General features: G+C 63.4%; 52 protein-coding genes (1 of these 52 only partly in view). 24 read left to right on the top strand and 28 right to left on the bottom strand.

Features of this window, described 5'->3' with window-relative positions; genetic code table 11:
- The 6 genes from CYJ07_RS11620 to CYJ07_RS11595 form a co-directional block, all read right to left on the bottom strand.
- Positions 1–657, bottom strand: the 5' portion of a protein-coding gene (locus CYJ07_RS11620; protein ID WP_104203864.1) for a hypothetical protein. Its footprint begins 15 nt before the window's first position; the window shows 657 of its 672 coding nt (coding positions 1–657); its start codon is at positions 655–657; its stop codon lies off the left edge, out of view.
- A 189-nt stretch (positions 658–846) separates the two neighbouring features.
- Positions 847–1659, bottom strand: a complete 813-nt coding sequence (locus tag CYJ07_RS11615) for a PRC-barrel domain-containing protein (RefSeq protein WP_104203863.1) — start codon at positions 1657–1659, stop codon at positions 847–849.
- Positions 1660–1875: 216 nt separating this feature from the next.
- Positions 1876–2355 (bottom strand): DUF3618 domain-containing protein, encoded by a 480-nt coding sequence (locus tag CYJ07_RS11610; RefSeq protein ID WP_104203862.1) that lies wholly within the window; start codon positions 2353–2355, stop codon positions 1876–1878.
- 100 nt (positions 2356–2455) lie between these two features.
- Complete coding sequence (locus tag CYJ07_RS11605) at positions 2456–4939, bottom strand: EAL domain-containing protein (RefSeq protein ID WP_104203861.1); 2484 nt, start codon at positions 4937–4939, stop codon at positions 2456–2458.
- A complete protein-coding gene (locus CYJ07_RS11600) occupies positions 4936–6003 on the bottom strand; it encodes an ABC transporter substrate-binding protein (protein WP_197038338.1) in 1068 nt (355 codons plus the stop codon). Before CYJ07_RS11600 ends, CYJ07_RS11605 begins: the two co-directional genes overlap by 4 nt.
- A gap of 183 nt (positions 6004–6186) precedes the next feature.
- Positions 6187–6513: a thioredoxin family protein gene (locus CYJ07_RS11595; protein WP_104203860.1), complete on the bottom strand. Its 327-nt coding sequence runs from the start codon at positions 6511–6513 to the stop codon at positions 6187–6189.
- 190 nt (positions 6514–6703) lie between these two features.
- Between CYJ07_RS11595 and CYJ07_RS11590 the strand changes: the two genes are divergently transcribed.
- From CYJ07_RS11590 to CYJ07_RS11580, 3 genes are read left to right on the top strand one after another with little or no spacing between them, the layout of a single operon-like run.
- Positions 6704–7480, top strand: a complete 777-nt coding sequence (locus tag CYJ07_RS11590) for a DUF1499 domain-containing protein (protein ID WP_104203859.1) — start codon at positions 6704–6706, stop codon at positions 7478–7480.
- A 51-nt stretch (positions 7481–7531) separates the two neighbouring features.
- On the top strand, positions 7532–8263 hold the full coding sequence (locus CYJ07_RS11585; protein ID WP_104203858.1) for a hypothetical protein: 732 nt from the start codon (positions 7532–7534) through the stop codon (positions 8261–8263).
- A gap of 17 nt (positions 8264–8280) precedes the next feature.
- Positions 8281–8895: an exopolysaccharide biosynthesis protein gene (locus CYJ07_RS11580; protein WP_197038337.1), complete on the top strand. Its 615-nt coding sequence runs from the start codon at positions 8281–8283 to the stop codon at positions 8893–8895.
- A 28-nt stretch (positions 8896–8923) separates the two neighbouring features.
- Here CYJ07_RS11580 and CYJ07_RS11575 read toward each other — a convergent pair whose 3' ends face one another.
- Positions 8924–9493, bottom strand: a complete 570-nt coding sequence (locus CYJ07_RS11575; RefSeq protein ID WP_231489619.1) for an SCO family protein — start codon at positions 9491–9493, stop codon at positions 8924–8926.
- An 80-nt stretch (positions 9494–9573) separates the two neighbouring features.
- The gene (locus CYJ07_RS11570) at positions 9574–10458 is read right to left on the bottom strand and encodes a cytochrome c oxidase assembly protein (protein ID WP_104203856.1); all 885 of its coding nucleotides are present in this window, start codon (positions 10456–10458) and stop codon (positions 9574–9576) included.
- A 391-nt stretch (positions 10459–10849) separates the two neighbouring features.
- Between CYJ07_RS11570 and coxB the strand changes: the two genes are divergently transcribed.
- The 6 genes from coxB to CYJ07_RS11540 are packed head-to-tail and all read left to right on the top strand — an operon-like array spanning position 10850 to position 15988.
- The gene (gene coxB, locus CYJ07_RS11565; RefSeq protein WP_104203855.1) at positions 10850–11863 is read left to right on the top strand and encodes a cytochrome c oxidase subunit II; all 1014 of its coding nucleotides are present in this window, start codon (positions 10850–10852) and stop codon (positions 11861–11863) included.
- Positions 11860–13770: a cytochrome c oxidase subunit I gene (gene ctaD / locus CYJ07_RS11560; protein WP_104203854.1), complete on the top strand. Its 1911-nt coding sequence runs from the start codon at positions 11860–11862 to the stop codon at positions 13768–13770. The genes coxB and ctaD overlap by 4 nt, the downstream gene beginning before the upstream one ends.
- Positions 13770–14378 (top strand): cytochrome c oxidase subunit 3, encoded by a 609-nt coding sequence (locus CYJ07_RS11555; protein ID WP_197038336.1) that lies wholly within the window; start codon positions 13770–13772, stop codon positions 14376–14378. Before ctaD ends, CYJ07_RS11555 begins: the two co-directional genes overlap by 1 nt.
- Entirely contained in the window at positions 14368–14736 is a 369-nt protein-coding gene (locus CYJ07_RS11550; protein WP_104203852.1) for a hypothetical protein, read from the top strand. Before CYJ07_RS11555 ends, CYJ07_RS11550 begins: the two co-directional genes overlap by 11 nt.
- Positions 14733–15095: a c-type cytochrome gene (locus CYJ07_RS11545; RefSeq protein ID WP_104203851.1), complete on the top strand. Its 363-nt coding sequence runs from the start codon at positions 14733–14735 to the stop codon at positions 15093–15095. The genes CYJ07_RS11550 and CYJ07_RS11545 overlap by 4 nt, the downstream gene beginning before the upstream one ends.
- Positions 15092–15988 (top strand): c-type cytochrome, encoded by an 897-nt coding sequence (locus CYJ07_RS11540; RefSeq protein WP_104203850.1) that lies wholly within the window; start codon positions 15092–15094, stop codon positions 15986–15988. The genes CYJ07_RS11545 and CYJ07_RS11540 overlap by 4 nt, the downstream gene beginning before the upstream one ends.
- Before the next feature lie 56 nt (positions 15989–16044).
- Here the strand turns inward: CYJ07_RS11540 and blaOXA are convergent, their stop codons facing one another.
- Positions 16045–16878 carry a class D beta-lactamase gene (gene blaOXA / locus CYJ07_RS11535; RefSeq protein WP_104203849.1) on the bottom strand — a complete coding sequence of 278 codons (834 nt, stop codon included), beginning with the start codon at positions 16876–16878 and terminating at the stop codon, positions 16045–16047.
- 128 nt (positions 16879–17006) lie between these two features.
- Between blaOXA and CYJ07_RS11530 the strand changes: the two genes are divergently transcribed.
- Positions 17007–17906 (top strand): LysR family transcriptional regulator, encoded by a 900-nt coding sequence (locus CYJ07_RS11530; protein ID WP_104203848.1) that lies wholly within the window; start codon positions 17007–17009, stop codon positions 17904–17906.
- 36 nt (positions 17907–17942) lie between these two features.
- On the opposite strand, the gene CYJ07_RS11525 is transcribed toward CYJ07_RS11530, so the two are convergent.
- On the bottom strand, positions 17943–18575 hold the full coding sequence (locus CYJ07_RS11525) for an SDR family oxidoreductase (RefSeq protein ID WP_104203847.1): 633 nt from the start codon (positions 18573–18575) through the stop codon (positions 17943–17945).
- 159 nt (positions 18576–18734) lie between these two features.
- On the opposite strand from CYJ07_RS11525, the gene arfB reads away from it, so the two are divergent.
- Positions 18735–19148 (top strand): alternative ribosome rescue aminoacyl-tRNA hydrolase ArfB, encoded by a 414-nt coding sequence (gene arfB / locus CYJ07_RS11520; protein WP_104203846.1) that lies wholly within the window; start codon positions 18735–18737, stop codon positions 19146–19148.
- 52 nt (positions 19149–19200) lie between these two features.
- Entirely contained in the window at positions 19201–20205 is a 1005-nt protein-coding gene (locus tag CYJ07_RS11515) for an ion transporter (RefSeq protein WP_104203845.1), read from the top strand.
- Positions 20206–20221: 16 nt separating this feature from the next.
- Here CYJ07_RS11515 and CYJ07_RS11510 read toward each other — a convergent pair whose 3' ends face one another.
- Complete coding sequence (locus tag CYJ07_RS11510; RefSeq protein ID WP_104203844.1) at positions 20222–21265, bottom strand: proline racemase family protein; 1044 nt, start codon at positions 21263–21265, stop codon at positions 20222–20224.
- Positions 21262–22398, bottom strand: coding sequence for a zinc-binding dehydrogenase (locus CYJ07_RS11505; RefSeq protein WP_104203986.1), 1137 nt, complete (start codon positions 22396–22398; stop codon positions 21262–21264). The genes CYJ07_RS11510 and CYJ07_RS11505 overlap by 4 nt, the downstream gene beginning before the upstream one ends.
- A 563-nt stretch (positions 22399–22961) precedes the next feature.
- Here CYJ07_RS11505 and CYJ07_RS11500 point away from each other — a divergent pair.
- Positions 22962–23918, top strand: coding sequence for a diacylglycerol/lipid kinase family protein (locus tag CYJ07_RS11500; protein WP_104203843.1), 957 nt, complete (start codon positions 22962–22964; stop codon positions 23916–23918).
- A 9-nt stretch (positions 23919–23927) separates the two neighbouring features.
- Here the strand turns inward: CYJ07_RS11500 and CYJ07_RS11495 are convergent, their stop codons facing one another.
- Together CYJ07_RS11495 and CYJ07_RS11490 are read right to left on the bottom strand one after the other, a co-directional pair.
- Positions 23928–24413: a metallophosphoesterase family protein gene (locus CYJ07_RS11495; RefSeq protein WP_422666962.1), complete on the bottom strand. Its 486-nt coding sequence runs from the start codon at positions 24411–24413 to the stop codon at positions 23928–23930.
- A gap of 238 nt (positions 24414–24651) precedes the next feature.
- Entirely contained in the window at positions 24652–25074 is a 423-nt protein-coding gene (locus CYJ07_RS11490; RefSeq protein ID WP_104203841.1) for a CBS domain-containing protein, read from the bottom strand.
- Between the two features lie 240 nt (positions 25075–25314).
- Here CYJ07_RS11490 and CYJ07_RS11485 point away from each other — a divergent pair, with 240 nt between their 5' ends.
- Positions 25315–26886 carry an alpha/beta fold hydrolase gene (locus CYJ07_RS11485; protein ID WP_231489618.1) on the top strand — a complete coding sequence of 524 codons (1572 nt, stop codon included), beginning with the start codon at positions 25315–25317 and terminating at the stop codon, positions 26884–26886.
- 36 nt (positions 26887–26922) lie between these two features.
- Here CYJ07_RS11485 and CYJ07_RS20305 read toward each other — a convergent pair whose 3' ends face one another.
- Entirely contained in the window at positions 26923–27069 is a 147-nt protein-coding gene (locus CYJ07_RS20305) for a hypothetical protein (protein WP_156085494.1), read from the bottom strand.
- Positions 27070–27577: 508 nt separating this feature from the next.
- Here CYJ07_RS20305 and CYJ07_RS11480 point away from each other — a divergent pair.
- On the top strand, positions 27578–31144 hold the full coding sequence (locus CYJ07_RS11480) for a S41 family peptidase (protein WP_104203840.1): 3567 nt from the start codon (positions 27578–27580) through the stop codon (positions 31142–31144).
- Positions 31145–31186: 42 nt separating this feature from the next.
- Here CYJ07_RS11480 and CYJ07_RS11475 read toward each other — a convergent pair whose 3' ends face one another.
- The 3 genes from CYJ07_RS11475 to CYJ07_RS11465 form a co-directional block, all read right to left on the bottom strand.
- Positions 31187–31510 (bottom strand): antibiotic biosynthesis monooxygenase family protein, encoded by a 324-nt coding sequence (locus CYJ07_RS11475; RefSeq protein ID WP_104203839.1) that lies wholly within the window; start codon positions 31508–31510, stop codon positions 31187–31189.
- 105 nt (positions 31511–31615) lie between these two features.
- Positions 31616–32851 carry a DUF3422 domain-containing protein gene (locus CYJ07_RS11470; RefSeq protein ID WP_104203984.1) on the bottom strand — a complete coding sequence of 412 codons (1236 nt, stop codon included), beginning with the start codon at positions 32849–32851 and terminating at the stop codon, positions 31616–31618.
- Positions 32852–32970: 119 nt separating this feature from the next.
- Entirely contained in the window at positions 32971–33906 is a 936-nt protein-coding gene (locus CYJ07_RS11465; RefSeq protein ID WP_104203838.1) for an alpha/beta hydrolase, read from the bottom strand.
- 117 nt (positions 33907–34023) lie between these two features.
- On the opposite strand from CYJ07_RS11465, the gene CYJ07_RS11460 reads away from it, so the two are divergent.
- Together CYJ07_RS11460 and CYJ07_RS11455 are read left to right on the top strand one after the other, a co-directional pair.
- A complete protein-coding gene (locus tag CYJ07_RS11460) occupies positions 34024–35085 on the top strand; it encodes an acyltransferase family protein (protein ID WP_104203837.1) in 1062 nt (353 codons plus the stop codon).
- A gap of 82 nt (positions 35086–35167) precedes the next feature.
- A complete protein-coding gene (locus tag CYJ07_RS11455; protein WP_104203836.1) occupies positions 35168–36061 on the top strand; it encodes a universal stress protein in 894 nt (297 codons plus the stop codon).
- Positions 36062–36094: 33 nt separating this feature from the next.
- Here CYJ07_RS11455 and CYJ07_RS11450 read toward each other — a convergent pair whose 3' ends face one another.
- Complete coding sequence (locus CYJ07_RS11450) at positions 36095–36808, bottom strand: DUF3581 family protein (RefSeq protein WP_104203835.1); 714 nt, start codon at positions 36806–36808, stop codon at positions 36095–36097.
- A 468-nt stretch (positions 36809–37276) separates the two neighbouring features.
- Between CYJ07_RS11450 and CYJ07_RS11445 the strand changes: the two genes are divergently transcribed.
- The 4 genes from CYJ07_RS11445 (at position 37277) to CYJ07_RS11430 (ending at position 42629) form a co-directional block, all read left to right on the top strand.
- Positions 37277–37711 carry a hypothetical protein gene (locus CYJ07_RS11445; protein WP_231489617.1) on the top strand — a complete coding sequence of 145 codons (435 nt, stop codon included), beginning with the start codon at positions 37277–37279 and terminating at the stop codon, positions 37709–37711.
- Positions 37680–38882: a hypothetical protein gene (locus CYJ07_RS11440; protein ID WP_197038335.1), complete on the top strand. Its 1203-nt coding sequence runs from the start codon at positions 37680–37682 to the stop codon at positions 38880–38882. Before CYJ07_RS11445 ends, CYJ07_RS11440 begins: the two co-directional genes overlap by 32 nt.
- Before the next feature lie 37 nt (positions 38883–38919).
- Positions 38920–41727 (top strand): bifunctional diguanylate cyclase/phosphodiesterase, encoded by a 2808-nt coding sequence (locus CYJ07_RS11435; RefSeq protein ID WP_104203834.1) that lies wholly within the window; start codon positions 38920–38922, stop codon positions 41725–41727.
- 89 nt (positions 41728–41816) lie between these two features.
- The gene (locus tag CYJ07_RS11430; RefSeq protein ID WP_104203833.1) at positions 41817–42629 is read left to right on the top strand and encodes a PEP-CTERM/exosortase system-associated acyltransferase; all 813 of its coding nucleotides are present in this window, start codon (positions 41817–41819) and stop codon (positions 42627–42629) included.
- Here the strand turns inward: CYJ07_RS11430 and CYJ07_RS11425 are convergent.
- The 3 genes from CYJ07_RS11425 to CYJ07_RS11415 are packed head-to-tail and all read right to left on the bottom strand — an operon-like array spanning position 42579 to position 45085.
- Complete coding sequence (locus tag CYJ07_RS11425; protein WP_104203832.1) at positions 42579–43679, bottom strand: DUF3541 domain-containing protein; 1101 nt, start codon at positions 43677–43679, stop codon at positions 42579–42581. The genes CYJ07_RS11430 and CYJ07_RS11425 overlap by 51 nt on opposite strands.
- Complete coding sequence (locus CYJ07_RS11420; RefSeq protein WP_104203831.1) at positions 43672–44439, bottom strand: trimeric intracellular cation channel family protein; 768 nt, start codon at positions 44437–44439, stop codon at positions 43672–43674. Before CYJ07_RS11420 ends, CYJ07_RS11425 begins: the two co-directional genes overlap by 8 nt.
- A 58-nt stretch (positions 44440–44497) precedes the next feature.
- Positions 44498–45085 (bottom strand): helix-turn-helix domain-containing protein, encoded by a 588-nt coding sequence (locus tag CYJ07_RS11415; protein ID WP_231489616.1) that lies wholly within the window; start codon positions 45083–45085, stop codon positions 44498–44500.
- Positions 45086–45377: 292 nt separating this feature from the next.
- Between CYJ07_RS11415 and tdh the strand changes: the two genes are divergently transcribed.
- The 3 genes from tdh (at position 45378) to CYJ07_RS11400 (ending at position 49611) form a co-directional block, all read left to right on the top strand.
- Complete coding sequence (gene tdh / locus CYJ07_RS11410) at positions 45378–46406, top strand: L-threonine 3-dehydrogenase (RefSeq protein ID WP_104203830.1); 1029 nt, start codon at positions 45378–45380, stop codon at positions 46404–46406.
- 1 nt (position 46407) lies between these two features.
- Complete coding sequence (gene kbl, locus CYJ07_RS11405) at positions 46408–47598, top strand: glycine C-acetyltransferase (protein ID WP_104203829.1); 1191 nt, start codon at positions 46408–46410, stop codon at positions 47596–47598.
- 336 nt (positions 47599–47934) lie between these two features.
- Positions 47935–49611, top strand: a complete 1677-nt coding sequence (locus CYJ07_RS11400) for an alpha-amylase family glycosyl hydrolase (RefSeq protein WP_104203828.1) — start codon at positions 47935–47937, stop codon at positions 49609–49611.
- Between the two features lie 357 nt (positions 49612–49968).
- Here the strand turns inward: CYJ07_RS11400 and CYJ07_RS11395 are convergent, their stop codons facing one another.
- The 6 genes from CYJ07_RS11395 to CYJ07_RS11370 all read right to left on the bottom strand — a co-directional run.
- A complete protein-coding gene (locus CYJ07_RS11395) occupies positions 49969–51120 on the bottom strand; it encodes a WD40 repeat domain-containing protein (RefSeq protein WP_231489615.1) in 1152 nt (383 codons plus the stop codon).
- Positions 51121–51197: 77 nt separating this feature from the next.
- Complete coding sequence (locus tag CYJ07_RS11390; RefSeq protein WP_197038334.1) at positions 51198–52349, bottom strand: WD40 repeat domain-containing protein; 1152 nt, start codon at positions 52347–52349, stop codon at positions 51198–51200.
- Positions 52350–52426: 77 nt separating this feature from the next.
- Entirely contained in the window at positions 52427–53674 is a 1248-nt protein-coding gene (locus tag CYJ07_RS11385; protein WP_197038333.1) for a WD40 repeat domain-containing protein, read from the bottom strand.
- On the bottom strand, positions 53646–55544 hold the full coding sequence (locus CYJ07_RS11380; protein WP_104203826.1) for an alpha/beta hydrolase: 1899 nt from the start codon (positions 55542–55544) through the stop codon (positions 53646–53648). Before CYJ07_RS11380 ends, CYJ07_RS11385 begins: the two co-directional genes overlap by 29 nt.
- Positions 55541–56347 carry a DUF4123 domain-containing protein gene (locus CYJ07_RS11375; RefSeq protein ID WP_197038332.1) on the bottom strand — a complete coding sequence of 269 codons (807 nt, stop codon included), beginning with the start codon at positions 56345–56347 and terminating at the stop codon, positions 55541–55543. The genes CYJ07_RS11380 and CYJ07_RS11375 overlap by 4 nt, the downstream gene beginning before the upstream one ends.
- A partial coding sequence (locus CYJ07_RS11370) for a type VI secretion system Vgr family protein (RefSeq protein ID WP_156085493.1) occupies positions 56338–57225 on the bottom strand: 888 nt, incomplete at its 5' end. The genes CYJ07_RS11370 and CYJ07_RS11375, both read right to left, overlap by 10 nt.

Raw genomic sequence — 57225 nt, 5'->3', positions numbered from 1 at the left:
GTCATTCCTGCGCACCCCACCGGTGGCGGGCTTATAGCGATAGCGTTGTCCCTCGACCTCGAAGTGCAGCGTGTCGTCATGCCATTCGAGAACACGATACTCGGTTCCGGCCGGTAGTCGCTCGGTGTGGGCAGGGATGCGCACCGGCCGGGCGTTGTCGTTGACCGTCTTGCCCAACGCACGGCTGTCGATCACCACCAGCGTGCGGGTCGGGGCCGGCCCCTCCAGCACGAAGGTGGCGTAACGCCCGTTTTCGCTCCACGGGCCCGGCGCAACCTCACCGCCATATTGAAAGGCGGCGGGCCAGGGTTCGCGTTCGCCGGCCGGTACCAACCAACCGGCACCATGTGCAGCTCCTGTCGTGGCCAGCACCAGCCAGCGTCCGTCGGGGGAGAGCGAAGCGGCGGAAAAAGCCTCCGCGGCGCCGAACTCGGTCGAGCTGTCGACGCGCAGAGTCTCCGGTATGTCCTCAATGTCGAGCAGTTGGGTGCCGTTGACACCGTGGATCTCGGTTTCGCTCACGTTAAGCGGCGCCAGCTCGGCGAAACGCGCCTCGCTGGGCGACGTGGCGACACAGCCGACCAACAGCAGCGCCAGCCATGGCGCGAGAAGCAGGCTCGGTAAAAAGGGGTATCCAACCGCTGAAACGCTGCGCATATTCGCTCCTCGGTCGCTTTGCGAAGCCTACCGCGCGGGTGAGACCCGCGGCGCCCCGCGCACGGGATCGTCGCGATACCGCACCTCGGACCACGACGATGCGATCCCGTGACAACAAAAAGGCAAGGCCATCTGGCCTTGCCTTCGCTCGACGGCAGGCGTCGGGGCGGGGTCAGTGACCGCCTGGCTTTAAAGCCCTTCGGCGTCCGACAGGTTCATTTCGTCGTCCACCGTCTCGTGACGCTCTTCGTCGTACTCTTGGCCCAGCCCCTCAAGCTCTTCTTCACCGAGGGGTTGCTGGAAGACCAGTCGTTCGCCTTCCAACTGCATCTCCCCCAACGGCAGGGCGGCCTCTGTACCGCCGAAAATCCAGAACCCTCCCACGGTGGTGGTCACTCGGATGTCACCGCTGTCCTTGTGCTTGATCACCTTCTCGACATCACCGATCGTTTCGCCTTCGAGGTTTACGACGGTCATGCCCTTGAGTTCGCCGGCCGACATATCCGCGATGCTTGGATCCAGGTTGCTCTGGGGATTGTCGAGGTCATCGAAACCTGTATCGGAGCCGGCCTGACCGGTTTCGAGATCGCTGTCACCAGCGGTTGCCTGCTCGTAGTCGCTGGCATCATCGCCCTCTTCAGGCAGGGCGGCTTCCGTATCCTCGACGGGCTCGGAACTTTCGTCTCCACCACTCGCCTGGGGCTCTTCGTCTTCGGTTGGCTGTGCATCGCCGGCGTCATCCGCGGCCTGGGTCCCCTGGGATTCGCCGGTTTCCTCGCTCTGGCTACCCTGAGTCTCGCTGCTGGAGCCCTCGTCCTGATTATCCTGGGCCTGGTTGTCCTGTTCGCTTTCGCTGGATTGTGTTTCGGCCGTCTCGGTGGTCTGTGCCTCCATGGCGGCGTCGTTGCGCTCGCTCTCGTTCTCGGCATCTTGTGCCATGGCGCCGCCCGCCAGACCGGCTGAAATCGCACCGACCATGATCGCCAATATTGTCCTTTTCATTGCTCTCCCTCCTGGAATCGAGCTGCATCCGATAGGCCTCTTCAGGCCCTGGCTTCCTCAAGATAGCGGAGGTCAATCTTTCCACGCCAGCAACACGGCGAAACAGAGCGTCATCCAACGCAACGCGATGTTGCCGTGAGAGCGGTCAAGGCGATTCGTTCGGTGCGATACTGCCCCTTTATGTACATTTTTGCCACGATGCGCAGGACGCCAGGGTCAGACGCTGGGGTGCACGTACCCGCTCCAGCCCTGCCCGGTGCCGAGATGCGTCGCCACGCCGACCACATCGGGCCGGTGGCTGGACATGACCGATCGTCCCTGCTGCGAGCCAAGATGGGTGGCGGTCATCCGCTGGGGAGCTTCGCTGCGAGCCGGTATCATTCCGCTGCCTGTGCCGCCGTAAGACGAGTCGGCTTGGGTGCGTTGCGAGTCGGAGCGTGGCTTGAACTGCGAATAGACCAGCCAGCCGAGCCCCACGCCGGTCAGCAGCACGGGAACGGGGTTCTCCCGCACGGAGTTGCCGAGGTTGTCGAAGAAAGAGCGAGCCGTGTCGCGGGGTAGAAAACCGGCCGCCTGGCGCTTGAGCTGCTGCGGCGAGAGCCGGCTCTCGATTTCATGCAGGGTGTCGTTCAGATGTGCGCGCGAGCGCTGGATATCCGCTTCGATCTCGTCCGGATTGCGATCGTATGAGCGCATAGGGTCTGCCTCCTTGGCGTCGCCACTTCAATGGCTTTCCTTCATGCTTCAAATTGGCTCGCGTCCTGGCCCTCGTCAAGTCGTCGACACCAGGCGGCGCTCAACCCTGCTCGATGGGCGGCGCTTCGAACAGCGGGGTGGGACGGCTGATGCCGTAACCCTGGGCATAGTTCACGCCCATGCCACGCAGCCGTTGGATGATATCGTCATTCTCGGCGTATTCGGCCACGGTCTGGATGCCCATGATGTGACCGATGCGATTGATGGTTTCCGTCATGGCACGATCGATACCGTTCTTGTCGATATTGCGTACGAAGCCGCCGTCGATCTTGAGATAGTCCACCGGCAGGTTCTTCAAGTAGCCGAATGAGCTCGTGCCGGTACCGAAGTCGTCGAGGGCGAACAGGAAACCCAGGCTCTTGCAGCCCTGGATGAACGTCGCGGCGCTGCGCAGGTTATTGATTGCCGAAGTCTCGGTGATCTCGAAGCAGATCGACTGCAGGGGCAGGCGATGCCGCTCGGCTTGTTGGCGAATGAAGTCGAACAGGCCGTCGTCGTTGAGCGAGGTGCCGGAAAGGTTGATGGCGCAGGTCAGCGGCCACCCGCCGCGTTCGGCCAGCAGCTCGCGATAGCCCGAAAAGACCTTGGCGATCACCCAGCGATCGAGCCTGGGCATCAAACCATAGCGCTCGGCAGCCGGCAGGAAACTGCCCGGCATCACCAGGCGTCCCTGCTCATCGATCATTCGCAGCAGCACCTCCATGTGCTCGCGCGCGTTAGCCTGCGGGTCAAGAGACAGGTAAGTCTGATGGTAGAGCGTGAAGCGATCTTCATCGAGGGCGGCATTGATCCGCGCTACCCAGTCCGCCTCGCGGCGATGCTGGGTCATGTCGGTGTTGTCGGTGCGATAGGTGCAGACCCGATTGCGCCCCTGCTCCTTGGCCAGGTAGCAGGCGACATCCGCCATGCTCAACACATCGGCGCCGCTGGTCTCTCGTCCGGTCACGGCGAGCCCGATGCTCATGCCGACGCTGAAGAACCTACCTTTGTAGTCGAGGCGAAACTCGCCCACGGTGGACAGCAGTTCCGTGGCGATGCGCTGGGCATCCTCCAGCGAGCAGTCTTCCATCAGCAACGCAAACTCATCGCCTCCCAGCCGGGCTAGGGTATCGGTATGTCGCAATCGACCCAGCAGCACTTCGGCCAGCCCAGTCAGCAGTTCGTCTCCGGCCGAATGCCCGGCGCTGTCGTTGACCACCTTGAACCGATCCAGGTCCATGAAGCACACCACATGCTGGCGATCGGTTCCCCGCGACGCCTCCAGCAGCGCCCCCATGCGGGCATTGAATTCGCGCCGGTTCACCAGGCCGGTCAGGGCGTCGTGGGATGCCTCCCAGGAGAGCCGCTGGGCCATGTGCCGCTCGGCGCTCACGTCACGCAGGACGAGAACGCCACCGGCCAGGGCGCCGTTGGGATCGTGCATGGGCGAGGCGATATAGGTGACACCGATACAGGAGCCGTCGTGAGTCTGAAGCTCCGCCTCGATCTCGCTGGAGAGCGCTTTTCCGCTGCGAAAGACCGTATCGAACGGCCTGGGAAGCGTGGCCTTGGTGGTGGCATTGACCAGGCGAAACACCTCTTGGAAAAGTCGCCCTGAGACATCCTCCAGCGTGACGTTAGCCATTCGCTCGGCAACAGGGTTGAGATAGCGGATCCGACTCTCGGTGTCGACGCTGATCACCGCATCGCCAATGGAGCGCAGCGTGACTTCGATACGCTCCTTCTGCTCGAAGAGTTCATCGGAGAGCCGCCACAGCTCCTGCATGGCCTGCTCCAGTTTCACCTTCGACACGGTGGTGACCTGCAGTTCGTCCATCAAAGCGTTGAAGGCCGTGCCGAGCCGCCCCAGTTCGTCCTGGCTGCTCACCGCGGTGCGTCGCGCCAAGTCTTGAGGATGTTCGCGCAGCGCCGTGACAGTGTGCGTCAGGCTCTCCAGCGGCCGGGTGATGAAACGTGATAGGGCATGGTACAGCGCGAGGTAGCCGAGTAGCAGCACCAGCCCACCGATGGCGACATTGGACCATACCAGTTCCTTGAGCTTGCCGACGACCAGCGCCTCGGGAAAGCCGACCGCGACACTCGCGACATGCTCGCCCTGCAGGTTATGCGCGGGCACGATTGAAAGATGCTCTTCCTTATCGGTCCAGGCATGTGCGCTGCCTGCCGTTCCGCTACGCACCACCTCAAGGAATTCGCCGGTCGCCCGGTCCAGGGACGCACCGCTCTGGAACAGCACGCGGCCGTCCGGCGCGACAACCATGGCCAGGTCGATACCCGCATAGGCTTCGACGATCTCCCGGGTCTGGGCCTCGAAGCCAATGATCGAGTCGATATCAAGCCCCAGCTGTAGCAGGCGTTCGAACTGCAGGGTCAGGCTCTGCGCGATGGCCTCGGTGCGCGACTCGAGGGCTGCGTTGTAGGCACGCACGGAAATCAGCGCGTTGATGACGGTTATCACGCTGATGACCGTGAGCATGATCGCCGCGGCGATCAGCAGCATCTTGCTGCGCAGGCTAACCTTCATCGCTCCCACTCGAACGCCTGGATGACCTGGGCGGAGAGCAGCAGACTGCTCGGCACACCGAGCCCGAGCCGGTTGGCGCGCGCCAGGCTGATCACCGGCAGTCCTTTCGTCGTCGCCGCCATGGGAATCTCCGAGGGTGAGCGCCCCTCGACGAGAATGGCCCGGGCCATGCGGCCCGCGGCCAACCCCTGCTCACGCTCCGACACGGTCATGGAGGCGAGCGTGCCGTAGTGCACTCGGTCGATCCAGAAACCGAGATCGGGAAGCGCACTGTTTTCGGCGGTCCACCGCAGGACCTCCTGGTAGGGTACGTTGTCGCCCCGCTCGTCCTTGAAGTTGAAGATCCCGATCAGGGCAATGGCATCGGCCGTTTCCTGGTAAGCCGCTACCTTCCGCTGATAATCGGCGAAGGTCAGGATGGTATCCCAAGCCACGACGTCGACGCCGGGCAGTTGCGCCATGCCGTCGCGCATACGCTGGTGCACGGGGAACCACATTTCGGCGTCGTCGAACACCACCGCCAGCCGCTCTATACCGGGATCGATCGCCTGTAGGAGCCTGACCGACTCGATGAAATGCTCGTGTTCCATCACCCCGGTGTGGTTGCGGCTGCCGGTCAGGCCATAGGTCCGCGGGTCCTTGTTGACGCCGCTGAAGACGAAGGGAATCTCGTGGTTGATGTAGTGGCGCGCCACGTATCGCTGCGCTTCGTCATCCGTCGTGTAGACCAGATCCGGCTGCCAGGTCTCGATCAGCGCCCGCGCCTCGCGGCCTTTCTCTTCTAACTGGTCGGGGCCGCTCGCGCGTTTGGCGTCCATCTGGAACACAAGGTATTCCGCGTCGACCTCGCCCAGCCCCTCCTTGAACCCACGCAGCTGACCGTCGGTCCATCGCCAAGGCGAGTGATGGCTCATGATATGCAGGATCCGGTAGCTCGGATCAGGCTCGGCTTCGCTGGCCGCCAGCACCGCCCCCGTCGACAGTAGCAGCGTCGGTGTCAGCAACAGCAGGACCAGGCAAACGCCCAGCGACCGGTATAAAGCCGCGCCCGTTGCGATGCCCATGGCATGTCCTCGCGGTACGGCGTCCTGTCCGATTTGAGAACGGGCCTCTCGCCCGCTCGATGGTTGGCTATATCGGTTATATCGACAGGCGCCGAAATATCTTTAGCCAAGGTGACAGAGTGGACAGAGCGCCATGCCGGGCGCTCCGAGAGGAACAGAGGTGGGTCACGCAGCGACGGATGATCAGGCGGCGATTCGCTCCAGAATCTCCTCGATGGCCTCGCGGCGGGTGGGGCGTACCAGGCGCGCCACCTCCTCGCCTCCGTCGAGAAAGATCAGGGTCGGCCAAAGCTTGACGCGAAAGGCTCGACCGAGACGGTGCCCGCGCCCATCCTCGACCTTGAGATGGCGCACTTCGTCACGCCCGGCGAGTGCCGCCTCGAGCTGGGGCTGAACGGCGATACAATAACCGCACCAAGGAGTGCCGAATTCAATCACGGTCAGCCCTTCGAGGCTCTTTACCTCCTCGATGCTCGGTGCGACCGGCAGGTAACGATGCTGCATGGGCATGGACGGCCTCCTCTTCGGCTAACCATTACCTTTGTCTTCACTCTAGAGGGCATACCTCGCTGCGCTCAACGAAAAGTGGTCCCGGCGCATCTGCCGAAAGAGTCGGCGCGCGGAACGTGCCTGCGTCATGCGCATTTCGTTTCCAACGCATATGCTATGGACAGTTCCGGACGCCATTCGAGGAATATTCATGCCGCCCTTGAGATCCCCTGCCCGGCATCGCGGCGGCCGTTGGCCGTCGGGCATTGCCTGGCTGAGCGCGCTGCTGCTGGTCCTGGCCGCCCTACTGCTGGTAGCGGCGGGCCCCGCCTATCGCTACGACCTGTTGCCGCTCGGCACCGCCTTCGACATGCTGCGCTATGGCGCTCTGCTGGGCCTGGGCGCCATCGCCGTCGCACTGCTGGCTTTGCTGGTGGCGCTACTGTGTCGTCGCAAGCGCGTCGTCTGGACGTCGATACTCACGATCGCGGCCACCGTCGCCCTGCTGTCGGTCCCCTGGACTTACTGGCAGCGTGCTCAGTCGACACCGCCTATTCACGACATCACCACCGACCTGGAGAACCCTCCTGAGTTCGTGGCCCTGGCCGCTGCCCGCGAGGCCGCCCCCAACGCCGTCGATTACCCCGGCGAATCGTTTGCGCGTCGTCAGCGCAAGGCTTATCCCGATATTCAACCACGCCATTTTCCCCTGCCCCTGGCAACGGTACGCGCCGCCGCCGAAGCCGCCGTGCTGGACATGGGGTGGGAAATCGCCGACATCAACATCGACGCCGTCGATACCATCGAGGCCACCGCAACGACCACCTGGTTCGGTTTCACGGACGACGTGGTGATCCGCTTGACCCAGGAGTCCGACGGCATACGGGTCGACGTACGCTCGGCCTCGCGCCTGGGGCGCGGCGACGCGGGCGCCAATGCCCAAAGAATTCGCGACTATTTCGAGGCGCTGGAGCGGCGCACCGGCTGATACCTCATTCAACCGCTAACGGACTAGGGTTGACCGTTAGCAAGGAAGCTTATGCTTTTGCAGATTTTAAGCATCAGTATTCTCATGCTTAGCCATATCTATGCGGGGAAACTCCGGTACCTGAGCCATATTCCCAGAAGTGCCTGGCTGTCGCTGGGTGGCGGCATCTCCGTCTCCTACGTCTTCCTGCATATTTTTCCGGAACTCGAGCAGGCGCAGCAGCACCTGGCGGAGCAGGCCGCACTGGCATTCATAGAAAGTCACGCCTACCTGGTCGCCCTTCTGGGACTAGTGCTCTTCTATGGGCTCGAGCACAAGATCAAGACAAGAGAGCCCCAGCCCTCCGAGGGCAAGAGCAAGGGGGTCTCCGGCACCCAGACTGGCATTTCTCTGTTCTGGCTGCATATCGGCAGTTTCTCGCTTTATAACGCGCTGATCGGCTACTTACTGGTCTACCGGGACAGCACGGTTCTGGAAACCCTGTTTTTCGTTGTCGCCATGGCGTTTCATTTCCTGATGAACGACCACAGTCTGTACTACCATCATCGAGATGCTTACTTGAGATACGGTAGATGGATACTCTCGTTATTCATCGGTCTGGGCTGGGTCGTTGGCTTGAGCTTTCAAATCAGTGAAGCGGCGACAAGCGTGCTGTTCGCCTTTCTGGCGGGGGGTATCATCCTCAACGTGCTGAAGGAAGAATTGCCGGAAGAACGTCAGAGTCGCGTCTGGCCGTTTGCCTTGGGGGCCACGCTGTATTCCGTTTTACTTTTGACCAGCTGATGAGCAAGGAGGCGAAAATGGGCCAGCCAAATGCGGGCCAGTTACATGAGCCTCATAACCTCGAGCAGATGTTGGATCGGTTCAAGCAAGCCGAGCGTGACGAAAAAACCGACCAGGTAAGTCTCGGCGATGTGCTTCACGAAGTAGGCCGCCGATCCTTCGCTCCTTTGCTCCTGGTTCCCGGCATCATCACCCTGCTTCCTGTCGTTGGAGATATTCCCGGCGTCCCCACGCTGATGGCGCTGTTGGTATTACTGGTCGCCGTACAGCTTCTGTTTCGAGCGCAACATTTCTGGATACCCAATTTTCTGTTGGAACGCTCCGTCTCCAAGGGGAAGCTCGACAAGGCGGTAAGCTGGAGCCGACGACCCGCTCGCTTCCTGGATAAGTTCCTCAAGCCGCGACTGGCGTTTCTGACACATGGTTCGGGTATCGTCGCCGTTGCCCTTGCCTGCATCGTCATTGCTCTGGCCATGCCACCCATGGAGGTGGTGCCTTTTACCGCCAACGGTGCCGGCCTGGCCCTCACGCTTTTCGGTCTGTCCCTCATGGCCCACGACGGTCTTCTGGCAGCGGTGGCGTTTGCCCTGACATTGGCCACACTGATTTTCGTCTATCTGGGCATCTTCTAATTCATTCCGAGCCGCCGCTCGCCACGTCCTAGCCACTGGCCAGGAGCCGGCGCAGGTCGCTAAGCACGGCCTCTCTTTCATCGTCCTGGCGAATCAGCAGTTGCGCTTCACCGCTACGGTCGAAGGCGAAGATCGCGCTGGGATGGGAGACCATGTAGTGCCCTTCGCTATCCTTCTCTCCATAACCGTACGTCACGCGATAGCGGCGCGTCAGGGCATTCAGCTCATCCTTGCTGCCGGTAAGGCCGACGAACTCGGGGCCGAAATTGGTGGTGTAATCGCGCAGGGTCTCGGGATCGTCGCGGGCCGGATCGACCGAGACGAACAGAACCTGCAGATCGTCACGCGCTTCTTCATCGAGCTCGCCCATGATCGAATCGAGATGGGCCATCGTGGCCGGACAGACATCATGGCAGTGAGTGAACCCGAAGAAGAGCAGCGTCGCATCGCCGCGAAAGTCCTGCGCATCGACCGCTTCCCCCGACTCGCTCGTGAGCTGGAATTCCAGCGGCGGCATGAGGTCGGAGATGTCCTTGGTCTGCCAGCCGGGATCGGAACAGCCGGACAACAGCGCACCGAGCGTGAACCATCCCCCCACTAGCGCTCCTTTCGACAGGAGGCCCGCCGGGAAGCGCGAGTGGCGTCGTCTCATCGTGCCTGCTGCGTTCATCATGGACCTCATGGCTGTGGCATTCCCCGTTCATGTTCTGCTTTGGCTTTGCTTGCGCCACCCTTGTCCGCGTCGCCCTTGTCGGAAAGAATGTAGCGAATCACGATCAGCACGCCGATCACGCTCATCATCGATGCCGGTATCCAGGTGATCAAGCCGCCGAGCTGCTGGTCGGTCAGTGGCGCGATGGGCCAGGCGCGACCACAGACGGCATAGACGTCGAACAGCACGCTTTCACTGAAAGTGAGGTAGGCCCCCAACAGGATCTGTGGTGGTATCACCACCAGCAGCGCCAGAACGCGCGCCCCGTACCCCAGCCCGCCCTGATCCGGCGTGCGCGGATCGAGCACCAGCCACCAGAACAGCAGGCCATCGAGCAGCATGCTCCAGTTCATGATCTGGTAGCGCTGATGACTGAGCATTGCATCGAAGTGGACCTCGGGAATGAGCCAGAAATAGATCAACCCGACGAACAGCAGCGGGGCGATCGCTGGATGCTGCAGCAGGCGGTACAACGGTGACAGGATCCTTCCCGCCACGGCTCGCCCCGGGAGGTTGGTGATTCGACTCGGCATTCCAGCGGCCAGCACCGGCAGCGGCGCAGCCAGGGCAACGAGAAACGGTGCCGCGTGATGGAGGACCAGGTGCTGGGCGCGATGGGTGAAGAACATATATTGCGACAGATAGTCGTAGTGGGTCTGTGTGACCGCGTAAACCCCGCCGACGCCCAGCAGGAAGGCGAGCGGACGCCAGAAGCCCGGCGCCTGGCCCCGGCTCCGCAGCCGCTTCAGGCCGCGCAGGTAACAGCCGGCCGCGGCCAGGCAGACGATGACCCAAGCGGGCGAGAACTCCCAGGGCAGCAGGTAGGCGCCGACTCGCTCCAACTCAAGCATGGCTCCTCCTCGGACGTGGCGGTAGCCGACCGCCTGGATGCCTGGCTCTGAACATAGCGAGCCTGCCAGCATAGCGAACATGCCCTGCCGGAGAACACCGGAGTCGGCAAGATCGCACACCGCGACCGGCAGGCCCCGCCTGAGCGTGACGATTTGCGTGAAATGTGAAGTTCGACAACGAAGCCTCCATCACGCTGCGCAGAGAAGAGAATCCTGGTCTAGGTTGAAAGCCGGCAGGCTCGTGAACGAGCCGATTCAGGCCCAAGGCCGGTTCTGATGTATCGCTAGGCGGTACGTCGCGATCCCTGCGGGGCTAGCCTGGCTACCGAACGCTGCAAGGGATGCGCCGCCGTCGGTTTTCGCGCGCATCATGCAAGGGACTGTTCCTGCCATGACCTCAAGGAAGCACGACCGGACGACACTACTGATCGGGGCCACCACCCCGCTACTGGCCGCCTGCGAAGGGCCGCAGTCGGCCCTCGACCCGGCAGGTTCGGCGGCCGAACTGATCGCCAGGCTGTGGTGGCCGACGCTGTTCGTCGCCGTCCTCGTCACGCTGCTGGTGCTCGCGCTGCTGGCAGTGGCCATCTTCCGCGCTCACAAGCGCAACGCCGCCCTGCCGCTGAGCGCCCGCCAGAGCCGCAACCTGGTGATCGCCGGCGGCATCATCCTGCCGCTGGCGGCCACGATTCCCTTCGCTCTGTCGAGCTTTTCCATCGGACGCACGATCGATGCCCCGCTCCCCGACAATGCGATGACCGTGGAAGTCATTGGCAAGCTGTGGTGGTGGGAGGTCCACTACCTGGACGAGGCGGGAGACCGTATCGCCACCACCGCCAACGAGATTCATATTCCCGTCGGCGAGCCGGTTCGCTTCCTGCTCAAGTCAGACAATGTCATCCATAGCTTTTGGGTGCCCAACCTGCAGGGCAAGACCGACATGATACCGGGGCGTACCAACGTTACTTCGATGACGGCGAACGAACCGGGGGTCTATCGCGGCCAGTGCGCGGAGTACTGCGGTACGCAGCATGCCCTGATGGCGTTCCTGCTCGTGGCCGAAGAGCCGGAAGCGTTCGACGACTGGCTTGCCGGCCAGCGCCAGCCTGCGGCGGCGCCGGAGACGGATGCGCAGGCACGCGGGCACGACGTGTTTCTCGACGCCGGATGCGCCGCTTGCCATACGATCCGTGGCACTCCTGCCAATGGCGAGATCGGGCCCGACCTGACCCATATCGCCAGTCGCCGTACGCTGGCCGGCGCCACGGTGCCCAACCGTACCGGACACCTCGGTGGCTGGATCACGGACCCGCAGCACGTCAAGCCGGGCAACAAGATGCCGCCGAGCGAACTGACGCCAGAGGAGCTCAAGACACTGCTCGGTTACCTGGAGAGTCTGGAATGACGATCGAGACACACGCCGGCCCTCGCGACGTGATCGATTCGCCGGAGGAAACCGCGCAGCTGGAGCGTACCTGGCACTCTCCCGGCGGGTTCATAGGCTGGTTCACCCACGTCAACCAGCGCATGATCGGCAAGCGCTTCATCATCACCGCCTTCATCTTCTTCCTGCTGGCGGGCATTCTCGGCATCGTGATCCGCCTGCAGCTCGCGGCACCCGAACAGCAGCTGATCGGGCCGGAACTCTACAACCAGTTCTTCACCATGCACGGCACGGTGATGATGTTCTTCTTCGCCATTCCGGTGATGGAGGGCTTCGCCATCTACTTCGTGCCGCTGATGATCGGCACGCGCGACATGGCCTTTCCCCGGCTCAACGCCTTCGGCTATTACGTCTATCTCATCGGCGGGATCGTGCTGTTCGGTTCGCTGCTGCTGAGCATGGCGCCCAACGCCGGGTGGTTCAACTACGTGCCGCTGTCGGGCAAGCTCTATTCACCCGGCTACGGCGTCGACGTCTGGACCACCATGATCACCTTCATCGAGGTCTCGGCGCTGACCGCGGCGGTGGAGCTGATCGTCACCACGCTGAGGATGCGCGCGCCGGGCATGTCGCTGAACCGCATGCCGCTGTTCGTCTGGGCGGCGCTGGTGATGTCGTTCATGATCGTGTTCGCCATGCCGGCGGTGATCGTCAGCAGTACGCTGCTGATCCTCGACCGGCTGATGGACACCCAGTTCTTCGTCGTCGCGGGCGGCGGCGAGCCTCTGTTGTGGCAGCATCTGTTCTGGTATTTCGGCCACCCCGAGGTGTATATCATCCTGGTGCCCGCGCTGGGCATGATCTCGACGATCATCATCACCTTCACCCGCCGCCCGATCTACGGCTATACGGCGCTGGTATTGTCGGTGGTGGCCATCGGCTTCGTCAGCTTCGGCCTATGGGTACACCACATGTTCACCACCGGCCTCCCCCAGCTCGGCATGAGCTTCTTCACCGCAGCGAGCGCCACCATCGCGATCCCCAGCGGAGTGCAGATATTCTGCTGGATCGCCTCGCTGTGGGGCGCCAAGATCCGTTTCCATACACCGATGCTGTGGGTGTTGGGATTCTTCGCGATCTTTGTCATCGGCGGCCTCACCGGCGTCATGGTGGCCTCCATTCCGTTCGATACCCAGGTGCACGACACCTTCTTCCTGGTCGCGCATTTCCATTATGTATTGATCGGCGGGGCCGTGTTCCCGCTGATCGGCGCGACCTACTACTGGTGGCCCAAGATCACTGGTCGAATGATGAGCGAGGCAGCGGGCAAATGGAGCTTCTGGCTGGCCTTCATCGGTTTCAACGTGACCTTCTTCCCCATGCACCAGTTGGGGCTCGAGGGCATGCCACGCCGCATCTACACCTATGCCACCGAGATGGGTTGGGGCGATCTCAACCTGCTGGCGACGATCGGCGCCCTGGTACTGGCCACGGGTTTCGGCGTTACGCTGATCAATGCCATCTGGAGTCTGTTTCGCGGGCAGCAGGCCGAGCCTAATCCCTGGGGGGCGCCGACCCTCGAGTGGGCGACGGACTCGCCACCCGCCTTCTACAATTTTCGTCACATTCCCGTGGTGGCGAGCCGCTGGCCGCTTTGGGACTGGGAGAGGGACGGCGAGCGTGCCGTCGTGACAGGATTGCGCAACGACCGCCGGGAGGTGGTGCTCACCAGCGTTCTGGATGCCAAACCCGTCGGCGTGCAGGTGCTGCCCGCACCGACCATCTGGCCGTTCGTCTCGGCGGTGGCCGCCTCCATCGGCTTCGTCGGCATCATCTTCCATCCGATCTTCTTCGTGATCGCGTTCTTTCTGGTTTTCTTCAGCCTGGTGGCCTGGTTCTGGCCTCGCCGGCCATGGAGGGAGGACTGATGAGAGTGTTACAAGGCATCGATGTCGCGGACATGACTCGCTTCAACCCGGACCGGCGGGCGCCGCTATGGTGGGGCATTCTCGGCCTGATCACGATCGAGTCGGCGGTGGTGCTGACGTTCTGCGTCAGCTACATGTACCTGGCGGCCTACGCCGAAGCCTGGCCGCCGAGCGGCGAGGCCCCGCCCCTGCTGTGGCCCAGCATCAACCTTGCGCTGCTGATGACGAGCGCTCTCACCATGTTCTTGGCCGGCCAGGCCATCAACCGTGGCAACCAGCGTGGACTGGCCCTCGGCGTCACCACCAGCGTGCTGCTGGCCACGACGGTACTGGTGCTGCGCACGCTGGAACTCATGGCCTATGAGTTCAGCTGGAAGGATCACGCCTATGGCTCGATCGTGTGGGCCATCTCGGTATTCCACTATGTTCACGTGACCTCGATCGTGGTGGGGAGCGCGGTGGTCGCCATCCTCGCCTGGCGTCGGTATTTCACTTCACAACGACAGATCGGCGTCGTGGTCGATACCAATTACTGGTACTTCGTCTGTATCGCCTGGATTCCCTTCTACCTGCTGCTGTTCTGGGGGCCCCGCGTGTATGGACAATGAGCTGGACAAGGGCGTGCTGCGCCACCCCCTGCTGCTATGGACCGGTTGGCTGGTCGGCCCCGCCGCCTGGGCGCTGCACCTGATGGGCAGTTACTTGTTGATATCCCGGGCCTGCGAAACCGGGGCCATGTGGACGCTGCATGGCATGACGCTGGTCACCCTGCTGATGGCCCTGGTCGGCGTCGCGGTGGCCTGGCGCCAGTGGGATAGAGCCGGGCGGCGCTGGCCGGGTTCCGGGGACGGCAAGGTGTCACGGATACGCTTCATGGCGGTCATGGGGTGGCTCATCAGTGCTCTGTCGGCGCTGCTCATCGTGGCCGAAGGGGTTCCCAACTTTTTCCTGAGTCCCTGCCTATGACGGCAAGAACCGCATTACTCTTGCTGCTGTTGCTGTTCCTTGCTACCGGTTGCAGCAGTGGCGAAGCCGAGCCGCCCCCGGGCGATCCGGAAAAGGGTCGGGAGGCGATTCGCGAGTACGGCTGCGGCAGCTGCCATGTCATTCCCGGCATTCCGGGGGCTGACGGCCAAACGGGACCGTCGCTCGAGCGCATCGCCAAGCGCGTCTACCTGGCGGGGGTACTGCCCAACACGCCTGACGACATGGCGCGCTGGATTCGCGAACCGGAAGCGGTCGACCCGCGCACGGCGATGCCGAACATGGGCGTCAGCGAAAGCGACGCACGAGATATCACCGCCTACCTGTACACACTGAAATGAATAATCAGGATCGCCAAGATTCAGTCCAGAAGATCCGCAAGCGGATCGAGATCCATGTCGGCATAGCCATCGCGGCGCTGGTCGTCGCCATGGGAGTAGGCGCGGCCGGCTTCGTCTATTGGGGCGCGTACAACGTCTCGGCGCTGCAGCAGCATACCGAGCCCGTTTTCACCATCCTCAACCTGGCGCTGGACCGCTCCATACGCCAGCGGGCCGAGGAGATCGAGCCACCGTCGTTGACTCCGGACATGGCCGAGCAGGGCCGGCTTATCTACCAGCGCAAGTGCGTGCAGTGCCATGGCGCGCCCGGGGTGGGCCGCGACGACGTAGGCAAGGGCATGACGCCGGTGCCGCCCAACCTGGCGCATACGGCAAAAACCAAGGACGCCGCCGAGATCTTCTGGCCCATCAAGCACGGCATCAAGATGACCGGCATGCCGAGCTGGCAGTTCAAGTTCACCGACGATCAGATCTGGGACATCGTCGCCTTCATCACGCAGATGCCCGAAATGTCCCCGGCCGATTACCGGACGATGGGTGGTGGCGAGGAGCGCGAACCGACTCGCGACGTAACGACCGCGAGCGCTCCCGCTCCGGCACGTGCCGCCGCGGTGCCCGACCCCGAGCGGGGTAAGCTGGCGCTGTACGGCTATGCCTGCATCGCCTGTCACAGGATTCCGGGCACGGTCGGGCCGCATGCCGACGTCGGCCCGCCGCTCGAAGGCATCGGCGGGCGTCGCTATATTGCCGGGGTACTGCCCAATACCTTCGACAACATGGTGCAGTGGCTTCGCCATCCCACCGAAGTCGACCCGCTCACGGCCATGCCGGACCTGGATGTGACGCAGCAGGACGCCATGGATATGGCGTCCTACCTCGAGACGCTGGAGTAGAAGCGAAGCGCGACTCCCGGCCAACCCGAAGCGCTCGGCCGGGAGTCGCGCGACGATCATGCCTCGGGCGGCAGCGCCTCGAGGGTGCGCAGCGCCTCACTGACGATTTGTTGGCGCTTGGGCAGATCGGCCAGGCGGTTGGGCGTATCCATGTTGAGGGCGAAGAACACCGGGCCGGTCGGCCGCTCGACCCAGCCCACCCACCAGCCGAGCTGGCCGCTCCAGCCGGTCTTGCCGCGCAGAATCCAATCGCTGCCGGCGGCGGTGATCATCAAGTCCTTGACCAGCCGCTGGTCGGCCTCGTCGAACGGCAGCTCGTTGCGATAGAGCCGCTCGAGAAATTCGATCTGCTCCTCGGCGGAGATCGCCAGCATGCCTTCTTCCAGCCAAAAGTGCTCCAGTTCTTCACCGATGTCGGCGTTGCCGTAGTCGATCGCCTCCAGGTAGCGGCGTTCGTTCTCCTCACCCAGTTCCCGAGCGAACTGTTGATAGAGCCACACTACCGAGTTGCGCATGCCCGAGCGCAGGTCGTGGTCGCCGTTCCACTGGGGAAAATCGCGCTCGACGCCATCCCAGGGGAAAACCTGGAATTCATCCTCCACCACGCCGGCATCCAGGACGAAGAGGGTATGGGGGATCTTGAAGGTCGAGGCCGGCACGAAGCGCTCCCGGGCGCGCTCTTCGTCGTGTACCAGGACGCCCTGGCCGCCTTCGCGCTTGTCGACCACCAGCAGGGTGCCGCTGGCCTCGTTGGCGCGAAAAATCTCGCGCCAGTCGGCGCGCTCCTGCCAGTCCTCGGCCGCAGCGCTCAGAGGTACGAGGGCCAGCAGCGCGGCACCGGCCAGCGCTCCTTGCCACAAGGATTTCAGCCTCAAGGATTTTAGGGTCATGGTTCCATCCGTTCGTCTTGGGTTGTCGTGATTGGGGTAAGCGACGCGTCGGATGGGAGATTAGCGGTACGCTGCCGGGGCTCACAAACCATGTTATCTTGGCCGAGCCATTAACTGAGTTAGGGCTTATGACCCGACCCTACCTGCCGCTCAACGCCCTGCGTGCCTTCGAGGCCTCGGCCCGCCATCTGAGCTTCACGCGCGCCGCCGATGAGCTGAACGTGACCCAGGCGGCGATTTCCCACCAGGTCAAGCTGCTGGAGCAACGCCTCGACGTGGTGCTGTTCAAGCGCCTGCCCCGCGGGCTGATGATCACGACCGAAGGCGAGGCGCTACTGCCGATACTGCGCGACGCCTTCGATCGGATCGCGGACATGCTGGAGCGTCTCGAAGGCGGCCAGGTCCGGGACATTCTCAACGTGGGCACGGTCGGCACCTTCGCGGTGGGCTGGCTGCTGCCGCGCCTGGCGCGCTTCCAGGCCGAGCACCCGCTGATCGAGATTCGCCTGTCGACACATAACAACCGGATCGACCAGGCCACCGAGGGGCTGGACTACACGATTCGATTCGGCGATGGCGCCTGGCACGGCCTAGAGGCGACCCGTCTGTTTCAGGCGCCCCTGTCGGCGCTGTGTGCACCGCACATCGCCAACCGGCTGCGCACCCCGGCGGACCTCATGCACCATACCCTGCTGCGCTCCTACCGCGAGAACGAATGGACGCAATGGTTCACCGCAGCCGGCGTGGCGCGCCCGCCGGCGCGGACGCATGCCATCGTCTTCGATTCCTCGCTGGCGATGATGGAAGCGGCCACTCAGGGGGCCGGGGTCGCACTGGCACCGCCGCGCATGTTCGCTCGCCAGCTCGGCGAAGGGCTCGTCGTGCAGCCCTTCGATATCTACGCCTCGCTCGGCAGCTATTGGCTCACGCGACTTAAATCGCGTCCTCCGACGCCGACCATGCAGTCCTTTCACGACTGGCTGCTGTCGGAAATACAGTTGGCCTATGGCGATACCGCCCAAGGCTGACCCACGTCGCACCGCCACCGGCTGCGAGGGAGCAACCTAGCGGAGCGCTTCGGCGATCGGCCGTTCGCCGTCGAGCAGCACGAATTCGCGATTGAGGAGGTCGCGCGACTGCACCAGATGCCGCAGCGCATAGGCGACATTGGCACGCGATACGCTGTTCTCGCCGCCGGTCTCCGTCAGCGAAGTGGCGACCTGCTGGCTGGCGGGTCCATCGATCAATCGTCCCGGCTTGAGGATCACGTGGGGTACCGCCGAAGCGCGCAGGTGGGCATCGGCGGCATATTTCGCGGCCATGTAGGGGCGCAGCTTTTCGGGCGCCTCGAGCGGATTCTCGGCGCGCATGGCGCTGACCATCAGGAAGCGCGACAGGCCGCGCTCGCAGGCCAGGTCGATGGCACGGATGGCACCGAAGAGATCGATCATCAGGGTCTTGTCGGGGCCGGTATGCGGCCCCGAACCGGCGGTGAAGATAACCTGGTCGCAGCCGTCGAAGGCGTGGCGCAGCTCGCCTTCGAGATCGGCGACCACCGTGCCGATGCCGCGCTCTTCGAACCAGTCTCGCTGGCCGGAATCGCGGATCATCGCTCGGATGGGCAGGGCCGCCGTTTCGGCCAGTTCGCAGAACTGCCGGCCTATCTGGCCGTTGGCGCCGATTACCAGTGTGGTCATGAGCCCCTCGCTGCAGTGAGACGGTCGGGATAAAGTCGTGGGAAATCGCTCAACAGCCTAGCTCACGCCTGCGCGTGCCTCCAAGCATGGGCGCCCCGCGGGTCGGCTGTGCTAGCCTGTCGCTGCCTGAATGAATCCATCACGTTGCACGAGGCCGATATGCTGCGCATCTCCAACAACGTGGAACTGCCCGACCACGAGATCGAGATCAGCCAGATCCGCGCCCAGGGGGCGGGCGGCCAGAACGTCAACAAGGTGGCCTCCGCGGTGCACCTGCGCTTCGACATTCCCAACTCCAGCCTGCCGCCCTTCTACAAGGAGCGGCTACTGACGCTGCGCGATCAGCGCATCAGCAAGGAGGGGATCGTAGTGATCAAGGCGCAGAGTCACCGCACCCTGGAACTCAACCGCGAGGACGCCCTGCAGCGTCTGAAGGCACTGATCCAGGAAGCGGCGAAGACGCGCAAGGCACGCAAGCCCACCAAGCCGACCCGCTCTTCGCAGCGCAAGCGCGTGGATCGCAAGACGCAGAAGGGACAGACCAAGGCCATGCGCGGCAAGGTGAAGATCTAAATAACGGGCGGCTGCTAGGCTAAGGAGACGTATGCCGAACCGGGAAGAGTCAATGCCATCGCCGAAAGTCTCACGCACCCTGCCCCCTGGCCTGGAGCGCCTGCATCTCGCGTGGGATCTGCTGGTAATCGTGCTGGTAATGGCCAACCTGGCGCTGCTGCTGTTCGATAGCCTGTTCCTGCTGCCGCCCCTCAACGACGCCTTCGCCGCCCTGGCACCGGGCCTGCACGCTACCTACGATCGCTATGTGCACGACAATTTCATCGCCATCGATCTGGCGTTCGTCGCGGTCTTCGTGCTCGACGTGCTGCTGGGGTGGGCGGCGGCGATCGCCGAGCGGCGCTATCATCGCTGGTTCTTCTATCCTTTTGTGCACTGGTACGACGTGCTGGGCTGCATCCCGCTGAGCGGTTTTCGCCTGCTGCGCGTGCTGCGCGTCTTCTCGCTGCTCTTCCGGTTGCAGCGCCTGGGCCTGATCGACGTCCGCCGCTGGCAGCTCTACGCGATCTACGCCAAGTACTACGACATCCTGATGGAGGAACTCTCCGATCGCGTGGCGATTCGCCTGCTCGGCAACATGCAGGAGCAGATCCGTTCCGGCGACTCACTCTCGACCCGGGTCATCGATCGAGTGGTGATGCCGCGCAAGCAGCAGTTGGTCCAGGAGATCACCACCCGCCTGGAGGAGATGGCCGGCAGCGCCTATGAGCGCAACCGCGACGACGCGATGCGCTACGTCAGCGCGTTGGTCGGTCGCACCGTGGCGGACAGCCAGGAGATGCGGCGCCTGAGGCGCCTACCCATGGGCGAGCTGGTCTCGCGCGGGATGGAATCGAGCCTCGCCGAACTGGCCTGTCGGCTGGTCAACGAAGCGATGGCGGGTCTGCGCTCACCGGAGTTCAAGGCGCTGCTGGAGCGCCTCACCGAGAGCGGCTTCGATACCTGGGTGCAGGTCGACAAGCACACCGATCGGGTGACCGAACAGGTGCTCGTCGATATGCTCGAGCTGGTCAAGGAGCAGATCGCCGTCAAGCAGTGGCGACGGCGCTACGACTGAGCCGCAAGGACCATGCTTACGGATGTCTGCTGCTGAGGATATGGTGCACCCCGCCGCAGTCGACCATCGGGTCTTCGCAGTTGACCACGATCTCCGAGCGGGCGAGCACGTAGCTCTTGCCAGTGATGGTATTCTCCACCACCTGGTGCCCACCGCCGGCCTCGCGCACCTCGATGAACTCACCGATGAAGCCCGTCTCGCGCAGCGAGATGGTTTCCAGCTTGTCGCCCGGCTTGATGGAGCCCTCGTACTGCATCAGCGCCAGCCGCGCCGAAGTGCCGGTACCGGTGGTGCTGCGGCAGATCACGCCCGGGTGGACGTAGGTCGCCGAACGCGAGCGGTAGAAGTCGTCGGCCACCTGCTCAACCGGGCCCATGAAATGCAAGAACGGCAGCGGCCCCACGTCGCCCAGGGTGTAGTGCGAGAAACCGCTGTGAGCCTGGATCGCCTCGACGATGCGGAACGCGCACTCGGACAGCGCCCGCTCCTCCTCGCGCTTGAGCGAAAAACCCAGCTCGGCGGCGTCGACCAGAGCGTAGAAACCGCCGCTGTAGGCGATGCTGTAGGTCACGTCGCCCACGGCGGGCACGTGGATACGCGCCCGGTGGGTGTCGATGTAGCTCGGCAGGCCGCCGCAGGTGATCGCCTCGACCACCCCGTTCTCCACCCTGGCCTCGATCTGCACCAGTCCGGCGGGCGATTCGAGAGTGAAGCGCTGAAGGCCCTCTTGCTTGGGAACCAGGCCGGTTTCGAGCAGCGCCGTGGCGGTACAGATGGTATTAGAGCCGGAATAGACCGGATAACCCATCACTTCCATGATGATGTAGCCCATCTGCGCCTTGGGGTCGCAGGCCGGCACGATCAGGTCCACCGACATTTCGGGGATGCCATAGGGCTCGTTGAGCAACAGCCGGCGCAGACCGTCGGCGTCGTTCTCCAGGTATTCCATCTGCTCCCGCACGGTACCGCCGGGCAGCGGGTCGATGCCGCCGATCACGATACGGCTGACATCGCCGCCGGCATGGGTGTCGAGCAGTTGCAGGGTGAGTTCGTGGCTCATGCGTTTTCCTTCAGCGCGTAGGGCGCCCCGTGCTCAGCCCACTGGGCGTCGGGCACGACGACGATCTTGCCCAGGAAGTTGCTGCCGCGGTTGACGAAATAACGCTCCGCCCGGTGCAGCTCGGAGAGCTTGAAGGCGGCGTGCAGCACCGGCTTCAGTTGGCCGCCGCGAATCCACTCGACCAGTTGCTCGGCCTCCTCGCGAGTGCCGTGGGAAACGCCGAAGATCTGCACCTGGTAGAGGTAGATGCGCGTCCACATGATCTCGCTGACGTTGCCGCCGCTGGCTCCGGCGATGGAGAGCCGCGGATAGGTGGTGCGGGCCTTCATGTCCTGGATCATGGTGTCGATGAACAGATCGGTCATCTCGCCGCCGACCAGGTCCAGCACCGCGTCGATCGGTGCGCCGCCGGTGGCTTCGAGCACGCGCTCGACGAAGGTCGGCAGGTCGCCGCGGTCGATCACCGCCTCGGCGCCCAGCTCGAGCAGCGCATCCGCCTTGTCGGGCTGGCTTACCGCGTAGGGAATCGCGCCCACCACACGGCACAACTGGATCAACGCGGTACCCACACCGCCGCTGGCGCCGCTGACCAGTACCCGCTCGCCCGCCGCGACCCTGGCCGAAGTCATCATGTGGTAAGCGGTCTGATAGGAGCACATGCCCATCGCGGCCAGCTCGGCGTCGGCGAGTTCCGGATTGGGCACATGGTGGAACTGATCCGACGGCACGGCGATGTACTCGGCAAAGCCGCCGTCGGCACCGTGGCCATAATAGTCGGGGGTCAGGTTGATGTCGCGGCGCGCGTCGGGGTAGAGATTGAAATCGAGCAGGCCGCGCTCGCCGATGCGCGAGGCATCCACGCCTTCACCGACCGCCACCACACGGCCCGCCACATCGGCGCCCTGGATGCGCGGAAAGGTCAGGGTCGGCTCACCGCCCATGGCGAAGGACGTGACATCGCCCTTATCCTTGGTCGGATAGAGCCCTTCGCGGGCCTTGCGGTCGGTGTTGTTCTTGGCCGTGGCGGTGACCCGTACCAGCACCTCGCCCTTCCCCGGGCGGGGCGTGGCGACGTCTTCGCGGTACACCAGCTTGTCGATGTCGCCGTGTCCGGTCAGCAGCATGGCTGCCATGGTATCCGGAACGTTGGGTGCGTTGGCTGCAGGCACGTGCTCCTCCTTGCTCGGTTCTCGTCGGTCGGTTGTCGCCCCGACACGACGACGCGCGGGGCAGGAAGCGCTGGCGGATCGGATACCCCCTTCCATTCACGACCTGCCATTGCCAGACAATGACATGCCCGAAGCCGCACGCATGGCGTGCCAACGAGGGAGTCATTGCGAAATGGGGTAGCGAAAGGAGATGGAGGGCAGCCTGGTCCGGCGAGTCACTGTATCGATGATTGAAGCATGCTCGAGACGGGGCTGCATACCGTTGATCATTGGGTATTTTTTCTGTTTTTGGCGGCTGCGACTGGGGGTTCTTTCTTCTCGCGGGAAAAGCCCGGCCGCGATCGGGTCGGCTGCGCGCACGATGACACCTTCCAGATCGGGCGGCTACCTACGCAGGCGTCTGGCGGTACGCTTCGTTCGCCCGAGCATAGCGCTCGATAGCTCGCTATCCTTAGGAGCAGTAACCGCCCGGCTAATGGGTAGAGGAGAGAGGACCGAAAGGAGTCCGTACAGGTGAGGGAGACACCATGAATTATTGGCTGATCGTCAATGACGCCGCCGGCGATGGCCGCCGGGGAGAGCGTTTTTGGCGAGAGCACCTGGAGGCGGCCGGCCTCGAGCATCTGCGAGTGGGCTATCTCGCCGACACCGACTGGGAGCGGGAGGTCGAGCCCGGCGACAGGGTGCTAGTGGCCGGCGGCGACGGCTCGGTCGGGCGGGCGGCCACGGTCTGTATCGAGCGCGATGCCACCCTGGCCGTTCTGCCTTCCGGCACGGCGAACGACTTCGCGCGCAACCTGGCCCTGCCGGAGGACCCGGCGGCACTGTGCCATCTGGCAGTGTCCGACCATACCGCCAGCGTCGATGTGGCCTGGATCAACGGTCGGCTGTATCTCAATGTCGCCCATATCGGGCTCGGCACCATGCCCGCCCGCGAGGCCACGCATGAGCGCAAGCAGCGCCTGGGACGCTTCAGTTACCTCGTTACCCTGGCGCAACGGGCCAAACTGCAGCGCGGCTTTTCCGGGCGTATTGAGTGCGACGGTCAGACCGTCGAGGGCCACTGGTTGACCATCGCCATCGCTTCGGGCGCCTACTTCGGCGGCGGCCATCACATCGCCGAAGCCCGCATCGACGATGGCCGGCTGGATGTGCTGGCGGTACGGCACCGCTCCTGGTTCAGAGTGCTGCTGGCGTTTCTCGTCACACGCCTGATGGGGCATACGCCGCGTCATGACGATACTCTGGTGCACCTTCAGTCTTCCCAGTGCCATATCCAGCTGCGCCAGGACCGTACCTTGACTGCCGATGGCGAAACGCTGGGGCGCATGAGCAACGTCTCCGCCTTTACCCGCCGAGGCGTGCTGCGGGTCGTCTGCAATCCCCTCGCCGCGTCCCAGCTAGCCACACTGCACCCGGCCGAAGACCGAGCGCCTGGGTACGATGCTCCCATGGTGCGTCCGGGCCACGGCCAAGAGCCCTGAGGTGTGCCGCTAGGCGTTGGGCAAGTGCAAAATGGCGCCCCGCAGACCGCTCGCATCGGCCCACAGCTTGCCCAGGGTGATCGGCAGGTGGAACCGACGCTTGCCGGCGGCGCCCGGGTTGAACAACAGCCGTTCGCGGCGCCATTCGTTGCGCGGCTTGTGCGAATGCCCGTGCAGCACGGCATCGCACGTCGTATCCGGATCGAAATCGGCCAGGTCGTGCACCAGGTGCAGGCGCCAGCCGTTGACCACGAGATCGCACGTCGCGGGCAGCGATACTGCCCAGGCGGCTCTGTCGATGTTGCCCCGTACCGCGTGCAGTGGTGCCAGGTCGGAGAGACGCGTCAGGATGGCCTCATGTTCCGGCTTGTGGCCCACATCGCCGAGATGGAGAATCAGCGCGCAGTCCGAAAGCAGGCACAAGGCCTCGTCGCGCAGCAGACCATGGGTATCGGAGATCACCCCGATGGGTGCGGAGATAGGGTAGTTCGACAATGTCAGCGGCTTCCTTGGCATGCTCCGAGTCAAGCTCGCAGGTCCCATGAGGACCCGAACCAATGGCCGCCTGAGGTTGGCAGCGTCGGATCGACCTGAAACAAAGCTGGGGCATCGTCATGTTGGACGATGCCCCGTTCCTCAGCGCGGCGCGGCGTCGGTATCGCCAGGGACGCTACCGACGAGCCGTCGCTTGGCGCCTCTTCTCACTCTGGCGTCTTTCTGCGGCGTCGTTTCCTCAGTGGTAATGCTTGCTGCAGTTGGCGATCTCGCGCGCCATCTCGTCGTCCTCGCAGCGGTCAGCGATGTCGCTGAGTGTCACCACGCCGACGAGATCCTTGTCGTTCTGGTTGTTGAGCACCACCAGGCGCTGCACGTGCTGCTGCTGCATATTACGCAGCACGTCCTTCACGTCCTGATCCTCGAAGGCGTACAGCACTTCCGTGGTGGCAATCGAGCTTGCCTTGTCGTCCGGATTCTTGCCTTCGGCAAGCGCACGAACCGCAAGGTCGCGATCCGTGATGGTGCCCATGATACGGTCGCCCTGAACCAGGGGCTCGAACCCGGAGTTGTCCTTGCGCATGCGCTCCGCCACTTCGCGAATGGAAGCATCGGCGCTGCAATAGTCGGGGCGCTTGGTCATCACTTCACGTACTTGCATAGCACACACTCCTGTTTTGGCCATGATGTGCGAAAAGAGCCGCACTGCTTCCTGCTTCTGCTTTGCATTGTCTTGCCTATGAAAAATAGCCACCTCAAGGGCAGGCATCAAAACGTACTCTGTCTTTGTTTATTGCGGTGAGTTAAGTCGAGTTACCCCGATTTGACGCCCTTCGGCCGAGTGCTAGCTTGACTAACGGAGCCCATCTCAACGCCATAACGACAAATGCTGGGGACGATCATGAAGAGAATGGATGCCATGGCCCGGCGCCTGCCGAGCGCCCTGCCGCTTGCCCTGCTCATCGGGTTCGCGGGATCGACACAGGCCCAGTCGAAAGAGGCCACGTCGACGCAGGAGATCCCACGCATCGAGTCGTCGGAATGCGCCACCGAGGTACTCACCGAGATGGGCGCCGAGTGTTACACCTTCCACGGCGAGGAGAACTGGAACGCGCCGAATGGCAACACCGTCAAGATACCGGTAGCGGTATTCGAGCCCGAGTCGGGCGAGGCGGAAGAAATTCCCGTGTTCTTCTTTCCCGGTGGCCCCGGCTACTCCTCGCTGGGCGAACGCGAATACATGGAGCAGCTGCGCAAGGATATCGGCGACCGCACCCTGGTCACCATGGACAACCGCGGCTTCATCCATGCCGAGCCGACGCTGGAGTGCACCGACTACGCCAAGGTGTCGCCGTACCACAACATCATCCACACCCCGGCGATCACCGCCTCGCTGGACCCCATGGAGCGCATGGAAGCCATTACCGGCGTGGTGGGCGACTGCTACCGCAAGCTGTTCGACGATGGCATCGACGTCTCGCAGTACAACGCGCATGCGGTCTCGCGCGATGTCGACGAGATTCGCCGCCTGCTCGACTACGACCAGATCGACGCCTTCGGCTCCTCGACCGGCAGCGGCACGGTGGTCTCGTTCATCCAGTACTACCCCGACAGCATTCGTGCCGCAATCCTCGGCTGGGCCTGGTACAACCACCTGCGCAACCGCGCGCCGGTGGACGAGTTCTACACGGCCAAGCAATCCTTCACCGATGCGTTGGCCCTGTGTGCGGCCGACGACGAGGCCTGCCGGGAGCTGGTGCCGAACTGGTTCCAGGCCGTCGACCGCGCGCGACGCACGTTGGACGGCAGGCCCTTCGTCACCCAGGTGGAAGAGGCCAATGGCGGCGAGACGACGCTCTACTTCGACGGCGCGGCCTTCCTCGATACGCTCTACTTGACGCTCGCTTCCGACTACGCCGAGTTGCCGAGCCTCGTCGCGGATATCGAAGCCGGCGATTACTCGCGCCTGCCCGACTTCTTCCGCATCGACGACTACGACCCCGAGCCCGAGGCGCCCAACTATGCGCTCGGCTATTTTCTCGCCCATGTATGCAACGACATGGGCAGCAACCGTCCCAGCGTGGCCGACTCCACCGCCGCCGTGGCCCGGGAACCGGCGGTGCTCGGCTTCGAGCCGCCGTGGCTGTGCGCCTGGTGGGGTGAAGACGGTGATGTACCCGCCGAGCACAACGACCCGCCCGTCGCCGAGACACCGGCCTTGGCGCTGCACGGCCAGATGGACCCGTGCTGTACGCCGCGCTGGAGCGAACACCTGAGTCGCACCATGCCCAATCTGCAGTATGTGGTTTTCCAGGGGCTCGGCCATAGCCCCGTGAACGAGTGCCGCTCGCAGATGGTCAACGCCTTCCTCGATGATCCGCTGGTCGAGGTCGACGACAGCTGCAAGAACGAGGTGGCGCTGGAGCCTTGGGTGATCGAGCCGCCTCACGGCGCGCAGGGTGGGGATACGTGATTTTCGGTTGCCGTTCGGAATGCAACGGCATGGCACTCAGGCCTGCCGACGGGCGCGCAGCAACCAGGCAGCGAGCGCCACGGCCAATCCGAACAGCGAACCTGAATAAGCGGCCAACCCAAGGCTGACGAGCAGCCCGGCGAACAGCGCCAGGCCGCCGACAGCTCGGCCAGCTTGTGCCACAGGTAGAGCTGCAGCCCCAGAGCACCGAGCATGCCATCGAGCGGCCCAGCCGCTGTCACTGCAGGAAGATTCGAACCGGTGTCTCGAGCAGCACCACCCACCGGCCTGTAGCCACATCACTCCCAGCAGGTCCAGGGTCGGCGGCGGCAAATTGACCGGTCCCCACCAGCCTGCCCGACTCGAAGCGGGGCAGCGTCGCCACCCAGCACCACCATCAGGAGCGCGAGAGTGCGAAGCGCATCGGGATAGGGGTCGCGCGCGTTGGCCATCTCTCCCTCCTTTCCCTGAGCGGATGGACGAAACGCCCGCCTGCGCCAGCAGCCTAGCCGACACCGCCTCGAGCAGCCAAGACACGGGGGGCCGTTCGATGCGCGATGGGTTTATTGCTACGTTGGGGAGGCATGGTGGGGAAGCATGGCATCGCTAGAGGATTGGTATGAGGAAGGCACTCACCCGACACGTTCGCGTGCGCCGAGTTGCAGTAGGCAGGCTCACGCTCTTGATATTTATGGTTGGCCTGCTGGCCAGTGTTCCGTTCGCCGCGCAGGCTCAGTCCGGCCAGGTCGGACTTCCCCGCTTCCCCTCGATCAGCCCCGACGGCTCGGAGCTCATCTTCAGTTGGCGCGGCGACCTCTGGCGCGCCTCGACCGAGGGCGGGCAGGCCGTGCGCCTGACGCGCCATGACCTGGACGACTTGCATTCAAGCTGGAGTCCCGATGGCGAGTGGATCGTGTTCGCCTCGATGCGTGACGGCTATCTCAACCTCTGGCGCATGCGCCGCGATGGCAGCGAGCTCACCCAACTCACCCATAGCGACCAGCATCTGCGCAACCCGGCCTACGGACTCGATGAACGGGGCGAGCCGGTGATCACCTTCTCCGGCATGCTGGTGGCCGACGTTTACCGCGACCAACGCCCCTACCGACTCTCGCCTGAAGGCGGCGAGTATCGTCGGCTCCATGATGCCTTCGGCTCCGAGCCTCAGCTCTCGCCCAACGGGCGGTACGTCGCGTTCACCCGGGGCGGGGCTTATCACGACTGGAACCGTCGCCATTATCGCGGGCCGGATGCGATGAACGTGTGGCTCTATGACCGCAAGAACGAGACCTTCGAACCGCTCACCGAGCGCGACGGTGACGACGGCAAGGCACGCTGGGTCGACGACGATACCCTACTGTTCATGTCCGACCGCGAGGATCGCACCGTCAATCTCTACCGCATGGAGCTCGCCGACGAGCGTCGCATCGAGCGGCTCACCGACTTCGATGAGCGCGACCTGCAGCACTTCGATGTCGCCCGCAACGGCAGCACCGCCGTGCTGCAGGTGTGGGACACCCTGATGACTCTGGATCTGGAAACCCCCAACGCCGAGCCCAAGGCCATCGCCCTGCGCGCCCCCGACGACGGGCGCGACATGAGTGCCCTGCGGCGTATCGATCGCGACGTCAGCGAAGCCGCCCTCAGTCCCGACGGCCAGACGATGGCATATATCGCCTACGGACGCGTCTACGTGCGCCATGTCGACGAGCAGAGCCCGACGTTGGCGGTAACGCCCGGCAGCCACGCGCGTCACGAAGACCTCGCCTGGTCCCCCGATGGCTTGCACCTCTATTTCGTCAACGACGCCGATGGCACCGAGTCGATCTACGAAGCACGCGTTGCCCTGACCCGCGACGAGGTTCGCCGCGCCCACGAACGCCAGCGCAGGCGCGGGCGATCCACATCACGGCGCTGGGACGGCGATTCCACCGTCTCGCTCACCGCGACCGATCCCCTCGTCGAATCCACCATCGACGAGGAGGAGCCCGACGCAGAAATGGACCCCGACATTCAGGTGCGGGGCGAAGAACCCGAGGATCCCTTCGCCCCGCAGGATCCCGGGCTGATGCTCGACCCCAGCCTGTTGCCGCTGCCGACCGAACCGACAGAGGTGCCCGAGCCCACTCCACCGCCCCAGCTCGAGGCCGACAGCATCCCCGAGGAGGAGTTGGAAGAGGAGCCGCCCGATGACGTCCCGGCGGAGCGCGACCCGACCCGCTGGCACGACGCGATCCAGTTCGAGGTCCGCCCGGTAGTGGCCAGCGAACACAACGACCGCGACGTCTCGCCATCACCGGATGGCCGCTCGCTGGCCTTCCGCCGCGGGCGCGGCGACCTGGTGATCCACGATCTGGAGAGCGAGGAGGAGCGTACGCTGGTTGAAGGCTGGGATAGCTTCCTGCACTGGCGCTGGTCGCCCGATAGCCGCTATATCACCTATTCGCAGAATGATCTCGACTTCAGCGCCAACATCTTCGTGGTACCGGCGAATGGTTCGGCGCAGCCGGTCAACATCACGCGCCATCCGCGCAACGACTTCAACCCGCGCTGGTCGGCCGACGGGCGCAAGCTCAGCTTCATCTCCAATCGCTCGGGTGAGAATTACGATCTCTACCGGGTCTACCTGGATCGGGAGCTAGAGACACTCACGCCACGCGAACTCTCCACTTACTATCGCGACGCCCGTGAAGCGGCACGCGGTACGGCACCGCTTCCGGTGGAGGGAAACGACGACACCGGGATGCCGGAGGAAGCCCCCGAGCTGGAGCTGGAGGACGCTTGGCGCCGCATCGAACCGATCACCGCCTCGCCGACCCATCACACCGGCAACGAGATGACCCCCGGTGGCGCTCGCTACGTCTTCAACGCCGGGAATGAAGGGCTCGTGGCGATGAACTGGGACGGCAGCCAGCGCACCCGCATCGCCCCGAGCGCAAACGTACAGCAGCTCAACCTCACCGGTGAGCAGGTTGTCTTCATCCGGGGCGGCCGGGTGGGAGTCGCTAACCTATCCGGCAACGGCTCGACACGCTACTTGGACATCAGCGACCGCATCCGTATCGACCGTCGCCAGCAGGCGCTGCAAAAGTTCCACGAGGCAGCGCGGGTGATCGGTGAGAATTTCTACCGCCAGGACATGAAGGGGCTGGACTGGCCGGAGGTGGTGGCGGAGTACGCCTCCCTGATTCGCCGCACCCGGACGCCCAGCGAGTTCAGCGATATCGCCAATCGCCTGATGGGGGAACTGGCGGCGTCGCACATGGGAGTCTCCAATCCCGGCCCGGTCTCGTCCCTGCGCGAGCCCTCGGGGCGGCTCGGCATCGAGTACCGGCGCATCGTATCGCGCAACGAGGGGCGAATCGGCTACCGCGTTACCGGCGTGTTGCCCCAGGGGCCGGCCACCCTCGGCCCCATGCCCCTGGAACCCGGCGATATCATCACCGAGATCGGTCTGCAGCCCTTCGAGGAGGGCGAGACGCTGCGACAGCGCCTGCGCGGTCAAGTGGACCAGGAACTGGTGGTCACTTTCGACCGCCCCGGACGCGACGGTTATACCGAATATCGCACCATTCTCACCACGGTGGACCTGACCGAGTACGCGCGACTCAAGTACGACGCCTTTCGCGAGCAGAGCCGGCGCCGTGTCGATGAGCTCTCCGATGGCCGGCTCGGCTATCTGCATATCCAGGCAATGAACCAGACGTCGCTGGAGGGCTTTCAGGGCGATCTATATGCCGCCGCCGAAGGCAAGGAAGGACTGATCATCGACGTGCGCAACAACGGCGGCGGCAACACCACGGACCGTATCCTGACCTCGATCATGGCGGGCGAGCACGCGTATACCGTCCCCGCCGGCGTCGATCCCGACAATACCGGTCATTACCCCCAGGATCGTCTCGACGCGCCGCGCTACACGCTTCCGGTCAACATGCTGGCCAACGAGAAGAGCTATTCCAATGCCGAGATCCTGGCTCATGCCTTCCGCACCTTGGGTCGCGGTCATCTCGTCGGCGAGCAGACCTACGGCGGGGTGATCTCCACCAATAGCCATACGCTGATCGACGGCGCCACTGTGCGGCGCCCTTTCCGCGGCTGGTACATGCCCGATGGTACCGACATGGAGCACAACGGAGCCATGCCCCATCTGCGGGTGGAGCAGACGCCGGAAGACGAGGTGGCCGATCGCGACCGGCAGCTTGAACGTGCGGTCGCCGACCTGCTCGAGAGGATCGAAAGCGAGGAGAACGAAGGCTAGGGACTGGGCGGCCCGACAGCGCATGCCGGGCCGCAGGCCGCTTCAAGCATCGAGACCGTAGTCGCGCTCGACCCTGGCGATGCGTACCTTGAAGGTGGCGTACCAATCGCTGCGGCCGAGACGCTGAGCCTCGCGGTGCTCAACGTTCGCCTTCCAGCGCTTGATCGCCTCCAGACTCTCCCAGTAGGAAACGGTAACGCCCAGCTCATTGCGCACCGACTCCAGCCCGAGGAAGCCGGGCTGCTGGGCGGCGAGATCGACCATGCGCTCCGCCATCACGCCGTAACCGGCATCACCGTCGGTGCGAATCGAGGTGAAGATGACGGCATAGTAGGGCGGCTCGGGGGTGTTCGCGATGCGAGTCATGAATCCCTCCAGTGGCAGGGCGGATGCCGACGCCAGGCATCGCGTCGGCTGATCCGAGTATACGCGCAATGGCTCCTGGCTGGCGCCGTCCGGGAGCGCGAAGGCTCAGTGCCGCTTCACTCGCCAGATGCGCCAACCCAGCAAGCCGATGATCGCGCCTCCCAGCGGCACGAGGATGGCCGCCGTTGTCCGAGGCTCGATCTCGATGCCGAGCGCCGAGAGGCTCTCCAGAGCCAGCTTGAACAGGCTGAAGACGTAATAGCTGATCACGATGATCGACAGCCCTTCCACCGCCTTCTGGATCTTGAGCTGAATGCTGGCGCGCTCGTCGAGGCTATTCAGGATGCTCGAATTCTGCTCTTCGATCTCCACCTGGGCACGAGTACGCAGCAGGTCGTTCAACCTGGCAGCGCTCTGGGCCAGACTCTCCTGGCGACGATGAATGGCAGCGCAATAATGCACCGTGGGCCGAAAGCGGCGCAGGATGAAGGTACCGAGTCGTGGGCATTCACCGACCCGCGCCTCGCGCAGCTCCTCGATGCGGGCGTAGACGAGCCGGGCATACGCCTCGGTGGCGCTGAAGCGCTGGCGCGAGCGTGAACCGTTGCGCTCCAGCCGCGCCGACAACCGCGAGAGCGCTGTCAGCAGCGGCCTGGCACTGGCATTCTCCTGCTCGGCGTTGCGATCGGAAAGCTCGCCCAGCTCGGTCTCGTAGCCCTGCAGTTCGCCTGCCAGCTCCTTGGCCAGCGGCAGCGATAGCGACGCCATCATGCGGTAGGTCTCGATCTCGAGCAGGCGGCGCACCATGCGGCCGAGGCGAAAGGCATTGAGCCCATGGTTGACCAGCAACAGGCGATTGACCCCCGCGGCGGTGAGGCGGAAGTCGCTCCACACCGTGGCGTCACCGCCCCCCACACGGGAACCGGCAGGGTCGCTGAAGCCGAAAGCCTCGACGCTACCGTCCCAGGACTCCTCGGCCTCAACTCGCACCAGGCTGGCATTGATCAAACTATCGCGGTGCGCTTCGACGACCTCGACCAGTGAGGTTGGCGGGTCGGGCCAGGGATCGGTCTGCTGTGTCCGCGGCACCATCAGGGTCAGGGTGGAGAATTCGGTGTGCCGCTCCCACTTCAGCACGCTGCCGTCGTCGAGGGTGAGAATCTGCTGAGCCGCCTCGGTGTCGATGCCGCCTCGCGTGACCGTGCCTAGTCGCGCCAGCAGATCGTCGTGCTCGTCGGCGTCGGCGAAAAAAGCGTAGTGATGGACGTGGGCCGGCTCCGAGAAATAGATCGAGGGGCGTGCGTGCAGTTCGTTGTGCAGTTGCTGGCGCTGTGGGTGCATGTCGGGGGCCTGAAAGGTGTCGAGCAAAGAGCCTAATGAGTCTCATGGCACCATGACAACCCGCGGCTCGCTCCGCCAGGCGACTTCGGACCCAGTTCGGCTGCCTATCGGTCGTGGGTCTACCGTGGCCCCTGCATCGGCTCTCGTCCCTGCTCCTGTACCTGCATGGCCGCATCCACGGCAAGCGTCTCCATCGGCACCGGATAGTGTACGAACCGGGATATCCAGCTCAAGGCGCTGGGTAGGCTGGCCCGCCAGACACGCCAGGTATGGCCACCGTTGTACTCTTCGAACGACACTAGCTCGGGTTGGTGAGGGCGCAGTGCCTGGCGTACCAGACGGGCATGATGCACGGCATGATAGGTGTCGCTCTTGCCGGCGCTGAGGTAGAGCGGCACGACCTGCTCGGCTTCCAGATAGCCGTCGAGATGAGCCGTGTAGTTGCGCCGCCGCCATAGCTCGGCGTCAAAGTTGCCCTGAGCATCGAGAAAGGCCGGATGTCGCCATGCCGACGAATGACTGGGCGGCAGGGGGTGATAGCTTGCCGGGCTCAAGGCCGCGGCGGCGGCGAACAGTTCCGGCCGTTCGAGGATGAAATTGAGAGTGCCGAATCCGCCGGCGGAAAGCCCCGCGATGGCGCGCCACTCGCGCTGCGGCACGACCTGCCAGGTCGCCTCCACGTGGGGCATCAACTCCTCGAGAAATGCCGTGCGCGCCGCTTCGTTATGGCCATCGATCCACCAGCTCTCGCTGCCGGGCATGACGATGACCATTGGCGGCAGTATACCCTCGCGGATCAACCGGTCGGCCGTCTGGCGCAGCCTGCCTCGCTCGACCCAGTCGCGCTCGCTACCGAACGAGCCATGCAGCAGGTACAGTACCGGGTAGGCCAGGTTGGATTCCCGGTAGCCTTCGGGTAGGTAGAGCGTATAGGGATATTCCCGCCCCAACACCTCGGAAGGAAATCGATGGTAGGTGATCTCACCGGCCCGGGCCGACAGCCCCGTCAGCAGGCTGACACCCAGCAGCACGGCGAAGGCGCGCTTGATCGTCATGCAGTTGGCTCCCTGTGCCGGAAAAGACCATGTCGCAAAACGGAATTTCTTCGCTTCGTCATGGTCCGACATGTCGTCGATGCCTAATGTTCCGATTCCAGGGAAGGCCCGGGAGCCATGAAGCGAATCGAAGAAATCTATTGGCTGCGCTTCTACGGCTGCCTCGCCGTGTTCAGCTACCACTTCCTCGACCGGCTGAACCAGCACGTCGACAACGTCTATGTCGACCTGGCGCGGATTCCCACCGTGCTCGGCACGCCTATCTTCATCTTCATCTCGATTTTTCTGTTCTCGATACGCTACGGCAACGAACCACCGCACGGTTTTCTGCTCAAGCGTCTGCAATACGTGATGGTGCCGTATGTGGTCTACGGGCTCATCTATTCGCTCACCAGCTACGTGAATCTGAGGCGCAGCGGGGCATCGGTGGACCTGTCGTCCCATCTCGTCGAGTATTTGGTCTATGCCGGCTGGCATGGCTATTTCCTGATCATCGCCATGCAGTTCTACGCCTTTTACTGGCTTTACGCCCGCTTCGACCTGGAGCGTTGGCTCCACCCCGGCCCGTGGCTCGTGATCGGCAGTCTGACCAGCATCGCCTACTGGGGACTGACCCGCCACTTCGACATCGAGCCGCCCGGCTATCTGCTGTGGATCGCTCCGCTGGGTTGGATCTATCTGTTTTTTCTCGCCATGCTGCTGGTGCGGCACTACCCGCGGCTGGCGCCGGAGCGGTTGCCAGACGTGCCGTGGGTAGCCCGGCTGGCGCGGCCGGAGCTGCTGGCCGCATATGTCGCGGGCATCGTGCTGTTCACCCTGCTCGGCCAGTTGGAGTACTCATCCAAGGAGACTTGGGTGGTGCCCCTGTTCATTCTGTTCACGCTATACGCCATGACCCGATTGCGCCGCGTGCCGGCCACACCGTTGGTAAAGATCGTCAACCAATACTCCTTCGGCATCTACCTGGCACATCCGATGTTCTTCGCCATGGTGGACGCGCTTCAGGAATACATGGGCTTCTCCCTGCCCTTGTATGCCCTGCTTCTGATAGTGCTCGGCATGGCCGGCTCCATCGGCTTGAATCGGGTCGCCAATCGCGTGCCGGGCGGTGGCATGCTGTTCGGCAAGACTCTGTACGTTCCCGGTCTTCGCCAGACGGCTCCCAGCTCAGTGCGCTAGGCTATCGAGACGGTTATATCGAGCGGGCTCCCGCCGCCGGGCGCGGCGGCAAACGTCACGGTCAGGCTCAGGACACACGCCTATGACAACCGCAGCATCGATTACTCTGGTGATCGCGCCGGTGGACGATTCGCCCGCGGCTCGGGCCGGCGCACGCCATGCGGCGCTATTGGCCCAGCTGCTTCGAGTCCCCCTGCAACTGGTTCATGTGATGCCTCTCGCCCCGGCCGAGCTCAGCGACGTGCCAGCCAACCGCACCTCGGAAGAGGACCGCGACCGATCGCAGCGACACATGGCGGCGCGTGACGTCTTCGCCAGCGCCCGCCAAGCCATCGGGCCGACGCTCGCCCCACCCCCCGAGGAGATCATGCTGGAAGACGCCGGCTTCGTACGGCATCCGGCACGTATCATCATCGACCATGCCCACCGACAGCCCGGCTGCCTACTGGTAATCGGTGCCCGCCATCTGAGCGAGGTGGGCAAGTTCATGGCAGGCAGCTTCAGCGACGCGGTGATTCACGAGGCGCGCTGCCCCGTGACTCTGGTGCATCCCGAAGTGGATCACGAGACGATCCAACGCATCGGTCGAGTGCTGCTGCCGGTCGATGGTTCCCGCCATGGAGAGCGAGCCGCACGGCTAGCCGGTGAGCTGGCACGCAGTGCCGGCGCGCCTGTCGAAATGCTGTTCTGCCATCCTGGAGAACCACCGCCCCACTCACCGGGCGTGAGCGAGAGCGCCGAGATCTTCTCCCAGGCGCGCCAGCATCTGGGTAACATCCCGGCGGGCATCGCCGAGCGCGCGTTCCGCTGTAACGATTATGGCGAAGCAATCGCCGACTATGCGGATCGTCAGCGTGACAATCCGGTCATCGTAATGGGGCGCCGGGGACAGGGTGCCTGGCGAGAGAAATTATTGGGCAGCGTCAGCCACCGGGTCATTAGCTTGGCGCACTGCCCGGTCACCGTCACGGTGTGAGGTGCGGCCGCAACCGAAACCTGGCCCGTCGGATCAGCCTGTGACCTCGTACGCCGACCTCAGCCGGTAGAATTCGGTGACGATCTCTTCCATGGCCGCAGCGTCATAGGCGCACAGCCCGCTGACGACCAGCTTCTTCGAGCCGCTCCCCACCGGCTTGCCGCGGTCGTTGATGCGAAATTCGAGGCGTACGTCGCCGCGCTTGCCGAGCACGTCCAGGCGCGAATCGATCAGCTCCAGCGAAGGCTCGGTCAGGTCGAGCCGGTCGAGCGAGAAGCCCATGCTGTCGTAGATCACCAGCGGGCGGCGCGGATTGAACATGACCCCCTGCGCCTCGAACAGCGGCTTGAGCACATGAGGAAAATTCTTGCCCGAGAAGGCCACGTAGCATCGGGTGAAGGCCTCGATGGCGGTTGCGTTCCGGCTCGTCTCGCCCTCTCGACAAACGTCCAGGTACTGCTTCCCTTCGTCATCGCAGACCTGCACCTGCCCCACCTCGGGCTCCTCCAGGCACAGCGGAGTATCGTCGCCAACCATATTGCGAAAACGGAACTCCATGTGACGGGAAAGCCCGAAGCGACTCAGCACCAAGGCGAAGAGCAGGTCTCCCGGTACACAAAAACGCCGGGCTCCCTCATCATGTATGGGATTGAAGTCACCGGCGACACGCTTGGCGAAGTTGCTGGCTTGCTGCGCGGAGATACGCACACGGGCGCCCGTGCGTGTGTGGTAGGGATCGAGAAACATGCGTGCTCTGGCCTTTCCTTGGTATGTCTCGGAGGCGAGATGATGCCATCTTTCCTGTCGACGAAGCCACCGCGACCCATCAACACCGGCGGCGTTGACAGCTCAATTCCTATAAGCTCTTGAAACTATGCTAGTGTGTCAAACGAAACGAAGAAAACCATAGCACTGCGGGCGCCGACCCTGCCTCGTCATTGCGCCGAAATAGCGTATATTAGGCGGTAGGGTCGCCGGCCCGAGTAAAAACATAAGAATCAGGGAGCATGACTTGCCGAGAATCGACGCACCGACTCGGCATAGGGGATCGGGGGAATTCATTATCGAAACGCTCATGACTTCCCGGCCGTACTCGTACGGAGGCCAGCCGGGAACGGGAGCCGCCGCCTTGCCCTCACGAACGGGCCAAGCAGTGGAACTCGTCCGCTCGTATTGCATGCCCGCTCTCGGCCAATCTGACCGGGAAGGTGGCGCGTGGCGAGGCTGATACGACTGCTATGGCTGATAGCGCTGGCGACGATGGTGTCCGTGCCCATTGGCGCCAATGAGCCGTCGATCCTGCTGATAGCCCACCCCGATGTCGATACCCATCGCCTGACACGCGACACCACGCGTGCCGTATTCGCCATGCGCCAGCGCACCTGGCCGAACGGTCAGGCGGTGCGCGTCTTCGTCTTGCCCAACGATCACCCCGTTCATGCCCGCTTCGCCAAGGAGCGACTCAGCGTGTACCCCCATCAGCTTCAACTGGCATGGGACCGCATGGTGTTCTCAGGCACTGGCCAGGCACCCAACCGGGTCGGCAGCCAGCCCGAAATGCTGGAACGTATCGCCTCCACCCCCGGCGCCCTTGGCTATCTGGAAAGGGAGTATCTGGATGATCGAGTCCAAGTCATTGCGATGGACTAGCCCGCTGCTGCTGGCTCTGACCCTTGCGGCACCGCTGGCCGCGGGGCAGGAGGGGCCGTTAGATACGCTGCAGCTCCATGGCTTCCTCAGCCAGGCTCTGGTCGTGACCGACCACAACGATTTCTTCGGCCCCAGCAGTAGCGGGTCGGGCAGCCTGAAATTCACCGAAATCGGGGCCAACGCCTCGTTCCGCCCGCATCAGGACGTATTGATCGCCGCCCAGGTGCTGAGCCGCCGTGCCGGTGGCGAAGGCAGTGATGCCCGTCCGGTGCTCGACTATGGGGTCGTCGACTATCAGCCGCTCTCGGATCAGCAGCGCACCTTGGGGGTCCAGGTGGGCCGCTTCAAGAACCCTTTCGGCTTCTACAACCAGACACGGGATGTAGCCTTCACCCGCCCCAGCATCCTGTTGCCGCAATCGATCTATTTCGATCGCACACGTTCACTCGGGCTCGCGGCCGATGGGATTACCGCGTACTACGAGGAACGCGTGCCTACCGGCACTCTTCGCGCCCAGGTAGGTGTGGGCGACACTCAGGCCGGCGACGATCTGCGTCGTACCATGCGCCTGGAAAACACGCCCGGCTCACTGGAACCTCGGCTTTCGGCTATTGGCCAGGTGCGCTATGAACATGACGGCGGACGTGTAGTCGCAGCCGTCAGTGCCGCCAGCGCACGAGCGCGCTTCGAATCCGACACGCCCGGCATGAGCGACGGTGACTTCCATTTCCGCCCTTGGATATTGTCGCTGCAATACAACGCTGAACATTGGAGCCTCACCGGGGAGTATGCGCTGCGCACTTCTACCTTGCAGGGCTTCGCCAATCCCTTCCTCAATTTCGACGTCACCGGCGAAAGCTGGTACGTGCAATATACACGCCGCTTCAATGACGATTGGCAGTGGCTGGTGCGCTACGACAGTTTGGTCAACAATCGCGACGACCGTTCAGGCAGCCGCTTCGAGGCCATGGGCGGCGGCCCCGCACATACGCAATATGCCAAGGATCTGACCCTGGGATTGCAGTGGAACGTGACGCCTCGGGTATTACTGGCGGCGGAGTACCACCATATCGATGGCACCGGTTGGCTACCGCTACAGGATGAACCCGATCCCGCCGAGACCCGACGCTACTGGAATATGATGCTGTTCCAGGCCTCGTTCCGCTTTTGACCGTTCGCTTTGAGCGACCCGGCCCGGGACCGATTGCATGAACGCCTCGAGACTCCCTGACAATCGACAGCGCCTCAGCCTTACCTGGCGAGTCCTAGCTCTCAGCAGCCTGTTGCTGCTGGCGCTGGTGGTGCTTTTTACCTGGCTCGGCCACGCCAATCTGAGCCGTCAGTTCGAGGAGAGTCGCCGCGAGCATCACGAGCGCGAAGCGCGTGAGCTTCGCCTCGCCCTACAGCGCTCCGAGGCCAGCCTGCAGCAGCTGGCGGCGCTGGCAGCCGCATCGCCGGACTTGGGGCCGGCACTGGCGACGGGCGATGAAGTGGAACTGGTAGAGTCGCTATCGCCACAGTGGCCCACGCTGCAACTCGAGGCCGGCGTGGATGAAATCCTCGTCTTCGACGCTGAGGGGCGCCAGCTCGCCGAATGGGGCGAGCCCCAGGCCGACAGGGAGCGACCGCTGCAGGTTTGGGTGCAGCAGGTGATGGAAACCGAGTTCCCGCTGTCCGCTCTACGTTGCGCCGATGACTGCCGTCAGTACGCCGCCGTCCCCATCCTGGTCGCCGGCGAGAGCGTGGGCATGGTGATCCTGTCACGCTCGCTGGCCGACGTGACCCGCCAGGCCCACCAGGTTTCGGGCAGCGATGTGGCCTTGCTGATCACCGGCGCCAACGGCGTGGAGACCGCGCCCGAGCGGTATCTGGAGAACTGGAACGGTCACCTGATCGCGATGACGCGCCAGGATGCCTATCTCTCGCTGCTGCATGAAGCCGAGCGAACCACCTCGCTCGAGGAGTTGCTGGCCTCGCCGCTGCAGCTGCGCCACGACAATCGCGACTACGAGCTGAGCGCAGTACGCATGGAAACCGACCAGAGCCGCCGCCGCACCGGTTACTTCCTGCTGGCCGCCGATCTCACCGCCCAGATCCGCGCCATCAAGCAGGATACGCGCACGTTGATGCTGGTAGGGATCGGTGGCTGGCTGGCCGCTGAGTTATTGCTGCTGGTCATTCTGCTACGCCCAATGGCGAGGCTACGCCGGCTCGCCGAGGTCCTCCCGGCCCTGGCCCGCGGTGGCTTCGCCGAGACTCGCCGCGCGATTCCCGTCCCGCAGCGTCGCCTACTCGACGAGATCGACGTACTGGAAGGTACCACCCTGGCGCTGTCCGATCAGTTGGAGACGCTGGAGCGTGAGGTCAGCGCCCGTGGCGCCCAGCTCGCCGAACGCGTGGACGAACTGGCGCATGAGCGCGACTTCGTCGGCAGCCTGCTCGATACCGCCCGGGTCTTCATCGTGACTCAGGACGCACAGGGCCGCATCACGTTGGTCAATGCATACGCACTGGCCGTCATGGCTACCCAGAAGGAGCGCCTGCTGGGGAGAATGTTCGATGATGTGTTCGTTTCACGTTCGGGTAGCGACCCGAGTGGCGAGGTTGCCATGGAGGAGCGAAGCCTGATCACCGCTGATGGACGCCAGCACACCATTGCCTGGTACCACGCCCCTTTGCCCTCTCGCGGGGATGAACGGGCGGCACGCATCTCGGTCGGCCTCGACATCACCGAGCGCAAGCTGGCCGAAGCGCGGCTGACCTGGCTGGCCGAGCGCGATCCGCTCACTGAACTCTATAACCGTCGCCACTTCCAGGAAGCGCTGGGCAACGTCATGCAACGTGGCCGCAGCGGTGCCGTGCTGTTGCTGGATCTCGATCGGTTCAAGGACGTCAACGAACTCAGCGGTCATCACACCGGCGACCGCCTGCTGCGTATGGTGGGCGACACGCTGTTCCAGGAGTTCGGTCACCGCGGCGTCATCGCACGGCTAGGCGGGGACGAATTCGCCCTGTTGCTGGAGGGGGCCGATGCCCGCCAGGCCATCTGTATCGCCAAGCAGATCACACCGCTGCTCGACAGCACCGGCCTGGATGCGGGCGGTCAGCGCCATCGTGCCACCGCCAGCCTCGGTATTGCGCTATTCCCGGTGCATGGCGATAACCCCGCCGACCTGATGGCCAGCGCCGATCTGGCGATGTACAAGGCCAAGGAGAGCAGTTCGCAGCGTTGGCATCTGCTATCGACCCTGGAGCGCGCCAAGGACGAGCTGCAGGAGCGTGTCTACTGGGTAGAGCGCATTCGGCAAGCGATTGAAGAAGATGGCTTCGAACTGTTGGCGCAACCGATCATGCGACTGAGCGATGGCGATGTTCGTCATTACGAAGTGCTGCTGCGCATGCGGGGCCCCAAGGGGGACCTGATCTCGCCGGTGCATTTCATTCCGGTGGCGGAACGCAGCGGACAGATCGTTCAGCTCGATCGCTGGGTCCTGCGTCATAGCCTGAAAGCCCTGAGCCAGGTCCAGGAGCAGGGCGTCAGCCTATCGGTCAACCTCTCGGGGCAGACCCTCCACGACGCGGGGCTCAAGCAGTTCCTGATGGATGAACTTACCGCTTCCGGAGCCGACCCGAACCACCTGATCCTCGAGATCACCGAAACTGCCGCCGTGACCGACTTCTCCAGCGCCCGCGGCGTGCTCCAGGCGCTTCGCGACCTGGGCTGTCGCACCGCACTGGACGACTTCGGCGTCGGCTTCAGCAGCTTTCACTATCTCGGCGAGTTGCCGGTGGATTTCATCAAGATAGATGGGGCGTTCATTCGCACGCTGGTCACGAACCCGGAGAGTCAGGTCATCGTCAAGGCGATCACCGACATCGCCAGCGGCTTCGGCAAACAGACCATAGCCGAATTCGTCGATCAGCCGGCACTGGTACCGATACTGCAGTCCTACGGCATTGCCTATGGCCAGGGATATCACTTGGGCAAACCGGCACCGCTGCGGGATATCTTCTGATTGGTGTTCGATTCGCATCGACTACTTTGCAACAAAGAGGATGTATCCATAACGTAATCGCTACCACGTCTAGCGCAAGGAGTGCACCGATGGGAAACCGCAGGACACCCGCGCAGGGAACGGCCAGCCGCAACAGTCAGTTCGAACGGCTGCTCGATGAGTTTTCCCTCAAGCTGGCCAGTAACGACGATGACAGGCAGCGCGTCTATCGCTTGAGGCATGAGGTCTACTGCCAGGAAATCGGTTATACCCCACCCGACAACGGGGTCTCCAACATGGAGCTCGATGCCTACGATGACAGTGCCTTGCACTGCCTGATGGTACATCGACAGTCGGGCATCGACGCGGGGTGCTTCCGCCTGGTCCTGCCCGACCCTGACCCTGAACAGCCCGACCTGCGGCTTCCATTGCAGGAATACGGTGGTACGAGCCTGACCCACGCCACCCTGCACCCCTGTCGCCTGCCCCTCGACGAAATCTGCGAAATATCACGCTTCGCCACGGCCCGAGCCTTCCGCAACCGCCCCATTTGCCACGAAACCCTGGACGACACACGCCTCGCCTACACCTTTTCCGAGGAAGAGCGACGAGTCTTCCCACTGATCACCATCTCGCTGTTCCTTGCCACCCATGCCCTGGTAGAACTGGTGGGGCGTCGGCACATCTTCGCCATGATGGCGTCTCGGCTGCCCCGCCTGCTGGCCATGTCGGGCTTCCGCTTCACGCGTATCGGTGATCCCATCGAGCTACACGGTACACGCAACGCCTTCTACATCGACAATGTGGTGGCCAAGCGCGAGATGAACCCTGCGCTGGTCATGCCCTACCAGTTGATCCGCTCACGCCTGGCCTCACAGCTGCCGCTCTCCGTCGTCGACCGGGAACAGCTCGGACTCTGGTAGCCACCGTGACAGGTCGGGGCCGGGGTGGAGCTGCCCCGGCCAGGTGAGCACCATGATCGCCAGCACGTTGCGATGCTCGCCGTGAATCAGGTCGGTACTGCCCGAAGTCGACGGGATGATGCCCGACTGCGGATCGATCGCCGCGACCAGGGCCTGACGTATACGCCCCACGGCGGGATGATTCGCCTGGCCGGCCAGCAGGAATGACAGCGCCACCTCGGCCTGAATGTCCGCCGTCGCCTCGTTCACGATGCGATCGATCTCTCTGGAGAAGGCGTCCAGGATCCAGGCGTGTCGCTCGGGCTCCACCCAGCGCTGATAGTAGCGGCTGTCGGCGATCACCACGTGGGTCATGCCGTAGAGTCGATTGTGGTAAGCGGCCTCGTCCAGCAGCGCCGTGTCGGTGGGGGGGTAAACCCTCTGGAAGGCAACGCGAACCTCGCGGCGCAGGTCGACGATACCGAGCTGGTGAAGGAATTCGGTCTGGTTCGCTACCTGAGCCGCATAGATGCGGATAACCTCGGGGTCGGTGAGAAAGGCTCGCCACTCCAGGCTCGCCAGGTAGTCGAGCGCACGGTCATGCTCGGGCAAGCGTACCAGCAGGCCGTAATAGTCGGCCTGGATCAGGCGGAAAAGCAACTGGCGGCCGAAGGCGACCTCCCCCCACTCAGAGAGCATGGCCTGGCGCGCACGCTGCTTGGCGGTGCGCCGTGCATGCCCGGCAACGATCTCCCGTCCGCGGGCCGCCCCGTGGCCGGGCTCCTCCAGCCCAGCGATGTCATGCTGGAGCTGGGATAACAGCCGACGACCGTGTGCCTCCATAGGAGCGAGATATGCCGGGTCCCCTCCGATGCGATAGAGCCGCTGGGCATAGTGGCGCTGCTTGTCGTGGGGCAGTTCGTGCAGAGCGGCATCGTAGATGACCTGGATAGCGCGGCCGGCCTCCCGGGGCGTCGGCGTCGGAGCCAGGGCGACGCAGCCGGCCAGCCAGGCCAGCAGCAGCAGAGCGTAGGCGCGACCCAAGAAGCTGCGCCGCGTCCACCTAGGCATCGCCCGCGCCTCGCTTCTCCCGGGCCCGCTTGGGCGAGATCATGCGTACCCTGGCCTTGGATCGGGGAGGGTCCCGCCTGTCGCGCTTGCCCGCGTCGTTCTCCGTCGATTCGATCGCGTCCGGGGGTGGCGCCGGCGGGTGGATCACGACCCAGGCAAAGACCGGCAGCGAAATTCCCCAGTATATGGCCGCCAGGCGCAACCCAAGCGTCATGGCCAGTGCCAAGCCGATGGCGATCCCCGGCGGAACGCCCAGCGCCCCCAACCCGACGTAGGTGATGCCGCCGGCAATAGAGGCAGTGGCGTAGACTTCCTGGCGCAGCACCATGGGGACGCGGCGCGCCAGCACCTCACGCACCATGCCCCCCGCCACGCCCGTCAACAGCCCCATCAATACCGCCACCACACCGGGTGCCTCGAGCTGCAACGCCTTGTGCGCGCCGATCACCGTGAACAGCGCCAGGCCGAAGGCATCGGCCACCGGCAGGAATACTCGCGACAGACGATGGATATAGTGGAAGCCGACGATGGACAGACCCACCGTGGCCAAGATCACCCACAGGTAGGTAGGATCGGCGACCCAGAACACCGGACGCACGCCGAGCACCAGGTCGCGCAGGGTGCCACCGCCGATACCGGTGACGGCGGCCAGCACCAGCATGCCGAACGGATCCATGCGCGAGCGACAGGCGAGTATCACCCCCGACAGCGCAAACACGATGACGCCCGCCATGTCCAGCCAATAGACCAGGCCTGCCACAGCGCCTCCTCATTGCCAAACGTAAAGGGAGTGACGAGCCGCTCTGCTGCTCGCCCGCTTACTGATAGGTCACCACAAGGAAGGCGATCAGCTCCTCGTCGCCACGGTTCACGATGGTGTGTTCGAGGTCGGCGTGGTAGTGAGCCGAATCGCCGGGGTTCAATTCGCAGCGGTTGTCGCCGGCCAGTACGGCGGCGCGGCCACGCGTGACAGTGAGCAGTTCCCGCGTTCCCTCGAAGTGCGCCGCACTGTGCAAACGGGCGCCGGGAGCGAGACGTATCTCGTAGAACTCGACGTTTTTCTCCATGTGCAACGGCGAGAGCGTGCGTATGCGGCACTCGTGGTCGTCACGGAACAACTGGCTGGTGTCGTCGCTGCGCACCACCTCGATGCGCGACGCCGTCCACGGCTGGTCCACCAGGTCGCCGATATTCATGCCGAAGGCCTGGGCGATGCGCAGCGTCACTGCCAGGGTGGGATTGGCCCTGCCCCGCTCGATCTGGCTGAGCATCGAGCGACTGACACCGGAAGCCGCTGCCAGCTGTTCCAGCGTGAGCCCACGCTTCTTGCGCAGTTCGATCACACGGCCGGAGAGGGCCTGGCTGCCCGCCTCGCCCGGAGACTCCACCGCTGTTCTGTCTTCCACCCGCTGCTCCTCTCTACCGTATGCCTGGGAGCCGATGCCTAACCGCGCCGTAGGAGGCGGCGCGCAGGCGAACTCCATCATAAGGGAAATTAATCTTGTATATTGGATTGTTTCTGCAATACTGGAAATCACTCTCTTATCCTAAACACCCCGATGCGAATTGCCAGCGCCGTTCGCACCGACGATTCCAGCACCACTGACCGTTCCTGAATTCACTGTCCACTCCACACTCTGCCCGAAACCCGAACCCTGTCCTGAACCCCGAACCCAAGACAAGCGAGAAGGTAACGACATGAAAGCACTGGTCAAGAAGGAGGCGGCACCCGGCCTATGGCTGGAAGACGTACCGGCTCCCGAGGTCGGCATCAACGACGTGCTGATCAAGGTGAAGCGCACGGCGATCTGCGGCACCGACGTGCACATCTACAAGTGGGATAGCTGGGCGCAAAAGACCATTCCCGTGCCTATGGTGGTGGGACACGAGTTCGTCGGCGAGATCGTCGAGGTGGGCTCCAACGTCAACGACTTCCATCCGGGCCAGATCGTTTCCGGCGAGGGCCACGTGGTGTGCGGCCGCTGCCGCAACTGTCTGGCCGGGCGCCGCCATTTGTGCGCTCACACCAGCGGCGTGGGGGTGAATCGCCCGGGGGCCTTCGCCGAGTACGTGTCGCTGCCCATGTCCAACGTGTGGGAACACAAGCCGGGCATCGATCTCGACGTGGCCGCCCTGTTCGACCCATTGGGCAACGCCGTGCACACCGCGCTGCAGTACGATCTGCTCGGCGAGGACGTGCTGATCACCGGCGCCGGGCCGATCGGCGCAATGGCCGCTGCGGTATGCCGTCATGCCGGCGCGCGCCACGTGGTAATTACCGATCTCAATCCGGGGCGTCTGGAACTGGCCTCTCGCCTGGGGGCCACTCGCACGGTGAACGTCGGGCGCGAGAATCTTGCCGACGTGCAGCGCGAGCTGGGCCTCACCGAGGGCTTTGACGTAGGCCTGGAAATGTCCGGCAGCCCCGCCGCGCTGCGCGACATGCTGGCCAACATGTGCCACGGCGGCAAGATCGCCATGCTCGGCATCCCCACCGAGGAGATCGGCATCGACTGGAATACGGTAATCTTCAACATGCTGACATTGAAGGGAATCTACGGCCGCGAGATGTACGAGACCTGGTACAAGATGTCGGTGATGATCGAGTCCGGCCTCGATATCTCGCCGGTGATCACCCATCGTTTGCCTTACACCGAGTTTCAGCGCGGCTTCGATGCCATGCTGAGCGGAGAAGCGAGCAAGGTCGTTCTCAACTGGGAGTCATGACATGTACGGAGCCTTTCAGCAGCACCTGCGCGGCGAGCTCGACGCCATTCGCCAGGCCGGACTGTACAAGCACGAGCGCCAGCTGACCACGCCTCAGGGGGCGCATGTGGGCATCAATGCCGGCCAGGAGGTACTCAACCTGTGCGCAAACAACTACCTAGGCCTGGCCCAGCACCCGGAGGTCAACGCCGCCGCCAGGGCCGGGCTCGAGGAGTGGGGCTACGGCCTGGCCTCTGTGCGTTTCATCTGCGGTACCCAAAGCCTGCACAAGCAGCTCGAACAGCGCCTGACCGACTTCCTCGGCACGGAGGACACCATCCTCTACCCCTCTTGCTTCGACGCCAACGGCGGGCTGTTCGAGACCCTGCTCGGCGCCGAGGATGCGGTAATCTCCGATGAACTCAACCATGCCAGCATCATCGACGGTGTCCGGCTGTCCAAGGCCAAGCGCTATCGTTACCGCAACAACGACATGGCCGACCTGGAGCAGCAGCTCAAGGCCGCCGAACGCGACGGCGCCCGTTTCAAGCTGATCACCACCGACGGCGTGTTCTCCATGGACGGCTACATCGCCCGACTCGACGAGATCTGCAACCTGGCCGAACGCTACGGGGCGCTCGTGCATTTCGACGATTGCCACGCCACCGGCTTCCTCGGCGAAGGCGGGCGCGGCACCCATGAATACCGCGGCTGCATGGACCGCATCGACATCACCACCGGCACCCTGGGCAAGGCGCTGGGCGGTGCCAGCGGCGGCTACACCAGCGGCAAGCGCGAGGTGATCGAGCTGCTGCGCCAGCGCTCGCGTCCGTATCTCTTCTCCAATACCGTGGCACCGCCGGTAATCGCCGGCGCGCTGAAGGCCATCGAACTCGCCGCGGAATCACGTGAGTTGCGCGAGCGGCTTAAGGAGAACACCGCCTTCTTCCGCGAAGGGCTCGAGCGGCTTGGCTTCGAACTGCTGCCCGGTGAGCACCCTATAGTCCCCGTGATGCTGCACGACGCCGGCCTTGCCGGTCGCTTCGCCGAGGAAATGCTCAAGGAGGGGATCTACGTGATCGCCTTCTCCTACCCGGTGGTCCCCCAGGGCAAGGCGCGCATCCGCACCCAGATGTCCGCAGCGCTGACCCGCGACGACCTGGAAGCGGCACTCGCCGCCTTCGGCCGGGTGAAGGAGCGTTTGGGCCTTTAGAGCGCCTTTCCCAACGCCTGGTAGCGCTCGACCGCGCCGGCCTGCTCATGCAGCGGATCGAGCCCCATGCGCGGTGGTTTCGCTTCCATCACTATTTTCTCCATCAGAATCAGCGCATACAAAGCCGCGAGGAGGCCATCGCCCTGGCCGGCGAGCTGCTCTCCCGCATCGGGGGGGGAACCAGCCGCCTCCCCCCGTCTAGCCCGGTCCGCGCAGGACGTAGAAGTTTTCCCCGGGACGCTTCACGTCACCCTGTCATGAGCATTTTCGTCACAATCGCTGTCGTCACAGGTACGGCCTTTGCCGACGATGCCAGGACACCGACAGGGGCACGACATGAGCAGACAGACGATCCATGGCAAGCAGGGGCAGGATTGGTGGCGCGGCGCAGTGATCTACCAGATCTATCCGCGCAGCTTCATGGACAGCAATGGCGACGGTATCGGCGACCTGCCGGGGGTGATCGACAAGCTCGACTACATCGCCTCGCTGGGGGTCGATGCCATCTGGCTGTCGCCCTTCTTCACCTCGCCGATGAAGGACTTCGGCTACGACGTGTCCGATTATCGCGGGGTCGACCCCATGTTCGGCACGCTGGACGACTTCGACCGTCTGGTGAAGGCCGCACATGCCCGCGGCTTGAAGGTAACAATCGATCAGGTGCTGTCGCATACCTCCGATCAGCACCCGTGGTTCCTCGAGAGCCGGGCGAGCCGCGACAACCCCAAGGCCGACTGGTACGTCTGGGCCGATGCCAAGCCCGACGGTTCCCCGCCCACCAACTGGCAGTCGGTCTTCGGCGGCAGCTCATGGCAGTGGGATACCCACCGCTGCCAGTACTACCTGCACAACTTCCTCGCCAGCCAGCCGGATCTCAACTTCCGCAACCCGGCGGTAGTCGAAGCGATCCTCGACGAGGTGCGCTTCTGGCTGGATCGCGGTGTCGACGGCTTTCGCCTCGACGCCATCAACTTCTGCACTCACGGCGAACTCAAGGACAACCCGCCGCGGACCAAGGCGGTGGAGAGCTTCCTCGGGGTGCGTCCGGACAACCCCTACGGCTTCCAGCAACATCTGTACGACAAGACCCAGCCGGAGAATCTGGTCTTTCTTGAGCAGCTGCGCGCACTGCTCGACGAATACCCCGGCACCACCGGCCTCGGCGAGGTGGGCGACGACGATTCGCTGAACGTGATGGCCGCCTATACGCAGGGCGGCCGCCGCCTGCACATGGCCTACTCCTTCGATCTGCTCGGCGAGCGCCACGACCCCGTGTTCCTGCATCGGACGATGACCGCCATGGAGGCGTGCATCGGCGACGGCTGGCCATGCTGGGCGCTGGGCAATCACGACGTGCCTCGAGTCGCCACGCGCTGGCACGCCGAAGGCGATCTGGCCAAGCTGCGCCTCTATATGGCCTTCCTGCTCACTCAGCGCGGCAGCGTATGCCTCTATCAGGGCGAGGAGCTGGGCTTGACCGAGGCCGAGCTGACCCTGGAGCAACTCGTCGACCCGGCGGGTATCACCTTTTGGCCGGCCTACAAAGGACGCGACGGCTGCCGCACGCCCCACCCTTGGTGCGGCGTTACCCAGCACGGCGACTTCTCCCGGGGCCAGCCCTGGCTTCCGGTGCCCGACGAGCACCTGGATCTGGCCATGAACCAGCAGGATGGCGATCCCGATTCGCTGCTCAATGCCTATCGCGCCTTCCTCACCTTCCGTCGCGAGCACATGGCGCTGGTGAAGGGGGAGGTTCGCTACCACCCGGTGCGCGACGGCGTGCTGTGCCTGGAGCGCAGCCACCCCGGTGACGCGCCGCGAGAGCGGCTGCTGGTAGCACTCAACTTCAACGATGCCCCCCGCGAGCTACCGGCACCGGGCCAGGCGAGCCCGCTCGACGATGCGCCGGCCTGGGTCGACGGCACCTGGAGCGAAGGCCGGCTACGGCTGCCGCCCCACGGCATTGCCATCGCCCGCTGTCCCGTCGGGGAGGGTGCCGCATGGGACGTCTGACACTGACCGGATCGGCAAGGATTACGAAGGGATAGAGGTCTCGCGCGACATCGACCTGACATTGAGGACGGCGAGTTCGCCGTCTTCGTCGAGCTGCTCGACCCGGTCGCCGTCGCACTGCCGTACGCCTGCCAATGGCGAGATGCTGGCCTACCTGGCGGATGGACAACGGATCGAGCTGGGCCTTCCCGGCGAACGTTGTTACCTATTCGGCGCCGACGGCGTGGCCTACCAAGGCAGGTGAACTTTTCCGAGGTGACGCCTTGAGTCGAGCCCGGCAGGCGTCATGGTGTTCGAGGGGAACGACGGTCAGCCAATCGCTGGCTGCAATTCGCACCCTCGGGCGAAGACCGCGCCTCACCGGCCTACCCACTCCTTCGTCAGGGTGCGCGCATCGGGATCGTAGCGATAAACATTGATGCCGCCGTCGAACGCTTGTCCAGTGACCAACAGGTTGGCTTCCGGCGCCGAGTCGATGCTCAGGTTGCGTGAGTAGTTGTTGACCGAGGGGAACGGGTTTCTCCCTAGGTCGAGATAAGCCTGCGGCCAGGGATTGCCTGCCTCGAATAGCGCGGCATAGGTGCGACTCATACCCTCGCCGTCGTCATGCGCATAGCCGATACGTAGGAACTCTTCACTGCCGTTGATAAAGGCGATGGCGATTGTCGTCGGCGTGGTCAAGGAGCGAATATTTCCCCATTTGTCCGGCCTGCTGGACTCGGGCACGGGTATCAGACCACTTTTATCCCAATACTCATCTGTCTCCAGTCCATCTGGCAAGTCTTCAAGCAGAACCCCACTCAAATAGTCTGCCATCCGATGGCGAATTTCTGGTATATCTGTGTTCCAAAAAAAACCCAGAGTATTCTCGTCACCGCTTACCGCCCACTGCCCATCCGGGCTGATCGTAGCATCTACCTTGTATGAGTTTCCTGGCAACATGGCGATGGGTTGAAAGGTATCGAGATCCCATAGCGTCACGCCCGTATAGTTGCTAAAACGACGCTCAGGTGCCACCGCAGCCACTTCCTCAATGCTTAAGCTCTCGCGGTCCCCCAGACCTGCCGATACGAACTTACGTCCCTCCTCCGAGAGGGTAATTTTCAATATCTTGCCTGATCCTTGGAAGCTGGGAGAAATGCCATCTTGCATGACAGGTCGCATCGCTTCTCCATGGCCGTGAAAAATATTCCAGTCGATATCGGAGGCCAGATAGTTGGACAAGGTAGAATCCATTACATGTCCATAGGTGGGAAAATGCTCGAATGCTTCGATCACCTCGCCAGTAACGCGCTGCACGCGAACGATATTATCAAGGCCCTGCCACAAGAAAGCGTCACTCTCGTCAATAAAGTAGGCGCTGTAGAGGTTGGCCGATTCCGATAGTACCTCTCGCTCCCGCTTCTCCAGGTTCCATAGCACAAGCCGAGAGTCTTCATGCACGCTGATCACGTAGCGACCATCCGTCGACACGCTCAGCGAGGTCACAGGTTCCAGCCGGCTGTGCAAGAAGAATCCGTAAGCCGCCACGCTGAGGGTTATAGCAACCGCGAGAGTCGTACGCCCTGCTACGGTACGTCGGGACGTCACCGGCCTACCCACTCCTTCGTCAGGGTGCGCGCATCGGGATCGTAGCGATAGACATTGATGCCGCCCTCGAAAGCTTGTCCAGTGACCAACAGGTTGGCTTCCGGCGCCGAGTCGATGCTCAGGTTGCGTGAGTAGTTGTTGACCGAGGGGAACGGGCTTCTCCCTAGGTCGAGATAAGCCTGCGGCCAAGGATTGCCTGCATCGAATAGCGCGGCATAGGTGCGACTCATGCCCCCGCTTTCATAATGTGCATAGCCAATACGCAGAAACTCTTCGCTGCCGTTGATAAAAGCGATAGCGATTGTCGTTGGAGTCGCCAGAGAGCGGATACTTCCCCACTTGTCCGGCTTGCTGGACTCCGGCACGGAGATCAGCTGGCTGGTGTCCCAATTTCTAGGATCACCTTCTTCATAGGGGGCATCATCAAGATAAATACCTCCATCATAGTCAGCCATTCGTTGGCGGTTTTCTGGCGAATCAGTGTGCCAAAACAGCCCGATGGTATTCTCATCGCCGCTGATCACCCACTGTCCGTCCGGGCTGATGGTGGCATAGGTCTTTGAGGAGTTGCCGGGCAGCTTCGCCACGGGCGCCAGGGTATCGAGACTCCATAGCGTGACACCACCGTAGCTGGAGGAGAAGCGGAACGCCTTCTCTTCCCGCACCGGCGGGGAATCCTCCAGCTCCCCGCCGGGACTGCCCGAGCCGCCGGAGACGAAGTAACGGCCACCGATCGACAGGTTCAGCACCTGTCCCGTTCCCGTGAAGCTGGGGCTACGGCTGTCGCGCAATACGGGGCGCAATGCATCGCCATGGCCGTGATAGATATTCCAGGTCTCATTTGCGGAGAGATAATCCTGCATGTCAGAGGACATCACGTGGCCATAGGTGGGAAAGTGCTCGAAGGCCTCGATCACCTCCCCATCGATACGCTGCACACGGACGACGTCATCCAGATCCTGCCACAGAAAGGCATCGCTCTCTTCAATAAAGTAGGCGCTATAAAGATTGGCCGATTCCGACAGCACCTCCCGCTTTCGCTTCTCCAGATCCCACAGCACCAACCGGGCATCTTCGTGAATGCTGACCACGTAGCGGCCATCCGACGATACGCTCAGCGAGGTCACAGGTTCCAGCCGGCTGTGCAAGAAGAATCCGTAAGCCGCCACGCTGAGGGTTAGAGCAACCGCGAGAGTCGTATGCCCTGCTACGGTACGTCGGGACGTCACCGACCCACCCACTCCTTCGTCAGGGTGCGTGTCTCGGGATCGTAGCGATAGACATTGATGCCGCCGTCGAACGCTTGTCCAGTGACCAACAGGTTGGCTTCCGGCGCCGAGTCGATGCTCAGGTTGCGTGAGTAGTTGTTGACCGAGGGGAACGGGTTTCTCCCTAGGTCGAGATAAGCCTGCGGCCAGGGATTGCCTGCCTCGAATAGCGCGGCATAGGTGCGACTCATACCCTCGCCGTCGTCATGTGCATAGCCGATGCGCAGGAACTCTTCGCTGCCGTTGATAAAGGCGATAGCGATTGTCGTCGGCGTGGCTAGTGAACGAGTATTTCCCCACTTATCAGCTTTGGTGGATTTCGGCACGGCTATCAGATGGCTTTCATCCCAGTATTCGTCTTCTTGTAGTCCTTCTGGAAGACCTTCGCGAAAAATACCGTGATCATAGCTGGCCATTCGGTACCGAGTTTCTGGCGAATCTGTTTTCCAGAAAAAACCTAGAGTATTCTCGTCACCGCTGACTACCCACTGCCCATCCGGGCTGATCGTAGCATCTACCTTGTATGAGTTTCCTGGCAACATGGCGATGGGTTGAAAGGTATCGAGATCCCATAGCGTCACGCCCGTATAGTTGCTAAAACGACGCTCAGGTGCCACCGCAGCCACTTCCTCAATGCTTGGGCTCTCGCGGTCCCCCAGGCCTGCCGATACGAACTTACGTCCCTCCTCCGAGAGAGTAATCTTCAATATCTTGCCTGATCCTTGGAAGCTGGGAGAAATGCCATCTTGCATGACAGGTCGCATCGCTTCTCCATGGCCGTGAAAAATATTCCAGTCGATATCGGAGGCCAGATAGTTGGACAAGGTAGAATCCATTACATGTCCATAGGTGGGAAAGTGCTCGAACTCTTCAATCACCTCGCCAGTAACGCGCTGCACGCGCACGATATTATCAAGGCCCTGCCACAAGAAGGCGTCACTCTCTTCAATAAAGTAGGCGCTGTAGATATTTGCCTCGCTGGAAAGCACCTCCCGCTTCCTGCGCTCGATATCCCATAACACGAACTTACCGTCCTGATGGGTTGTGACTGCGTACCTTCCGTCGCTGGATACACCGAGCGCCGTAACAGGCTCAAGCCTGTCCAAGAACTGCCAGGCCGACACTCCGAAAGCCAGGAATATGAACAAGACCGCCCCAAGCCCGATTATTTTTTTCCTAGATTGGTTCATAATCACCGAATCCACTATCCCTTATCAAGGGCCTGACAACTCCCTCTTGATAACTTTTTTCAAATATCTCATCGCTGGGAATTCGCATCCCTGAATGATCGAACAGCCAAGAAGTCTGATCAACAAAGTCATACGCTTTATCACCCAGCTTTCTCTCGATAAATCGATTCTCTACCCTCACCGCACCAAACCCAATATGCCCCAGCGCTGCGCGCGGTGTCTTCCCTGCCCGCCACTGCCTTTTCACCAGGGCCTCCAGGCTGTCGATGTAGCGGGCCGCTGAGGCTTCAGAGATCACGGCGTGGTGCGCCAATGGCGCCAGCAAGCGATAGGTGGGCAGCGCTTCGCCGCTGGCCAAGGCGTCTCGCGCCTCCTGAATCGCCAGTTCCCTGAAGGCTTGCCAGCCTCGCGCCGCGCGCTCCCTGCCGTAGGGGTCCGGCCCCGCCGGTGGCTGGCTGGGAATCGGTGGCCTCACGGTATGGGCCGGCGCCTTGTCGACATAGTATTGCGTGATGGGTCCCGCCAGGCCGATGGGAAATACCCACCACTTCTTGCCGTAGGCCCCACCCGCCGAGCCGATCAGCTCGTCCACCTGGTCATTGGCAAGAACGACGCCTCCCACCCAACGGCCCAGTTGGAGAGGTGTGGTTATCCTGTCCCGGATTCGCTGCCAGAAATCAGGCGTCTCGCTTCGCGGCGGGCCGAGAATACCGTCCTCCTGGGAATGCAGCACGACCACCTTGCGTACCGCCTTGTGGGCCTCTGGGAACACGCCCATGCCCAGCGGGTGGCTGTCCTGCGAGGGGTCGTCCACCAAGGCGTTGTCCGCCACGGCGGGCTGCCACAGGTAGAGATTGTCCAGCACCTGGCGCTGGCCCTGTTCGCCGAGAATGTTGAGGGCGGTAAGAATGACACGCGCCCCGAGGGAGTGGCTGATCACGTTGATGGCTATGCCGGCATCATGAAGCTGGGCCAGCAGCGCCACCAGACGCCGCCCCGCGGCCATGGCGTTGAGTTCCGCCTGGAAGAAGTCCACCGCCCCGGTGTCGCCGGGCCAGGCGATCCCGACGATGCGGGTGTACGGACGCCAATCGTCGTCGGTCATGCCGGCGGCGCGATTGAGTCGATACTCCATGTGGACGTACCAGTTGTGCGCCCCGCTGCCGTTGATCATCCCTTCGACCTGCTCGGGATTGGCACTGAACGGAGAAATGGCATGATTCCTACCAGGACCGGGAGGAAGCGGAATGGTCAGGCCATCCGTATCCTGTCGAATGGTGGCAACGCGTGCACTTCCCGAAGGAACCAACAGAGGCCTATCGGTGACGCCATCGCGCTGCTCCCAGCCGGCAAAGTGCCGATAGCTGCCATAGGCCACGTTGTAGCCGTGCAGGAACAGGGTGGCGTTGTTGCCGGCCAGGCGCAGCTGTTCAAGCTGCTCGTCGCTGAGCCGATCCGATGCCTCCGGGGCCGCCTCTTCGCGCAGATTGATGCCGATGGGCGGCGGCAGGTAGACCGCGCGTAGCGAGGTTTCGTCCGCGGCGACATCGCACTCCGGCGGAGCCGCCGCGGCCCACCGCGGATCACACGGCACGTCGTCGACCGCGACGAGATGCTGGCCCTCGCGGCCAAGCAGTTGCCAGGCCACCTTGCCGGGCGTCACTCCCTCGTGACGGCTTATCCCATCCGCGTCGATTCGGGCTCGGTACGTCTGGCGGCCGATATCGCAAAGCTCCACTTCGGTGCCTGCCGGCAAGGGCCGGCCCAGAGTATCGCGATGCTCGATGAGCACCGTCACGCTCACGCAGCAATGGGCAGGCATGCTGTCCCCCGTCGGGGAAGAGCGGCTGGGCTGTAGCACGGGTGGGGCTAGCGTATCGCTCATGAGATCACCTTATCCGCTTCGTGCGATGTCGCTACCTGTTCACGCAGTTGGGCGAGCCGTTGCTGCCATGAACCGGCATAGCGCTTCAGGCTGTCCATTTGCTGCGGCGAAAGAGGGAGTCGGCAGTCCGCCTCGGCTAGCGCGCGACACCCTTCCCACTGGGCGTACTCGGTCGGCAGCGCCAGCTCCTGCATTTGCTCCAGCCAGGCCTCCACGCAGGCCTCGGTCAGCGCATGCTCACCGGCCAGCTGCCGGCTGAACACGCCTTCTCGCCAGGCTTGCATGGATTGTTGATGAGCAAATGTCAGCAGGAAGTCGTCGCTCGAGGGAGCCCAATCCAGGCTATTTGGCGACTCGAGACGCCACGCATGACCGGCGGCAACGCCATGCATCAGCCGGGCGGGTCCCAGCAGGCGAGCAATGTCGCCTTGGCTCAACGCTCCCTCGAGCGCTGCGTACAAGCGCGGGTCGGCGTAGCGAAACAGGGCCGGCGGCCCCGCCTGGCGTCGTACTTGCGTCAGGCTACGCCAGTGCTCGACCAGTGAGGCCAAGGAAGCAGTCGAGTGAATCGCAATGGCCACGCCCTGCTCGACCCAACGTGCCAGGATGGCCTCGGCGCGTGGCGTAGAGGGCAGGATCAGCAAAGGGCCATGCATGGCGTGCTGACGATACGCGGTCTGCAGGTACAACAGCTGGTACGTCGGCGTATCGTCCGCCTCGAACATCTGTCGATGCGCCTGGGGAAACAGTGCGAGGTCGGTCAGGTAGAACACCTGCTCCCGTGAAGCGGACATCAGCGACATGGACACTCCTCCCCTAGAGCACAGGCCGCCACACTCGACGCCTCGCCCGTGGCCAGCCGCTGGCATATCTCGATTACTGCCGCTCCCTGCTGGGCGGCCGACAGCAACTGCTCGTGCCGGATGGGCGCGATCGCCTCATGACTCTCCGGCGTCGCACCGCCCGGCAGCAGTGCCCCTGCGGCCCCTTGCCCGCGCCCTACTCCCGGGCTGCCGCCGGAGTTGATCTTGACCTGGGCGCCGACGATGGTGACGCCGCTGGGGTCGAGCTTGATAAAGCTGCCGCCGGCGTTCAGCGTAATCTCGGCTCCGGCGTCAATGACCGTCTTGCTGCCGGCATGGTGGTGTATCTCCTGGCCGGCCTCGATGAGTTGGGCGCGGCCGTACTTCTCGTGGCGGCTGGCGTCGACGATGAGGTGATCGTCGCCGTCGACCTGGGTATGGCGCTGGCCATGTACCGTCAGGTGATCGTCATTGTCGATTTCCGCGATGCGGTCGTGATGCACGGTGAGGAAGCTGTCGTTACCGATCTCCTCGGTGCGGTCGTTATTGGTGAGCAGCTCCAGGTCCTTCTGGGCGTGGACCCAGATCTGCTCCTCGTCGGCCTCGTCCTCGAAGCGCAGCTCGTTGAAGCCTTCGCCCTTGTGGCTCTGGGTACGGATGACGGTACGCGTCTTGTGCTCGGGCAGCGGGTACGGCGGCGTGTTGACCGCGTGGTAGGTGCGCCCGGTGATCAGCGGCTGGTCGGGGTCGCCCTCGAGAAAGGAGACGATCACCTCGTGGCCGATCCGGGGGATGGCCAGGCTGCCGTAGCCGCCGCCGGCCCAGCCCTGGCTGACCCGGATCCAGGCACTCGCCGTTTCGTTGGGCTCGGCGTAGCG

This window comes from Billgrantia saliphila (assembly GCF_002930105.1).
Classification (GTDB): Bacteria; Pseudomonadota; Gammaproteobacteria; order Pseudomonadales; family Halomonadaceae; genus Halomonas; species Halomonas saliphila.
This window is presented reverse-complemented; position numbering and strand designations above follow the sequence as displayed.

Coding starts and splice junctions, on each gene's coding strand:
- CYJ07_RS11615 (WP_104203863.1), bottom strand. CDS start 1,659: ATGAAAAGGACAATATTGGCGATCATGGTCGGTGCGATTTCAGCCGGT.
- CYJ07_RS11610 (WP_104203862.1), bottom strand. CDS start 2,355: ATGCGCTCATACGATCGCAATCCGGACGAGATCGAAGCGGATATCCAG.
- CYJ07_RS11605 (WP_104203861.1), bottom strand. CDS start 4,939: ATGAAGGTTAGCCTGCGCAGCAAGATGCTGCTGATCGCCGCGGCGATC.
- CYJ07_RS11600 (WP_197038338.1), bottom strand. CDS start 6,003: ATGGGCATCGCAACGGGCGCGGCTTTATACCGGTCGCTGGGCGTTTGC.
- CYJ07_RS11595 (WP_104203860.1), bottom strand. CDS start 6,513: ATGCCCATGCAGCATCGTTACCTGCCGGTCGCACCGAGCATCGAGGAG.
- CYJ07_RS11590 (WP_104203859.1), top strand. CDS start 6,704: ATGCCGCCCTTGAGATCCCCTGCCCGGCATCGCGGCGGCCGTTGGCCG.
- CYJ07_RS11585 (WP_104203858.1), top strand. CDS start 7,532: ATGCTTTTGCAGATTTTAAGCATCAGTATTCTCATGCTTAGCCATATC.
- CYJ07_RS11580 (WP_197038337.1), top strand. CDS start 8,281: ATGGGCCAGCCAAATGCGGGCCAGTTACATGAGCCTCATAACCTCGAG.
- CYJ07_RS11570 (WP_104203856.1), bottom strand. CDS start 10,458: ATGCTTGAGTTGGAGCGAGTCGGCGCCTACCTGCTGCCCTGGGAGTTC.
- coxB (WP_104203855.1), top strand. CDS start 10,850: ATGACCTCAAGGAAGCACGACCGGACGACACTACTGATCGGGGCCACC.
- ctaD (WP_104203854.1), top strand. CDS start 11,860: ATGACGATCGAGACACACGCCGGCCCTCGCGACGTGATCGATTCGCCG.
- CYJ07_RS11555 (WP_197038336.1), top strand. CDS start 13,770: ATGAGAGTGTTACAAGGCATCGATGTCGCGGACATGACTCGCTTCAAC.
- CYJ07_RS11550 (WP_104203852.1), top strand. CDS start 14,368: ATGGACAATGAGCTGGACAAGGGCGTGCTGCGCCACCCCCTGCTGCTA.
- CYJ07_RS11545 (WP_104203851.1), top strand. CDS start 14,733: ATGACGGCAAGAACCGCATTACTCTTGCTGCTGTTGCTGTTCCTTGCT.
- CYJ07_RS11540 (WP_104203850.1), top strand. CDS start 15,092: ATGAATAATCAGGATCGCCAAGATTCAGTCCAGAAGATCCGCAAGCGG.
- blaOXA (WP_104203849.1), bottom strand. CDS start 16,878: ATGACCCTAAAATCCTTGAGGCTGAAATCCTTGTGGCAAGGAGCGCTG.
- CYJ07_RS11530 (WP_104203848.1), top strand. CDS start 17,007: ATGACCCGACCCTACCTGCCGCTCAACGCCCTGCGTGCCTTCGAGGCC.
- CYJ07_RS11525 (WP_104203847.1), bottom strand. CDS start 18,575: ATGACCACACTGGTAATCGGCGCCAACGGCCAGATAGGCCGGCAGTTC.
- arfB (WP_104203846.1), top strand. CDS start 18,735: ATGCTGCGCATCTCCAACAACGTGGAACTGCCCGACCACGAGATCGAG.
- CYJ07_RS11515 (WP_104203845.1), top strand. CDS start 19,201: ATGCCATCGCCGAAAGTCTCACGCACCCTGCCCCCTGGCCTGGAGCGC.
- CYJ07_RS11510 (WP_104203844.1), bottom strand. CDS start 21,265: ATGAGCCACGAACTCACCCTGCAACTGCTCGACACCCATGCCGGCGGC.
- CYJ07_RS11505 (WP_104203986.1), bottom strand. CDS start 22,398: ATGGCAGCCATGCTGCTGACCGGACACGGCGACATCGACAAGCTGGTG.
- CYJ07_RS11500 (WP_104203843.1), top strand. CDS start 22,962: ATGAATTATTGGCTGATCGTCAATGACGCCGCCGGCGATGGCCGCCGG.
- CYJ07_RS11490 (WP_104203841.1), bottom strand. CDS start 25,074: ATGCAAGTACGTGAAGTGATGACCAAGCGCCCCGACTATTGCAGCGCC.
- CYJ07_RS11485 (WP_231489618.1), top strand. CDS start 25,315: ATGAAGAGAATGGATGCCATGGCCCGGCGCCTGCCGAGCGCCCTGCCG.
- CYJ07_RS11480 (WP_104203840.1), top strand. CDS start 27,578: ATGGTTGGCCTGCTGGCCAGTGTTCCGTTCGCCGCGCAGGCTCAGTCC.
- CYJ07_RS11475 (WP_104203839.1), bottom strand. CDS start 31,510: ATGACTCGCATCGCGAACACCCCCGAGCCGCCCTACTATGCCGTCATC.
- CYJ07_RS11470 (WP_104203984.1), bottom strand. CDS start 32,851: ATGCACCCACAGCGCCAGCAACTGCACAACGAACTGCACGCACGCCCC.
- CYJ07_RS11465 (WP_104203838.1), bottom strand. CDS start 33,906: ATGACGATCAAGCGCGCCTTCGCCGTGCTGCTGGGTGTCAGCCTGCTG.
- CYJ07_RS11460 (WP_104203837.1), top strand. CDS start 34,024: ATGAAGCGAATCGAAGAAATCTATTGGCTGCGCTTCTACGGCTGCCTC.
- CYJ07_RS11455 (WP_104203836.1), top strand. CDS start 35,168: ATGACAACCGCAGCATCGATTACTCTGGTGATCGCGCCGGTGGACGAT.
- CYJ07_RS11450 (WP_104203835.1), bottom strand. CDS start 36,808: ATGTTTCTCGATCCCTACCACACACGCACGGGCGCCCGTGTGCGTATC.
- CYJ07_RS11440 (WP_197038335.1), top strand. CDS start 37,680: ATGATCGAGTCCAAGTCATTGCGATGGACTAGCCCGCTGCTGCTGGCT.
- CYJ07_RS11435 (WP_104203834.1), top strand. CDS start 38,920: ATGAACGCCTCGAGACTCCCTGACAATCGACAGCGCCTCAGCCTTACC.
- CYJ07_RS11430 (WP_104203833.1), top strand. CDS start 41,817: ATGGGAAACCGCAGGACACCCGCGCAGGGAACGGCCAGCCGCAACAGT.
- CYJ07_RS11425 (WP_104203832.1), bottom strand. CDS start 43,679: ATGCCTAGGTGGACGCGGCGCAGCTTCTTGGGTCGCGCCTACGCTCTG.
- tdh (WP_104203830.1), top strand. CDS start 45,378: ATGAAAGCACTGGTCAAGAAGGAGGCGGCACCCGGCCTATGGCTGGAA.
- kbl (WP_104203829.1), top strand. CDS start 46,408: ATGTACGGAGCCTTTCAGCAGCACCTGCGCGGCGAGCTCGACGCCATT.
- CYJ07_RS11400 (WP_104203828.1), top strand. CDS start 47,935: ATGAGCAGACAGACGATCCATGGCAAGCAGGGGCAGGATTGGTGGCGC.
- CYJ07_RS11380 (WP_104203826.1), bottom strand. CDS start 55,544: ATGAGCGATACGCTAGCCCCACCCGTGCTACAGCCCAGCCGCTCTTCC.
- CYJ07_RS11375 (WP_197038332.1), bottom strand. CDS start 56,347: ATGTCGCTGATGTCCGCTTCACGGGAGCAGGTGTTCTACCTGACCGAC.